Below are 56,786 nucleotides of genomic sequence, written 5' to 3'. Positions count from 1 at the left end.
GGGTGACGAGTTCGGCCGTCTTCTGCTCCGCGAAGGCGAGCCAGCGCCGGATCTGCGGTTCGATGTCCCGCTCGGCCGCCGCGTCCAGCGGGACGTGCAGCAGGGAGCAGGAGGCGGCCACGTCGACCCGGTCGGCCAGGCCGAGCAGGGTGCCCAGGGTGGTCAGGGACGCCTCCAGGTCGTTGACCCAGACGTTCCGGCCGCTCACCACTCCGGCGACCAGGCGCTTGCCGGGCAGCCCGCCGACGGCCGCGAGGTCCTCCAGGTTGCCGGCGCCGGCCTCGGTGAAGTCGAGGGCCAGCCCCTCGACCGGCGCCTTCGCCAGCACCGGAAGCGCCTCGCCGAGCCGGTCGAAGTAAGAGGCCACCAGCAGCCGCGGCCGGTCGGCGAGACCGCCGAGCTCGCGGTAGGCGCGGGCGGCGGCGTTCAGCTCGGCCGGGGTGCGGTCCTTGACCAGGGCCGGCTCGTCCAGTTGCACCCAACTCGCTCCCGCCGCGCGCAGGTCGGCGAGGACGTCGGCGTAGACCGGGAGCAGCCGGTTCAGCAGGGTGAGCGGGTCGAAGTCCGCCGCCACTCCGGGAGCGGGCTTGGAGAGCAGGAGATAGGTGACCGGGCCGACCAGGACGGGCCGTGCGGCGTGGCCGTGGGACAGGGCCTCGGTCAGCTCGTCGACCTGCTTGGCGGAGTCGGCCGCGAACACCGTTTCCGGGCCCAACTCCGGTACCAGATAGTGGTAGTTGGTGTCGAACCACTTGGTCATCTCCAGCGGCGCCGCGTCCTGGCTGCCGCGGGCCATCGCGAAGTACCCGGCGAGCGGGTCGGCGGCGACCGCCTCCCGGTGCCGGGCGGGGATCGCGCCGACCATGACGGAGGTGTCCAGCACATGGTCGTAGTACGAGAAGTCCCCGGTCGGGACCTCGTGGAGGCCGGCCTCGGCGAGCTGTCGCCAGTTGGCGCGGCGCAGCTCGGCGGCGGTGGCACGGAGGGCGTCGGCGGTGACGCGGCCCTTCCAGTAGCCCTCGATCGCCTTCTTCAGTTCCCGGTTCTGTCCCTGACGCGGGTAGCCGTACACGGTGGCCCGTGCGGCGCCGGAATCGGTGGTCACGGAGATCTCCTTCGCGAGATGGATCCCTGAGGTCCCGGCGACGGGACGAGGACGCGAAGGGAACGCGACGGAGGGCGACGGCACACGGGCCCGCCGCTTCACCTGACGCACGCCGACCCGCCCACGAGGTCACCGGAACTCCGCGCACGGAACGGTCCGCACGCGGGCAGTTGGCAGGTCTTCGGACTCGCGGGCCCGTCCTCCCTCCCGGAGGACACCTACTGGCCGTCGCTTCCCAGGCCCCGTACCTCGGACCCAGTGCGTATGACGGCGGTCGTTCCCACTCACCGCTGCGGGGCAGTCCCGGATTCCCACCGGGTTCCCTCTTACGACTCCCCGCCTGGCGGACGGGGCGAACCAGCTGCGGACGTCAGCCTAGCGGGTGGCCGCGCCGGTGTGCGGGCGGTGCGCGCGGTGCCGGCAGTGCGCGCGGTGGCGGCGGTGCGTACGGTGCCGGCGGTGCGCGCGGCGTCAGGGGCGTGCGCGGGTGCGTCAGCGTCCCGTCAAGGGCGGGCCGGCCGCCGTCAGTGTCCCGTCAGGCCCGCGCCGGGGCCGCCGGACGCGGGCATACCGTCGGCTGTGTGCCCCGGTCCGCCTCCCCGCGCCGGGGCCACACCGACCGTCCGCACCTCGCGTTTCCCGGAGGCACGACATGAACGAACCCCGCCACGACGACGACCCCGAACCCGCCGATCGGTTCCCGGCCGGGCCCCTGTACGTCCCGGTCCGGCCGGGTCCCTCCGCTTGCGCGGCCCGGCTGTTCCGCACCCCGCTCGGCGGGCGGACCGCCGTCGCCTTCACCTCCGAGCGCCGGCTGACCACCGCGCTCGGCGCCGGACACGCGTGGGTCCGGCTCGCCGAAGGGGCCCTGCGGGCGCTGACCGCGCCGCTGGGCGTCACCGTCGTCACCGTGGACCCGCGCTTCACCGCGCCCGCGCCCGCACCGGTCACCCCGGTCGCGCCCCGGGTCCCCGCGCTGCGGACCGTCTGAGAGGGACCGGCCATGACCACCGTCCACGAACCCACCGCTCCGGCCGCCGAGTTGTCGGTGTGGCCCGCCTCCACCACCGAGCCCGTCCCCGGCCTGCCGGCCGTCGGCGGCGTACCCCTCGCCGAACTCGCCGAGCGCTACGGCACCCCCGTCTACGTCCTGGACGAGGCCGAGGTCCGCGACCGCTGCCGTACCTACCGGGCCGCCTTCCCCGACGCCGAAGTCGTCTACGCCGCCAAGGCGTTCCTGTGCCGCGCGATGGCGCACTGGGCCGACGAGGAGGGCCTCGGCCTGGACGTCTGCTCCGCCGGGGAACTCGAACTCGCCGTCACCACCGGCTTCCCGGCCGAGCGGATCGTGCTGCACGGCAACGCGAAGTCGCCGCGCGACCTGGACACCGCGCTGCGCCTCGGCGTCGGCCGCATCGTCATCGACAGTCCCTCGGAGATCGCCCGGCTGGCCGCCGCCCTCGGGCCGGACGGCCACCAGAAGGTGCTGGTCCGGGTCGTGCCGGGCATCGTCGCGGGCGGGCACGAGAAGATCCGTACCGGCACCGAGGACCAGAAGTTCGGCCTCTCCCTGGCCGACGGCCACGCGCAGCACGCCATCACCCGCATCCTCGACCAGCCGCAGCTCGAACTCACCGGCCTGCACTGCCACTTGGGCTCCCAGATCACCGGCGTCAAGCCGTACCTCGCCGCCGTGCGCCGCATGGTCGGCCTGATGGCCCGCGTGCACGAGCAGCACGGCCTCGTCCTGCCCGAGCTGGACCTCGGCGGCGGCCACGGCATCGCCTACCGGCCCGGCGAGGACGCCCTCGACCTGACCGAACTGGCCCGCCGGGTCCGCGCGGAACTGGCCGACGCGTGTGCGACGGCGGGGCTGCCCGTGCCGCGGCTGCTCATCGAGCCGGGACGGGCGATCGTGGGCCCCGCCGGTGTCGCCCTGTACCGCGTCCTCGCCGTGAAGCACACCGGCGGCAAGGTCTTCGTGGCCGTCGACGGCGGCATGAGCGACAACCCGCGCCCGGCCCTGTACGGCGTCCGCTACGCCCCCCGGCTGATCGGCCGGCGCAGCACCGCGGAGCGTGCCCCGGCGACCGTGGTGGGCCGGCACTGCGAGGCCGGCGACGTCCTGGCCGCCGACGCCGAACTCCCGGCCGACGTCCGCCCCGGCGACCTGATCGCGGTACCGGTGGCCGGCGCCTACCAGCTCTCCATGGCCTCGGCCTACAACCTGGTCGGCCGCCCGCCCGTGGTCGCCGTACGGGACGGCGTGGCCCGCGTCCTGGTCCGCCGCGAGTCCCTGGACGACCTGCGCGCGCGGGACGTGGGCCTGTGACCCGGCCCTGACGGCCCCGCTCCCACCGGCCGTACGGGGGCCTTCCGCCCCGTCACCGCGCCGGATGCTCCGCCGGGATGCGATCGTGGGCGGAACGGAGGGAGCGGGGCGGAAGGAGCGGGATGGACTGGCGGACGTTCGCCGAGCAGATGGCGGACCTGGCACGGGGCCTGCTGGCCCAGGACTCGGTGGGCGCCACCCTGGAACGGATCACGGACTGCGCGACCCGGCTCGTTCCGGGCTGTGACGCGGCCGGGATCCTCCTCCTGGACGCCAAGGGCGCCCAGACCCTCGCGCCGACCGAGCGGCTCGTGATCGACAGCGACCGGTTGCAGGAACGCCTGCGGCAGGGCCCGTGCTACGACGCCGCGCGCGTCCAGGGCGGCGAGCGGGTCTTCCGGATCACCGACTTCCGGGCGGACCACCCGCGCTGGCCCGCCTATGTCTCCCGGGCCCGGGAGCTGGGCATCGGCAGCATGATGGGCTTCCTGCTGTACACCGAGGGTGAGGACCTGGGTGCGCTCGACCTGTACTCCCGGCACCCGGGCGCCTTCGACGAGGCGAGCGAGACCGCCGGCTGGCTGCTCGCCTCGCACGCGGCGGTCGCCTTCTCCGCCGCCCGCACCCACGCCCAGATGGAGCAGGCGGTCGCCACCCGGCACGTCATCGGCGAGGCCATGGGCATCCTCATGGGCACCCACGGCCTCACCGAGGACCAGGCCTTCGGCGTGCTGCGCCGCTACTCCCAGGAACACAACGTCAAGCTCCGCGAGGTGGCCCGCCGGGTCTGCGAGGGCGGCGGGCCGCCCGCGTAGCCGCACCGCCGCCGCCGCGGGCCGTCTGCTCAGGCGCCGCCGCCTCGGCGGAACGTCTGCCCAGGCCCCTGTCGTCGGCGACGCCGTGCGCGCCCTCGCTCCGTAGTCTCCGGCCGGGAGTCCCGGAGCGCGCGGCTGACGCCGCGAAGCCGGCCGCCCGCGTAGTCGCCCGCTGCTGTCGCGGGCCGTCCGTGCGGGCGCCGTCGTCTTGGCGGGCCGTCTGCCCGGGCCCCTGTCGTCGGCCCGCCGTCTGCTCCGCGACGCCGTGCGCGCCCTCGCTCCGTAGTCTCCGGCCGGGAGTCCCGGAGCGCGCGGCTGACGCCGCGAAGCCGGCCGCCCGCGTAGTCGCCCGCTGCTGTCGCGGGCCGTCCGTGCGGGCGCCGTCGTCTTGGCGGGCCGTCTGCCCGGGCTCCTGTCGCCGGCCCGCCGTCTGCTCCGCGACGCCGTGCGCGCTCGCACTCCGCAGGCTCCGGCCGGGAGCCCCGTGACGGCGCGAAGGGCGCCTAGGCTCCGCCGTCCTCGAACGTCTTCAGGATGCGTTCCGCCGCCAGGGTCGCCGTCAGGCGGCCCTCGCGGACCTGCTGTTCCAGGCCGGGGGCGGCCCGGCGGACCGCCGGGTCGGCGTGCAGGCGGCCGAGGAGTTCGTCGCGGACCATCGCCCAGGTCCAGTCGACCTGCTGGTCCCGGCGTTTGGCGGCCAGGCGTCCGGTGGAGTCCAGCAGGGCGCGGTGCTGTTCGAGGCGTTCCCAGACGGTGTCGAGGCCGGTCGACTCGCGGGCGCTGCAGTGCAGCACCGGGGGAGTCCAGAACGCGTCCTTGCCGTGCATCAGCCGCAGCGCGCCCGCCAGTTCCCGGGCCGCCGCCCGCGCGTCGCGCTCGTGCGGGCCGTCCGCCTTGTTGACGGCGATGACGTCCGCGAGTTCCAGGACGCCCTTCTTGATGCCCTGCAACTGGTCGCCGGTGCGGGCGAGGGTGAGCAGCAGGAAGCTGTCGACCATGTTCGCTACGGCGGTCTCCGACTGGCCGACGCCGACGGTCTCCACCAGGATCACGTCGTAGCCCGCCGCCTCCATCACGACCATCGACTCGCGGGTGGCCTTCGCGACCCCGCCGAGCGTGCCCGCGCTGGGGGAGGGCCGCACGAAGGCGGCCGGGTCGACGGCGAGGCGTTCCATCCGCGTCTTGTCGCCGAGGATGGAGCCGCCCGTGCGGGTGGAGGACGGGTCCACGGCGAGGACCGCGACCCGGTGGCCGAGCGCGGTCAGCCGGGTGCCGAAGGCGTCGATGAACGTCGACTTGCCCACGCCCGGCACCCCGCTGACGCCGATCCGCCGGGCCCGGCCGCTGTGCGGCAGCAGCTCGGTGAGCAGCTGCTGCGCCAGCGACCGGTGCGCGGGCCGGGTGGACTCGACCAGCGTGATGGCGCGCGCCACCAGCGCCCGCTTGCCGTCGAGGACGCCCTTCACATACGTGTCGAGATCGATCGCGGCCATCGGGGCCTACAGCTCGTGCCCGAGGCCGGCCGCGAGCCGTTCAACCAGGTCGTACGCCGCGTCCGGGATCACCGTCCCGGGCGGGAACACGGCCGTCGCGCCCATCTCCAGCAGGGTCGGCACGTCCTGCGGCGGGATCACACCGCCGACCACGATCATGATGTCCGCGCGGCCCTCCTCGGCGAGCTGCTCGCGCAGCGCCGGGACGAGCGTGAGGTGACCGGCGGCCAGCGAGGACACCCCGACCACGTGCACGTCCGCCTCGACCGCCTGCCGGGCGACCTCCTGCGGCGTCTGGAACAGCGGGCCGACGTCGACGTCGAAGCCGAGGTCGGCGAACGCGGTCGCGATCACCTTCTGGCCGCGGTCGTGGCCGTCCTGGCCCATCTTGGCGACCAGGATGCGCGGCCGGCGCCCCTCGGCCTCCTCGAAGGCGTCCACCAGGGCCCGGGTGCGGTCCACGGACGGGGACTCGCCTGCTTCGTTGCGGTACACGCCGGAGATCGTACGGATCTGGCTCGCGTGCCGCCCGTACACCTTCTCCAGGGCGTCGGAGATCTCGCCGACCGTGGCCTTCGCGCGGGCCGCGCGCACGGCCAGCTCCAGCAGGTTGCCCTCGCCGCCGGCCGCCCGGGTCAGCGCGTCCAGCGCGTCCCGGCAGGCCCGCTCGTCCCGCTCGGCGCGCAGCCGGCGCAGCTTCTCGATCTGCTGCGCGCGCACGGAGGAGTTGTCGACCTTGAGGACCTCGATCTCCTCGTCGCTGTCCACCCGGTACTTGTTGACGCCGATCACCGGCTGCCGCCCGGAGTCGATCCGGGCCTGCGTGCGCGCGGCGGCCTCCTCCACGCGCAGCTTCGGGATGCCCGCGTCGATGGCCTGCGCCATGCCGCCCGCCTGCTCGACCTCCTGGATGTGCGCCCAGGCCTTGCGCGCCAGGTCGTAGGTGAGCCGCTCCACGTAGGCGCTGCCGCCCCAGGGGTCGATGACCCGGGTGGTGCCCGACTCCTGCTGGATGAGCAGCTGGGTGTTGCGGGCGATGCGCGCCGAGAAGTCCGTCGGCAGCGCGAGCGCCTCGTCCAGGGCGTTGGTGTGCAGCGACTGGGTGTGGCCCTGGGTCGCCGCCATCGCCTCCACACAGGTGCGGGTGACGTTGTTGAACACGTCCTGCGCGGTCAGCGACCAGCCCGAGGTCTGCGAATGGGTGCGCAGGGACAGGGACTTGGTGTTCTTCGGCTCGAACCGGGAGACCAGCTTGGCCCACAGCAGGCGGGCCGCGCGCAGTTTGGCGACCTCCATGAAGAAGTTCATGCCGATCGCCCAGAAGAACGACAGCCGGGGCGCGAACGCGTCCACGTCCAGGCCCGCTTCGCGTCCGGCGCGGATGTACTCGACACCGTCCGCGAGCGTGTACGCCAGTTCCAGGTCGGCCGTCGCACCGGCCTCCTGGATGTGGTAGCCGGAGATGGAGATGGAGTTGTAGCGGGGCATCCGCTGCGAGGTGTACGCGAAGATGTCGGAGATGATCCGCATCGACGGCTTCGGCGGATAGATGTAGGTGTTGCGGACCATGAACTCCTTGAGGATGTCGTTCTGGATGGTCCCGGCCAGCTTCTCGGGCGGTACGCCCTGCTCCTCCGCCGCCACGATGTACAGCGCCAGCACCGGCAGCACGGCGCCGTTCATCGTCATCGACACGGTCATCCGGTCCAGCGGGATGCCGTCGAACAACTGCCGCATGTCGTAGATCGAGTCGATGGCCACGCCCGCCATGCCGACGTCACCGGTGACCCGCGGGTGGTCGCTGTCGTACCCCCGGTGGGTGGGCAGGTCGAAGGCGACCGACAGGCCCTTCTGGCCGGCCGCCAGGTTGCGCCGGTAGAAGGCGTTGGACTCCTCGGCGGTGGAGAAACCCGCGTACTGCCGGATCGTCCAGGGCTGGTTCACGTACATCGTCGGGTACGGGCCGCGCAGGTACGGCGCGACGCCCGGGTAGGTGCCCAGGAAGTCCAGGCCCTCCAGGTCGCGCCCGGTGTACAGCGGCCTGACCCCGATGCCCTCCGGGGTCTCCCACAGCGGCTCGGCGCCGCCGGTGGCGCGCTTGACGGCCGCCTGCCACTCCTCGGCGCCGCCCTCGACGGCCGGCGTGCCCAGCTCGATGCCGGAGAAGTCGGGGATTCCCATCAGGACACTCCCATGCGGTCGAGGGTCGCGGACAGCACGGCGACGGCGTCGCAGCCCGCGAAGACGGACGAGTCGACGCCGGCGTACTCGCCCCGGCCGGCCAGGAACACGTGCCGGGCGCCGGCCGCGCGCAGCGACTCGGCGGCCTGCTCGGCCTGTTCGGCGTAGAGCGCGTCGCTGGAACAGAGCACCGCCTCGGTGGCGCCGCTGTCCTCGAAGGTGCCGCCGGTGACCGGTTCGATGCCGCCCGCCTGGAAGAGGTTGGCCGCGAAGGTGGCGCGCGCGGTGTGCGCGGCGGCCGGGCCGAGGGTGGCCAGGAAGATCCGGGGCCGGGCGCCGGTGGCCGCGAGATGGGCGTCGGAGCGGGCGCGCAGCTCCTCGTACGCCTCGTCCCGGCGCACCCGGGGCAGTCCGCCCGACGGCGGCTCGGGCGCGGGCGCGCGCTCGACCGGCTTCTCGGCGAGCAGCGGGAACTCGCTGACCCCGGTGACGGGTTCGCGGCGCTTGGCGAGCCTCTTGGAGCGCTCCGCCCAGGTCGTCGCCAGGTCGGTGCGCAGCCGGCCGGAGCGCAGCACGGCCGCCTGGCCGCCGTCGCGCTCGACGGACCGGAAGAACGCCCAGGCCGCCTCGGCGAGTTCGGCGGTGAGCGTCTCGACGTACCAGGAGCCGCCGGCCGGGTCGATCACCCGGGCCAGGTGGGACTCCTCGATGAGGATCGTGGAGGTGTTGCGGGCGATGCGGCGGGCGAACGCGTCGGGCAGGCCGAGCGCGTGGTCGAAGGGCAGCACCGTGACGGAGTCGGCGCCGCCGACCCCGGCCGCGAGGGTGGCGACCGTGGTGCGCAGCATGTTCACCCACGGGTCGCGGCGGCTCATCATCACCGGCGAGGTGACCACGTGCTGCGTCTGGGCGCCGGGCGCGCCGCAGACCTCGGCGACCCGGGCCCACAGCCGCCGGGCGGCGCGCAGCTTGGCGATGGTCAGGAACTGGTCGGCGGTGGCCGCGTACCGGAACTCCAGTTGTCCCGCGGCCTGTTCGACGCCGAGGCCGGCCTCGGTCAGCTCCCGCAGATAGGCGACGCCGGTGGCCAGCGAGGCGCCCAGTTCCTGCGCGGCCGAGCCGCCGGCCTCGTGGTAGGGCAGCGCGTCCACGGTCAGCGCGCGCAGCCCCGGGTACGTCCGCGCGCACCGGGCGGCGAGTTCGGCGTACGGCGCGAAGTCCAGGGCGGTGCCGGTGCGGGCCTCGTGGCCGAGCGGGTCGCCGCCCAGGTTGCCGCGGGCCGCCGCCGGTTCGACACCGCTGTCCGCGTACCGGCGCAGCAGCGCCTCGGCGGCCCGCCCGGTGTCCCGGCCGGCGTCCAGGACGACCGGCGCCAGGTCCAGGTACACGCCCTCCAGGGCCCGGTCCAGGCCGTCCAGCGGGATGCCGCCCTCGCCGAGCACCAGCCACAGGGAGGTGCCGCCGTTCTCCAGGTCGGCCAGGGGCGCGTGCTCCGCGAGGGCCGTGTGCCGCTGCCGTACGTCCCAGCCGCCCGCGGTGTTGCCCTCGGCACGGCCGCCCCGCAGGTAGGGGGCGAAGCCGGGCAGCCCGGGGTCGGAGGCGGCGTCGCGCGCGGTGTACAGGGGACGGGTGCGCAGCCCGTCCTCCAGCGTCGTGGACAGGGCGTCCTCCGCTGCCGCGCCCGAGACTTCCTTGCCCGACTTGCGCAGCACACCCTCCACCAGGCGTTGCCACTGCTCGTGTGTCGCGTCAGGGAACTCGGCGGCCAGAGAGAGCCCGTCGTCAGGCAGGACCGTCATGGTCCGGATGCTAGGGCAGGCCGCGCGCACCGGGGCCCAACACGGACTGTGAGCTTTCTCCTCTTGCGGTGGTGACGGGCGCCTCTCCCGGCGCCCGGGGCCCGGGCGCCGTCCCGCTACGGCCCGCTCGGCGTGTCGCCCAGATCCGGCACCAGGGCGCACAGCGCCTCGCGCTGCTCGGGGCCGACGACCCGGGCGAGTGCCTCGCGGACCGTCTCCGCCAGCGCGCCGGACGCCTCGCGCAGCCGCCGCCGCGCCTTGTCGGTGAGGGCGACCTCGACACCGCGCCGGTCACCGCACACGGACGCCCGCTCGACCAGGCCGGCCCGCTGGAGGCAGGCGACCTGGTAGGTGAGCCGGGTCTTGGGGCGGCCCAGCAGGTCGGCGATCCGGGTCATGCGCAGCCCGCCGGGCGGCTGTTCGGCCAGCAGACACAGGATCAGGAACTCGTCGTGCGAGACGTCGAGGCTCTCCTTCACGACCGACCTGAGGCGCTGCTCCACCGCGCCCGTCGCGGCGAGCAGGAGCATCCAGGCCCGCAGCTCCCCGGGCAGCAGCCCGCCGCCGGTCCCGTCGGCCCCGCCGGGACAAGCGGGCTGGTCGGCGGGGTGTGCGTCGCGGGCGGCCATGGCATCGAGTCTACCCGTTGTCCAAATTTGGATAGTGGGCTAGCGTGATGTCATCCAAATTTGAACCAATGCGGAACGAACGGCCATGACCGTCGCAGTGGAGACAGGCCTCTGGCAGCTCGACCCGACCGCGTCCGCCGTGCGGCTGCGGCACCGGACGTTCTGGGGCCTGGTCGCCGTCAAGGGCACGTTCACCGCCGTCACCGGCCGGGGCGAGGTGCGGCCCGACGGCTCGGCCGCCGGCACCGTCACGCTGGAGACGGCCTCCCTGGACACCGGCAACGCCAAACGGGACGCACACCTGCGCTCCGCCGACCTCCTGGACGCCGGCGCCCACCCCGAGATCACCTACACCGCGACCGGCGCCGAACTCCTCGACGGCGACGGCGACGGCGGCAGCGACGGCAGCAGCGTCCGTGTCACCGGCCGGCTCACCGTGCACGGCGTGGAGCAGCCGCTGACGCTCACCGCCCGCCTCGCCGCCGCGACGCCCGGGGCGCTCACCCTGGAGACCGAGTTCACCGTGGACCGCGACCGGTTCGGCGTCAGCTGGAACCAACTCGGCATGATGCGCGGCCTGACCACCGTCACCGCCGCGCTCCGCTTCACCCGCGCGGCGGCCTGACCCGGCCCGCCAGCAGACCGCGCCGCAGCTCCCGCGTGGACAGCGTCTGCGGATCGCCGGTGAAGGCACGCAGCCGGAACCGGGCGTCCGGCGCGGCGGGCAGCGCGTACCGGCCGGACGGCGGCCGCAGCTCCACGGTCGCCGTCTCGTGCGCGCGCAGCGTGGCCGGGCCGCGCACCAGCGACCAGTACCGGCTCATGCCCTGCCCGGACGTCAGCATGTAGTGCGGGACCAGCGCCGTGGAGCCGGTGTTCGACACCCGCAGCGTCAACGCGGTCAGTACCCGCGCCGGACCGTGCCGCACCCCCGTGACGTCCATCCGCAGCGGCGGCCGTCCCGTCACCGCCAGCGCCGCGCTCACCAGCGCGGGCGCCAGCAGCAGGACGACGGCCGCCGCGAGCGCGGGGCGGCGGCGCGGACCGGCGAGCCACCGGGGGCGCGGCTGCCACGCGTGCGTGAACTCCGCGAGCGGCACCGTCACCGCCGCCGCCAGCCACAGCGGGGTCATCATCAGGAAGTAGCCGTCCTGGGAGCGCGTCGCCACGAAGAAGGCGCACCAGGGCAGCACGGTCGCCGCCGGGCCGAGCCGCCGCACGAACAGCGTGAACGACGCCAGCAGCGCCGCGGCCAGCAGCACGCTGGCGTGCCCGTACCAGTCCAGCCGGTCGCTGCCGTGCGTGAAGTACAGCGAGACGCCCATCAGACCCTGACCGTGCAGGGTCGCGCCCTGCGTCAACGGCAGCGCGATACCCCGTACCCAGGCCCCGGGCGCGCTCACGGCGAAGTAGGTGTTGATCAGCAGCCAGGTCAGCACCGCGACCCCGGCGATCCGTCCCAGCACCCGCCGCGCACCCCGCGCGCCCAGCTCCCCGCGGCGTACGGCGTAGACGCCGGCCAGCAGGAACGGCGCGACGAACCACGGCAGTTGCTGCGCCGCGCACGCCGCCCCCAGGCACGCGGCCCGCGCCACCCCGGCCGCGCCCAGCCGGCCCCGCGCCCCGAGCCGGGGCCAGCACACCACCACCGGCAGCAGCAGGACCATGCCGATGATCGCCGGGTAGCCCTGCCGGGCGTACATCGGCAGGAAGCCGAAGCCCAGGCAGACCATCGTCGCCGCGGGCCGCCACGGCGCCGGCAGCAGCCGCCACAGCGCCACGGCGCCCACGACCAGCGCGGCCGTCGCCGCCGCCGTCGCCGGGGCGCCGCCGCGGCCGAGCCACAGGAACGGCACGGTGAGCAGCGGGGCCAGCGGCGGATAGCCGTACGTGAAGTCGTACCCGCCGTCTATCGTCGGCGTCAGGGCGATGCCCTTGCCGTGGAACAGCCACGGCCACGGCTGCCCGTACACCGGGTGTCCGTCGGCCAGTTGGCGCGCCGCCTGCGTGGTCAGGGCCGCCTCGTCGCCGCCGCCGTGGTTCAGCGCCCAGGCGCACAGCACCAGGGTGACCGCGGTGGCCAGCACCACGAGGTCCAGGCGGGCCAGCGAGCGCGCCCGGCGGACCGTGAGCGCGAGGACGCCGGTCACCAGGATCGCGGCGTAGCAGACGGAGATGACACCGGCGAGGAGCAACCGGTGCGTGGCCGCCTGCGTCCACACCGTGCGGGTGCCGATGAACAGGCTCACGTCGGCGAGCAGCGTCAGCACGCGGTGCCACTGCGCGGGTCCCGGCGCGTCCTTCGCGCCGGCTCCCGGAGTGGCGGACACCGCCGACCGTGTCCGCCCGCCGGGTGTCACCTGCTGTGTCTCTGCCAAGTGCACGGGACCGGACGCTAGTGGTGGCCGGTGAGCGGGGAGTCGCGGCACGTGAAGAGTCCGGTGTGAGAGGGGTAAGAAGCGGGCGCAATCGTATATGTCACCCGACTCCGGACGGGAGCGCGCCTCCTCGCAGCGGTCGCACACCGTGTCGTTGTTGGGCCGAACGGGTGACTTGGAGTAAGAATTGCCCAGTGCAGGAAATGAGTGCGAGTCAGGTCGGGGGGAGCCGGTGAGCCGTTACGACGTCACCGATGAACAGTGGGAAGGGCTCGCCCAGGTCGTGCCACTGCGGGGCCGGGACGCCTGGCCCTCCGCGGTGAGCCACCGCTCGCTGCCCGACGCCGAGACCGAGACGCGCCGCCGGTTCGTGGTCCTGCGCGTCAACGTCTTCGCGGACGCCAGAGAAGTCGCCGAGACGCTGATGGCCGGAGTGCCGGTGCTGCTCGACCTCTCCAGCGCGGAGGGGGACGTCGCCAAGCGCGTCCTCGACTTCAGCACGGGCGTGGTGTTCGGACTGGCCAGCGGGATGCACCGGGTGGACCGCAACGTGTTCCTCCTGACCCCGCCCGGCACGGAGGTCAGCGGGCTGATGGAGGGAGTGGGCGTGTCGGAGGGCTGAGCCCCCGGCCGCCCCGGTCACCTCGGCTGCCCCGGTCACCCCGGCTGCCTCGGCTGTCTCGGCTGTCTCGGCTGTCTCGGCTGCCTCGGCTGTCTCCGGTGACCCTCGTACCGGCTCCTGTCCGGTTCGTCCCTCGTTCGTAGGAAGCGCCGGGCGACTGAACGGTTCGGCACGGGGGCGGAGGCCTACGGTCCGCATATGGCCGTGCCTTCCGTGACCACGGGGAGTGCGGCGGACGAGGCGAGCGACGCCGCCGGTTCCGCCGTTCCCGTCGTTTCCGCTGTCCCTGGTGCTTCCGTCGCCCCTGTCTGCTCGGGAGTGCCCGCCGTCCCGGTGCGGTGCCCGTCGGGAGACGCTTCCGAGGGCACCGTGACCGCCCTGCGCGCAGCGGCCTCGGGGGAGGCGGTGGCTGCGGGTGAGACGGCGGTCTCCGGCGGTGCTTCGGTCTCCGCCGGGCCGGCGGCCTCGCGCAGGGCCGGGGCTTCCGCTGGGGCTCCGGTCTCCAGCGGCCTCACCGGGGACCCCGGCCCTCCGCCGGACGACGCCCCCGATGTCACCGTCCCCCCGCAGGGGCGTCGCCGCGTCGATGTGCGGGCCCGGGTCACCGAGTTGCGGTTGTCGGCGTTCGCGGGGCACCGGCGGGCCGGGTTTCCGCTCGGTCCGGTGACGTTGTTCGCGGGGCGCAGCGGGGCCGGGAAGACGACGGCGCTGGCGGCGTTCGAGGCGCTGGCGCGGCTCGGTGGGGGCGCGTCGCTGGGGGAGGCGTTCCCGGAGCCGGGCGCCTGTGTGCCGGACCGGGCCCGCCCGGACGCGGAGGGCCGCCGGGGCTTCCGCATCGGCTGCACGGCCGACGGCACCGAGGGCCCGGTCCGGCTCGATCTCGCCGTGCAGGCCGAGCCCGCCCTGCGGATCGTGGGCGAGCGGCTCACCGCCGCCGGCGTCGTCCTGCTGGAGACCGCACTGCGCGACCCGGCCCGCCGCACCGTGCAGGCGGCCTGGCACACCGCGGGCTCCGCGTCGGTGACCCGCGCCCCGCTGCCCGACGACCGCCTCGGCACCGCGCTGCTGCCGCTGCGCGTGGCCGGCCGCACCGACGGGCAGCGGCGGGTGCTGGCCGCGGCCGAGCAGATGGTCGTCGCCCTGCGCTCCGTCTTCCCCTGCGACCCGCGCCCCGACTGGATGCGCACCCCCGTGCCCACGGGCTTCGGCCGGCTGCTGCCCGGCTGCGACAACCTCGCCGACGTCCTGTGGCGCACCCGCGCCGAGTGCGCCCGCCGGCACGGTGTGCTGGTCGGCATGGTGCGCGCGGGCTGCGCCGGCCCGGTCACGGACCTGGTCGCCGAGCCGATGTCCGACGGCACGGTACGGGCCCTGCTGGACCGCGGCGACGGCTTCCGCACCGAGCTGGCCCGGCTCGGCGACGGCGAGCTGCGCTACCTCGCCCTGACCCTGGTCCTGGTGACCGGGCCCGGCGTGCTGGACGTGGACGCCCCGGGCGAGGTGCCGGACGCGCTGCGCAGCCTCACCGTCCTCGCCGACGGCTTCGACCGGGCGCTGGACCCCTTCCAGCGCCGGGCCCTGCTGGAGACGGCGGCCGGCATGGGGCGGCGCGGGCACGTCCGCTGTGTCGGCGCGGTGAGCGACGCCTCCTGGGCCGCCGGGGTCGACGGTGTGACAGTGGTACACCTGGACGTGTGACCGAACCTCTCGACCTGGCCCGACTGCGGCGCAGACTGTCCGAGTTCGCCGCCGCGCGGAGCTGGCAGCCGTACCACACGCCCAAGAACCTCGTCGCCGCGCTCAGCGTGGAGGCCTCCGAACTGGTCGAGATCTTCCAGTGGCTGACCCCGGAGGAGTCCGCCCGGGTGATGGACGACCCCGGGACGGCGCACCGCGTGCGGGACGAGGTCGCCGACGTCCTCGCCTACCTCCTCCAGTTCTGCGACGCGCTCGGCGTCGACCCGCTGGCCGCCCTGGACGCGAAGATCGACCGCAACGAACAGCGCTTCCCGGCGCCGGACCGGACGACGGACGAACAGCCGGAGCATTGAATTCCGTTATTACGCTGTGTAGTTGGTGGGACCGTCGAATCCGAATTGTTGTCCACAATTTCCCGTCTTCCTCTGGCTTTTCGGTCCAGGCGCCCTCACTCTGGGTAGTGAACAAGGGAGTTCACTCACACGTGCGCACACCCACGGCGGACGGGACGGGGGCGACACATGGAAGCGGTAAGACTCATCCTCACGAGCCGGCGGGCCCTGGCGGGCGGTGCCGAGACGGCCGAGATCATGACGGAGGTGTGGCAGGCGCAGGCCCTGGCGCAGGCGATCGGCAGCCGCCTCGCGGTCTCCGGACCACCCGAACTGCGCGGCGAGGCACTGGGGTTGACCGAACTGGCGGGCCGCGGCTGCGGAGTGCTCGACCCGCCCGAACTCGACACCGCCGACCTGCGGGCCGCGCAGCTGACCGAGCTGGACGACGCCCGGGAGACGCTGATCTGCCTCGGCGGCCTGCTCGGGGAGGTCGGCATCGCGCTGGTCGGCATGGCGAGCGGAGCGGCCGACGAGACGACGTACTGGCAGTGCATGGAGGCCATCGACGCGGCCGACGAGTCCCGGGACCGCGTCCTGGAGATGCTCCGCAAGCTGGCGGCCCGGGAGGAGGTCTTACGGGAGAGCGGCAGCGAGAACAGCCCGACGGGAGTCTGAGCCCCGGCCCCGGTCGGCCCCCGCCCGGACCCGGCCCACCCGCCCGAGCGGCCCGCATGTCCGCTCGGCCGACGCCACGGCCCGGACGTCACTCCGGCAACCCCATCCCCCACCCGGCGGAGTCACCGCAGGGCAGCGAGGCCCCCGTCAACCGGCCGACCCTCCTGGCGGCACGGCCTTCCGGGCCCCCGGCCAGGCAGGCACCGGACCGGACGCCTCGGCTCCCACCGCCCACCGCCCACCGGCCACCATCCGGCCGCGTCACCGGCCCCGACCCCGCCCGGCGACTTTCACCCGACCGTGGTCGGCCGTGCCGGGCGGTCCCGGCGAGGTTGCCGGGGCGGTCGGCGTGCAGGATGGGTGTATGGACCTTCGCATCTTCACCGAGCCCCAGCAGGGGGCCACGTACGACACCTTGCTCACCGTGGCCAAGGCCACCGAGGACCTGGGCTTCGACGCCTTCTTCCGCAGTGATCACTACGTCCGCATGGGCGGCGGGGACGGCCTCCCCGGCCCCACCGACGCCTGGATCACCCTGGCCGGCCTGGCCCGCGAGACCAAGCGCATCCGCCTCGGCACCCTGATGACGGCCGGCACCTTCCGGCTGCCCGGCGTGCTCGCCATCCAGGTCGCCCAGGTCGACCAGATGTCCGGCGGACGCGTCGAACTGGGCCTCGGCGCGGGCTGGTTCGAGGAGGAGCACAAGGCGTACGGCATCCCGTTCCCGAAGGAGAAGTTCGCGCGGCTGGAGGAGCAGCTCGCGATCGTCACCGGGCTGTGGGCCACCGAGGTCGGCAAGACCTTCGACTTCCACGGCACGTTCTACGACCTCACCGAGTCGCCCGCGCTGCCCAAGCCGGCCCAGCGGAAGGTGCCGGTGCTCATCGGCGGCCACGGCGCCACCCGTACCCCGCGGCTCGCCGCCCAGTACGCGGACGAGTTCAACATCCCGTTCGCCTCGGTCGAGGACAGCGAGCGGCAGTTCGGCCGGGTGCGCGCGGCGGCGGAGGCGGCCGGCCGGGGCGCGGACGCGCTGACGTACTCCAACGCGCTCGTGGCCTGTGTCGGCAGGGACGACCAGGAGGTGGCCCGGCGGGCCGCGGTGATCGGCCGCGAGGTGGACGAGCTGAAGGCCAACGGCCTGGCGGGTTCGCCGGCCGAGGTCGTCGACAAGATCGGCCGGTACGCCGAGATCGGCGCCCAGCGGATCTACCTCCAGATGCTCGACCTCGACGACCTGGACCACCTGGAGCTGATCTCCTCCCAGGTCCAGTCCCAGCTGTCGTAGCCCGAGCGCCGCCCCCGCCCTCCCGACCGGCGGGCGGGGGCTCACCGCGCGGAAAACCTGTGGTCAACGCGCCGTACGCCAGGAACACTCGGACACGTGTTCCTGACGATCTCCACGCGCGGCGACGCCGCCCATCCGGCCACCGACCTCGGGTACCTGCTGCACAAGCACCCCGGGAAGGCACAGCGGTTCTCCACCTCCCACGGCACGGCCCACGTGTTTTACCCAGAGGCGGCGGACGAACGCTGCACGGCCGCGCTGCTGCTGGAGGTCGATCCGGTCGCGCTGGTCCGGCGCGGCAAGGGCAAGGGCCGCGGCGGCGCCCCGGACGCGGCCCTCGCGCAGTACGTCAACGACCGCCCCTACGCCGCCTCCTCGCTGGTCGCGGTCGCGCTCAGCGCCGTGTTCTCCAGCGCCCTGCGCGGTGTGTGCGACGCCCGTCCGGAGCGGGCCGCCGCCCCGCTGCCGCTGCGCATCGAGATCCCGGCCCTGCCCGCCCGCGGCGGCGCCGAGCTGGTACGGCGCCTGTTCGCGCCGCTCGGCTGGGACGCGAGCGTGGACCCGGTGCCGCTCGACACCGAGTTCCCCGAGTGGGGCGACTCGCGGTACGTCCGCCTCGTCCTGGAGTCGCAGACGCTGACCCTCGCCGAGGCGCTGCGCCACCTGTACGTGCTGCTGCCGGTGCTGGACGACGCCAAGCACTACTGGGTCGCCTCCGACGAGGTCGACAAGCTGCTCCGGGCCGGCGAGGGCTGGCTGTCCGGCCACCCGGAGCTGAAGCTGATCACCAACCGCTACCTGTCCCGCCGCTGGTCGCTGACCCGGCAGGCGATGGAGCGTCTGGAACTGGTGCGGCTCGCCGAGGCCGACGACAGCGAGGTCGAGCGGATCGACAACGCCGTGGCACAGGAGACGGAGGACGAGGAGAAGCCGACCCCGCTCGCCGTCCGGCGCCGGGACGCCATCCTCGCCGCGCTGCGCGAGTGCGGTGCCGCGCGCGTCCTCGACCTCGGCTGCGGCCAGGGCCAGTTGGTGCAGGCGCTGCTCAAGGACGCCCGGTTCACCGAGATCGTCGGCGTCGACGTGTCGGTGCGGGCCCTCACCATCGCCTCCCGGCGGCTGAAGCTGGACCGCATGGGCGAGCGGCAGGCCTCCCGCGTCCGGCTCCTCCAGGGCTCCCTCGCCTACACCGACACCCGGCTGGGGGGCTACGACGCCGCCGTGCTCAGCGAGGTCATCGAGCACCTCGACCTGCCCCGGCTGCCCGCCCTGGAGTACGCCGTGTTCGGGCACGCCCGCCCGCGCACGGTCCTCGTGACCACCCCGAACGTCGAGTACAACGTGCGCTGGGAGACGCTGCCCGCCGGACACGTCCGGCACGGCGACCACCGCTTCGAGTGGACCCGCGAGGAGTTCCGCGCCTGGGCGACGGCCGTGGCCGAACGGCACGGCTACACCGTCGGGTTCCGGCCCGTCGGCCCCGACGACCCCGAGGTGGGCCCGCCCACCCAGCTGGCCGAGTTCCACCTCGGCGACACCCGCGAGCACGACACCGAGAAGGAGGCGAAGGCGGCATGACCGAGACCCGTACGGGACGGGCCCTCCCCGTCACCGACCTCTCCCTGGTCGTCCTCGTCGGCGCCTCCGGCTCCGGCAAGTCGACCTTCGCCCGCAGGCACTTCAAGCCCACCGAGGTGATCTCCTCCGACTTCTGCCGGGGCCTGGTCGCCGACGACGAGAACGACCAGAGCGCCTCCGGCGACGCCTTCGACGTCCTGCACTACATCGCGGGCAAACGCCTGGCCGCCGGCCGCCGTACCGTCGTGGACGCCACCAGCGTGCAGCAGGACAGCCGGCGCCAACTGGTCGAGCTGGCGTGGAAGTACGACGTGCTGCCCATCGCCATCGTGCTCGACGTGCCCGAGGAGGTGTGCGCCGAGCGCAACGCGGCCCGCGCCGACCGCGCCGGCCTGCCCCGCCGGGTGATCCAGCGGCACGTCCGCGAACTGCGCCGCTCCCTGCGGAGCCTGGAGCGCGAGGGCTTCCGCAAGGTGCACGTGCTGCGCGGGGTGGCGGAGGCCGAGAGCGCCACCGTCGTCACCGAGAAGCGCTTCAACGACCTGACCCATCTCACCGGCCCGTTCGACATCATCGGCGACATCCACGGCTGCTCCGCCGAACTGGAGTCGCTGCTCGCCAAGTTGGGATACGTCGACGGCACGCACCCCGAGGGCCGCACCGCCGTGTTCGTCGGCGACCTGGTGGACCGGGGCCCGGACACCCCGGGCGTGCTGCGCCGGGTGATGGCGATGGTGGAGGCGGGTGGCGCGCTGTGCGTGCCCGGCAACCACGAGAACAAGTACGGCCGCCACCTCAAGGGCCGCAAGGTCCAGCACACCCACGGGCTCGCCGAGACCATCGCGCAGATGGAGGGCGAGAGCGAGGAGTTCAAGGACCGGGTGCGGGCGTTCCTGGACGGACTCGTCAGCCACTACGTCCTCGACGGCGGCCGACTGGTGGTCTGCCACGCCGGCCTGCCCGAGAAGTACCACGGCCGCACCTCCGGCCGGGTCCGCTCGCACGCGCTGTACGGCGACACCACCGGCGAGACCGACGAGTTCGGGCTGCCGGTGCGCTACCCGTGGGCCGAGGACTACCGGGGCCGGGCGGCCGTGGTGTACGGCCACACCCCCGTGCCCGAGGCGACCTGGCTGAACAACACCATCTGCCTGGACACCGGTGCCGTCTTCGGCGGCAAGCTGACCGCGCTGCGCTGGCCGGAGCGCGAGCTGGTCGACGTACCGGCCGAGCGGGTCTGGTACGAGCCGGCCAGGCCGCTGCGCACCGAGGCGCCCGGTGGACAGGACGGCCGGCCGCTGGCCCTGTCCGACGTGCACGGCCGCCGGACGGTGGAGACCCGGCACGCCGGGCGGGTGGCCGTACGCGAGGAGAACGCGGCGGCGGCCCTGGAGGTCATGAGCCGTTTCGCCGTCGACCCGCGCCTGCTGCCGTACCTGCCGCCGACCATGGCACCGACGGCCACCTCCCGCGAGGAGGGCTATCTGGAGCACCCGCGCGAGGCGTTCGCGCAGTACGCGGAGGACGGGGTCGAGCGGGTCGTGTGCGAGGAGAAGCACATGGGCTCGCGGGCCGTGGCGCTGGTGTGCCGGGACGCGGGGGCGGCGGAGAAGCGGTTCGGCGTGACCGGCCCGACCGGCGCGCTGTACACCCGTACCGGGCGGCCGTTCTTCGACGACGCCTCGGTCACCGAGGAGATCCTCGGCCGGCTGCGCGCGGCGGTCACGGACGCCGGGCTGTGGGAGGAACTGGACACGGACTGGCTGCTGCTGGACGCCGAGCTGATGCCGTGGTCGCTGAAGGCCTCGGGTCTGCTGCGCAGCCAGTACGCGGCCGTCGGCGCCGCCTCCGGCGCGGTGTTCCCGGGCGCGCTGGCCGCCTTGGAGGCCGCCGCCGCGCGCGGCACCGACGTGACGGACCTGCTGGACCGGCAGCGCGAGCGCGCCGCCGACGCGGGCGCGTTCACCGCCGCCTACCGCCGTTACTGCTGGACCACCGACGGCCTGGCGGGCGTCCGCCTGGCGCCCTTCCAGATCCTCGCCGCCCAGGGCCGGAGCCTCGCCGCGCTGCCGCACGACGAGCAACTGGCCCTGCTCGACCGGCTGGTGGAGCACGACCCCACAGGGCTGCTCCAGACCACCCGGCGGCTGTACGTCGACACCGGCGACCCGGAGTCGGTACGGGCGGGCGTCGACTGGTGGCTGGAGATGACCGGCCGGGGCGGCGAGGGCATGGTCGTCAAGCCCCTCGGCGCACTGGTCCGGCGCCCGGACGGCCGGCTGGCGCAGCCCGGCGTCAAGTGCCGGGGCCGCGAGTACCTGCGGATCATCTACGGTCCCGAGTACACCCGCCCGGACACCCTCGCCCGGCTGCGGCAGCGGTTCCTCAACCACAAGCGGTCCCTCGCCCTGCGCGAGTACGCCCTCGGCCTGGAGGCCCTGGACCGGCTCGCGGACGGCGAGCCCCTGTGGCGCGTCCACGAGGCGGTGTTCGGGGTGCTGGCCCTGGAGTCGGAGCCGGTGGACCCGCGCCTGTAGGCGACCTGCGAAGCGCCCCGGTACCGCCGGGGCGCTTCGCGCACCCCTACCCGACCAGCCGCAGCCGCTCCCCGCACACCCCCACCCTTACCCGCTGCCCCCACGTCAGGTGCAGGGCGTCCGTCTCGATGCCGTCGCCGAAGGCGATGAGGTGGTCCGACTCCACGGTGAGGGTCAGGGCCGCCGTCGCCGCCAGCTCGCCGGCCACCAGGCTGGTGCCGGTGGCCGGGGAGGGCCAGGCCTCGCGGACGAACCACACCAGGCGGTCGTCGGTGGGGGAGGGGAGCGCCGTACGGGCGCCGCGGTCCTGCCAGACGGAGCGGAGCCAGCCGGTCGCCCCGGTGCCGGTGCCGACCAGCACCCCGGAGGAGGCCTGGGCCTCGACGGCACCCCCGTCGCCGTCGAGGCCCAGGCGGTACCGGGCGGTCTGGTGGCCGGGCGTGCCCAGGTAGATCTCGTTGAGGGCCACCAGCCGCTGGGTGTCGTCGGCCACCGCCTCCACCATGGTCAGCTCGTCGCAGACCGTGCCCCGGGCCGGCAGCAGCTTCGCCGCGTCGGCGGGGCGGTGCCGGACCAGCACCCCGGCGTTGCGGCCGGGCTCGGCGTCGATGCCGAGGACCGGCTGGCCGGTGAGGTACTTGGCCACGTTGGCGACCAGGCCGTCCTGGCCGACGACCACGACCACGTCCTCGGGGGCGAACAGGAACCGGTCCAGGTCGGCGCGCTCGACCTGGGCCTGACGCCAGGTCAGCGGGACCGCGGCGGTCACCTCGGCCAGGGCCCGGCGGGTCCGGCGGTGGCGTTCGGCGACCTCCTCGATGTCCCGGCCGCGCGAGGCGAGGAAGAAGGCGGCCTGGCCGTGCGTGCCGTGCCGGGCCACCAACTCCTCGTACTCCGTGGTGCGGTGGACCAGCACGGCCCGCGGGGCGAGGCTCACCCCGCGTCCTCGGACGTACCGCCCAGCCGGGCCAGCAGGCCGGTCAGGATGTCCGGGGAGACGGTCACGCTGTCGATCCGGGGCAGGTTCTCCGCCAGCCGGGCCGCGGTGAGCGCCCGCAGGGTCGCCGTACCGTCCACACCGGCCTCCGCGTGCACCCGCAGCCAGCCCGCCCGCGCCTCGGCCTCGGCCGCGCCGACCTCGCGCGCGCCCTCGGCCTCCGCGCGGGCCAGCCGCACCGAGCGGGCCGCGTCCGCCTCGGCGAGCTTGCCGGCCCGCGCCACCTCGGCCTCGGTGAGGGCGGCCGTCCGCGCGGCCTCCGCCTCCGCGAGCTTCACCGAGCGGGCCGCCTCCGCCTCGGCCAGCCGCACCGAACGCGTCGCCTCCGCCTCCGCCTGCCGTACCGACCGGGCGGCCTCGGCCTCGGCGCGCACCGCGTCCGCCGCCGCCTGCTCCTCGGCCTCCCGGCGCGCGTTGGTGCCGCGCTGCTCGACCAGCCGCTCCTCGCGCCGGGCCAGCTCGATCTTGCTGGCCAGCTCGTTCTCCGCGATCGCGCGCTCCCGCTCCACCGCCACGGCCCGGCGTTCGTAGGTGGCGCGGTCGGCGTCCTGCTGGATCTGCTCGCGGGCCGGCGTGCGCAGCGCCCGCTCCACCTCCGGTTCCGGCCGCAGCGCCATCACGCGCACCGCCACCACCTCGATGCCGGTGGCCGGCAGCCGTGGCTCGGCTACCAGCCCCGCCGCCACCCGCTCGCGCACCGCCGCCACCCCGTCCACCAGCGCGGCCGACAGCGGAGTGCGGGCGAGGACGTCCAGGGCGTGCTGCTGGGCCGTCTCGGTGAGCAGCGTGCCGAGCTGCTCCAGCGGGGTGCCGCGCCAGACGCCGGTGTCCGGGTCGATGGAGAAGTCCAGGCGGGCGGCGGCGAGCGCCGGGTCGGCGATGCGGTAGGTCACCGTCGCCTGCGCGGTCACGTCCTGGAAGTCGGCCGTCCGGGCGTGGAAGGTCATGGCCAGCTCGCGGTCGTCCACCGGTATCTCGGAGAGCGCGGCCGTCAGCGGGCGGAACCAGAAGCTGAGCCCCGGTCCGTCGTGGACCAGGCGTCCGGCATTGTGGTGCCGGATGTGTGCGCTCGGCGCGCCGCGCAGATGGCGCCGGCCGAGGCGCCGGGTGATGTCGGCCATGGGAACCCCTCCGTTTTTCGTCATCGAGACGATAAGCGGAACCGCCACTTGTCGTCAAGAGGACGAGAACAGGGGGGCGAAACATAGGGGTGAAACACGGGGGCGTAACAAGAGGGCGCGGAAACCGGCGAGCGGCGGGATAACCCGGGGCGCGATGGTCAGGATGGAGGCATGGGATTCCACGTCGACTCCGAGGCCGGGCGGCTGCGCCGCGTCATACTCCACCGGCCGGATCTCGAACTCAAAAGACTCACGCCCGGCAACAAGGACGCCCTCCTCTTCGACGACGTGCTGTGGGTGCGCCGGGCGCGCGCCGAGCACGACGGGTTCGCCGACGTGCTGCGCGACCGCGGGGTCGCCGTCCACCTCTTCGGCGACCTGCTCACCGAGACCCTGGCGATCCCGCAGGCGCGGGCCCTCGTCCTGGACCGGGTCTTCGACGAGAAGGAGTACGGCCCCCTCGCCACCGACCACCTGCGCGCCGCCTTCGACCTGATGACCCCGGCCGAACTGGCCGAGGCCCTGGTCGGCGGCATGACCAAGCGGGAGTTCCTCGCCGCGCACGCCGAGCCGACCTCCGTCCGCTTCCATGTCATGGAGCTGGACGACTTCCTGCTCCGCCCACTGCCCAACCACCTCTTCACCCGCGACACCTCGGCGTGGATCTACGACGGCGTCTCCATCAACGCCATGCGCTGGCCGGCCCGGCAGCGCGAGACCGTGCACTTCGAGGCGATCTACCGGCACCACCCGCTCTTCCGGGACGAGGCGTTCCATGTCTGGTCCCGGGGCCAGGCCGACTACCCCTCCACCATCGAGGGCGGCGACGTCCTGGTGATCGGCAACGGCGCCGTGCTCATCGGCATGAGCGAGCGCACCACCCCGCAGGCGGTGGAGATGCTGGCCCAGGGGCTGTTCGCGGCGGGCTCGGCCCGCACGATCGTCGCCCTCGACCTGCCCAAGCGACGGGCGCTGATGCACCTCGACACCGTGATGACGATGGTCGACGGTGACACCTTCACCCAGTACGCCGGGCTCGGCATGCTGCGCTCGTACACCATCGAACCGGGCGCCGGCGAGAAGGAGCTGAAGGTCACCGACCATCCGCCGGAGCACATGCACCGCGCGATCGCCGCCGCCCTCGGCCTCGGCGAGATCCGGGTGCTGACCGCCACCCAGGACGTGCACGCCGCCCAGCGCGAGCAGTGGGACGACGGCTGCAACGTCCTCGCCGTCGAGCCCGGTGTCGTGATCGCCTACGAACGGAACTCGACCACCAACACGCATCTGCGCAAGCAGGGCATCGAGGTGATCGAGATCCCGGGCAGCGAGCTGGGGCGGGGCCGGGGCGGCCCCCGGTGCATGAGCTGCCCGGTGCAGCGGGACGCCGTGTAGGAGTGCGAGTCGGATGGGGGTGCATATAAATGTGGGCAGTCGTATAGACTTCCAGCAGTCCCGTACTCGTACCCCTGGAGCGCCCCCCAAATGGCGACAGTCCCGACCGCCCTCGCCGGCCGCCACTTCCTCAAGGAGCTGGACTTCACCGAGGAGGAGTTCCGCGGGCTGGTCGAGCTGGCCGCCGAGCTGAAGGCCGCCAAGAAGGCGGGCGCCGAGACCCGGTACCTCCAGGGCCGCACCATCGCGCTGGTCTTCGAGAAGACCTCGACGCGCACCCGCTGCGCGTTCGAGGTCGCCGCCGCCGACCAGGGCGCCCACACCACCTACCTGGACCCGGCCGGCTCCCAGATCGGGCACAAGGAGTCCGTCAAGGACACCGCCCGGGTACTCGGCCGGATGTTCGACGGCATCCAGTACCGGGGCGACAGCCAGGCCAAGGTCGAGGAACTGGCGGCGTACGCGGGCGTGCCCGTCTACAACGGCCTCACCGACGACTGGCACCCCACCCAGATGCTCGCCGACGTGCTCACCATGACCGAGCACAGCACCAAGCCGCTGAACCGGACGGCCTTCGCCTACCTCGGCGACGCCCGCTTCAACATGGGCAACTCCTACCTCGTCACCGGCGCGCTGCTCGGCATGGACGTCCGGATCGTCGCCCCCCGCCGGTACTGGCCGGACGAGGAGATCGTGGCCCGCGCCCGCAAGCTCGCCGAGGGCAGCGGCGCCGCCGTCACGCTCACCGAGGACATCGACGAGGGCGTCCGGGGCGCCGACTTCGTCGCCACCGACGTCTGGGTCTCCATGGGCGAACCCAAGGAGGTCTGGGCCGAGCGGATCACGGCCCTCGCGCCCTACGCCGTCACCATGGAGGTGCTGCGCGCCACCGGCAACCCGGACGTGCGGTTCCTGCACTGCCTGCCGGCCTTCCACGACCTGGACACCCAGGTCGGCCGCGACATCCACGAGACCTACGGCCTGACCTTCCTGGAGGTCAGTGACGAGGTGTTCGAGTCCGCGCACTCCGTCGTCTTCGACGAGGCCGAGAACCGGCTGCACACCATCAAGGCCGTGCTGGTCGCCACACTCGCCCGACGGCCGTAGCCACCCGCCCGACCAGGCCTTATCCTGACCGGCGGCCCGGAGCCACCCACTCCGCCGCCGTCGCCGCGCCCCCACCCGGGGCGCCCGCACCACCAGAAACGAGCACCACCCGTATGCCCGCTCCCCGCATCAAGTCCCCGCACCTGCTCGTCGCCGAATCCGGAGCCGACCGCGAGGGCCACGGCCTCCAGCGCACGATGGGCCTCTTCCAGCTCATCTGCTTCGGCGTCGGCGCCATCGTCGGCACCGGCATCTTCGTCGGCCTCTCCGACTCCGTCGCCCAGGCCGGCCCGGCCGTCGTCGTCTCCTTCGTGCTCGCCGCGATCACCTGCGTCTTCACCGCCTTCTCCTTCGCGGAGCTGGGCGGCGCGATCCCGGTCTCCGGCTCCTCGTACTCCTTCGCGTACGCCGGGCTCAGCGAGTCCACCGCCTTCCTGGTCGGCTGGTGCCTGCTGCTGGAGTACGGCATCTCCATCTCGGCCGTGGCGGTCGGCTGGAGCCAGTACGTCAACGAACTGCTGCACAGCCTCACCGGCCTCCAGCTCCCGGCCGTCCTGTCGGCCGGTCCCGGCGACGGCGGCATCGTGAACCTGCCGGCCGTGATCGTCATCGCCCTGGCCTCGGTGCTGCTGGTGCGCGGGGTGCGCGAGAGCGCCCGGGCGACGGCCGCGATGGCCGCCGTGAAGCTCGTCATCCTGCTGGCCTTCTGCGCCATCGGCTACAGCGCCTTCAAGGACGGCAACCTCACGCCGTTCTCGCCGGCCGGCCTCGGCGGCATCGGCGCCGGCACCACCGCCGCGTTCTTCTCCTACATCGGCTTCGACGCGATCACCACCGCCGGCGAGGAGGCCAAGAACCCGCGCCGGGACATCCCGATCGCGATCATGGTCTGCATGGGCATCGTGACCCTGCTGTACTGCGCGGTCGCCGTCGCCGCGATCGGCGCCATCGGCGGCGACCAGGTCGCCGGCCGCCCCGCGGCCCTCTCCTACGTCGTCAACCAGGTCACCGGCTCCTCCATCGGCGGCGGAGTCATCGCCTTCGGCGCGGTCGTCGCCATCGCCTCCGTGGTCCTCGCCGTGATGTACGGCCAGACCCGCATCCTGATGTCGATGTCCCGGGACGGCCTGATCCCGCGCGTCTTCGAGAAGGTCTCCCCGCGCACCTCCACGCCGGTCGCCGGCACCCTGATCGTCGCCGTCGTCTTCGCGCTGCCGGCGGCCTTCGCCTCCCTCGACGCGGTGATGAACCTGTGCACCATCGGCACCCTCGCCATCATGGCCGTCGTCAACATCGCGGTGATCGCGCTGCGCCGCCGCGAGCCGGGCCTCACCCGCAGCTTCCGGGTGCCGCTCTACCCGGTGGGCCCGCTGCTCGGCGTCGCCTTCTGTCTGTACCTGATGTACGAGACGGGCTGGACGACCTGGCTCCAGTTCGCCGCGTTCCTCGCGGTGGGCCTGCTGGTCTACGTCGCCTACGGCCGCCGGCACTCCACGCTGGCCCGGCCGGCCGCCGCGGTCACGCCGGACGCCGCTGAGCGGGAACCGCAGGCAGTGTGAACCACACCGCCTTGCCCGACGGGGTGGGGCGGTGACCGCAGGACGAGCTGAGGGCGCGGATCAGCAGCAGCCCGCGCCCGCCCTCCTGCCAGGGGTCGGGCTCCTCGACCACCGGCCGGGTCAGATGGCCGGGCGGCGCCGGGTCCGGGTCGTGCACCTCGACCTGGCAGCCGCCCGGCCGCAGCTCCACCACCAGCTCGATCGGGCCGCGCCCCGCGGTGTGCTCCACCGCGTTGGCCACCAGCTCCGCCGTGAGCAGCTCCGCGGTGTCGGGGCAGGCCGGGTGCGCCACCTCGGTGAGCGCCGAGCGCACCAGGGCCCGCGCCGTCGGCACCGCGGCGGCGGTGTGCGGCAGCGCGACGCGCCAGGAGGCCGGTCCGGCGGGGCGTTCGTACAAGGCGAGTCCGTTTCGGTGAGCAGGATGTCCCGCTTTCAACGGTAGGAATGGTACGGGGCCGCCACCACGGACCCGCGGCGGCCTCCCGCCGACAGCCGCGCTGTCGCGTACCCGTGACGACAGTCACAAACAGGTGATAGCTTCGTGGAGTAGCACCGTGAGGCAACCACCGCTGCCACGTGACGCACCGCCGCCCTAGGAGGCCGCACGTCATGAGTCCCTTCACCGGCTCGGCCGCCCGCACCTCCGACTGGGAGCACCTGCGCGTCCAGCTCGCCGACGGGGTCGCCACCGTCACCCTCGCCCGCCCCGACAAGCTCAACGCGCTCACCTTCGGCGCCTACGCCGACCTGCGCGACCTGCTCGCCGAACTCTCCCGGGAGCGCGCGGTACGCGCCCTCGTGCTGGCCGGCGAGGGCCGCGGCTTCTGCTCCGGCGGCGACGTCGAGGAGATCATCGGCGCCACCCTGTCCCTGGACACCGCCGAGCTGCTCGACTTCAACCGGATGACCGGCCAGGTGGTCCGGGCGGTCCGCGAGTGCCCCTTCCCGGTGGTCGCCGCCGTGCACGGGGTGGCGGCCGGCGCGGGCGCCGTCCTCGCCCTCGCCGCCGACTTCCGGGTGGCCGACCCCTCGGCGCGCTTCGCCTTCCTCTTCACCCGCGTCGGCCTGTCCGGCGGCGACATGGGCGCGGCCTATCTGCTGCCCCGGGTCGTCGGTCTCGGCCACGCCACCCGCCTGCTCATGCTCGGCGAACCGGTACGCGCCCCCGAGGCCGAGCGGATCGGCCTGCTCAGCGAGCTGACCGAGGAGGGCCACGCCGACGAGGCCGCCCAGGCGCTGGCCCGCCGCCTGGCCGACGGTCCCGCCCTCGCGTACGCCCAGACCAAGGCGCTGCTCAACGCCGAGCTGGACATGCCGCTGGCCGCCGCCATCGAACTCGACGCCTCGACGCAGGCGCTGCTGATGAACGGCGCGGACTACGCCGAGTTCCACGCGGCCTTCACCGAGAAGCGCCCCCCGAAGTGGCGGGGCCGCTGATGACGGCGCGAGCGGCGGCCGGCCCGGGGGCGGACCTCCGGGTGGCGGTCGTCGGCGGCGGCCCGGGCGGCCTCTACGCCGCCGCACTGCTCAAACGCCTCGACCCGGCCCGCGAGATCACCGTCTGGGAACGCAACGCCCCCGACGAGACCTTCGGCTTCGGCGTCGTCCTCTCCGACGAGACCCTGGGCGGCATCGAACACGCCGACCCGGTCGTCTACGAGGCGCTGTGCCGGGACTTCGTCCGCTGGGACGACATCGACATCGTCCACCGCGCCTTCCACCAGACCTCCGGGGGACACGGCTTCGCCGCCCTCGGCCGCCGGCGCCTCCTGGAGATCCTGCACGAGCGCTGCCACGCCCTCGGCGTGCGCATCAGGTTCCGCACCGAGGCGCCGGACCCGGACACCCTGGCGGCGGAGTACGACCTCGTCGTCGCGGCCGACGGCGTGCACAGCGCCACCCGCGCCCGCTACGCCGACGTCTTCCGCCCCCGGATCACCGCGCACCGCTGCCGCTACATCTGGCTGGCCGCCGACTTCGCCCTCGACGCCTTCCGGTTCGAGATCGCCGAGACCGAGCACGGCGTGCTGCAGCTGCACGCCTACCCGTACGCGGCCGACGCCTCCACCGTGATCGTCGAGATGCGCGAGGAGGTCTGGCGGGCGGCCGGGTTCGAGGAGCTGGACGAGACGGAGTCGGTGGCCCGCTGCGCCAAGATCTTCACTGAGGCGCTGCGCGGCCGTCCGCTGCGCTCCAACAACTCCGCCTGGACCACCTTCCGGACGGTCGTCAACGAACGCTGGTCGCACGGCAACACCGTCCTCCTCGGCGACGCGGCCCACACCGCCCACTTCTCCATCGGCTCCGGCACCAAGCTGGCCGTGGAGGACGCCCTCGCCCTCGCGGCCTGCCTGGCGGAGCAGCCCGACGTGCCGGGCGCCCTCGCGGCCTACGAGGCGGAACGCAAGCCCGTCGTCGCCTCCACCCAGCGGGCCGCGCGGGCCAGCCTGGAGTGGTTCGAGGAGCTGCGGCACCAACTCGACCTGCCGCCGCGCCGGTTCGCCTTCAACCTGCTCACCCGCAGCCGCCGGGTCACGCACGGCAACCTCCGGCTGCGCGACGCCCGCTTCACCGAGGCCGTGGAGCGCGAGGCCGGCTGCCCGCCCGGCACCCCGCCGATGTTCACGCCGTTCCGGCTGCGCGGACTGACCCTGCGCAACCGGGTGGTGGTGTCCCCGATGGACATGTACTCCGCCGCCGAGGGCGTCCCCGGCGACTTCCACCTGGTCCACCTCGGCGCCCGCGCGCTCGGCGGGGCCGGGCTCGTCATGACCGAGATGGTGTGCGTGAGCGCGGAGGGCCGCATCACCCCCGGCTGCGCCGGCCTCTACACCGGCCGGCAGGCGGAGGCGTGGCGGCGCGTCACCGACTTCGTGCACACCCGCGCCCCCGGCACCGCGATCGGCGTCCAGCTCGGGCACTCGGGCCGCAAGGGCTCCACCCGGCTGATGTGGGAAGGCATGGACGAGCCGCTGCCCGAGGGCAACTGGCCGGTCGCCGCCGCCTCTCCACTGCCGTACAAGCCGGGCAGCCAGACCCCGCGCCAGCTCACCCGCGCTCAACTGACCGATATCCGCGAACAGTTCACGGCAGCCGCCTGGCGGGCCGCGCGGGTCGGTTTCGACCTGCTCGAACTGCACTGCGCGCACGGCTATCTGCTCTCCGGGTTCCTCTCCCCGCTCACCAACCACCGCACCGACGCGTACGGCGGCTCACTGGAGAAGCGGCTGCGGTTCCCGCTGGAGGTCTTCGACGCCGTCCGCTCGGTGTGGCCGGCCGAACGGCCCATGACCGTGCGGATCTCCGCCACCGACTGGGCCGAGGGCGGCACCACGCCCGAGGAGGCCGTCGAGATCGCCCGCGCCTTCGCCCGGCACGGCGCCGACGCGATCGACGTGTCCACCGGGCAGGTGGTGGCCGACGAACGGCCGGAGTTCGGGCGCTCCTACCAGACACCGTTCGCCGAACGCGTCCGGCGCGAGGTCCGGGTCCCGGTCGTCGCGGTCGGCGCGATCTCCTCCTGGGACGACGTCAACTCCCTGATCCTGGCGGGCCGAGCGGACCTGTGCGCCCTGGGCCGCCCGCACCTCTACGACCCCCACTGGACCCTGCACGCGGCGGCCGACCAGGCCTACGAGGGCCCCGGCGCCCCCTGGCCCACCCCCTACCGCCCCGGCAGCCGCCGCCCCCCGACGGGCCGCACGGACGCCCCGAAACCCCGGCTCACCCTGGACGGCTGAGCACCGGGAACACGTCTCACCCGCCCGTCCCCCGTCCCGTCGGTCCCGCACCGCCGTGTGGGGAGGGCTGGCCGACGGCGTCCGCCGAGGCCGGGACGGGGGCAGCGGGGGCGGCCCGGTCCCGATAGGGGCGAGGGCTCGCGTGGCTCTCGCCCGCCATCGGCCGATCGCTAGCCGCCCGCGAACTCCGCGCCCGCGTCATCTCCCCGCCCCTCTGCTTCTGTTCCTCGGTCCGGTGTTGCCGAGTGAAGCGGGGCGGTGGGTGGGGTTCGCCGAGGCCGGGGCCGGGGGACAGCGCAGGTGCCTGGCCCCGGTCCGGCCCGCCGCGCTTGCGCGGCCCTCGCCCGGCGCCGGCCGGTCGCTACCCGTCCGCGAACTCCGCCCCCGCGTCCCGCAGTCGGGTGTGCAGGTCGTGGAAGACGCGGGACGAGTGGGCGCCGGGCCAGTCGGGGGGCAGGAGGTGGGTGGGCAGGCCCGGGTCGGTGTAGGGGAGGTGGCGCCAGGAGTCGAGGGCGAGGAGGTAGTCGCGGTAGGCGTCCTCGGGCGGGGTGTCCGGGCGGTGCTCCCAGCGGTGCAGGACCGGGGCGTGCGCGTGCAGGAAGCCCTCGTGCTCCTTGGCGATCGCGGACAGGTCCCACCAGCGGGCCACCGCCTCGGCCGTCGGCGCGAACCCCAGGTGCTCACCCCGGAAGAAGTCCACGTACGGGTCGAGCCGCAGCCGGCGCAGCGTGTGCTCGGTCTCCTCGTGCAGCCGCGCCGGGGCGATCCACACGCCGGGCGCCGCCGTGCCGAAGCCCAGGCGGGCCAGCCGGGAGCGCAGCACGTGTCGCTTCTGCCGCTCCGACTCGGGCACCGAGAACACCGCGAGCACCCAGCCCGCGTCCCCGGGCGGCGCCGCCGCGTAGATACGGCGGTCGCCGTCCCCCATCAACTGGCGCGCCTCGGCGGACAGTTCGTACCCCGCCGCGCCGGACTCGGTGCGGGCCGGCAGCAGCAGGCCGCGGCGTTTGAGACGGGACACCGAGGACCGCACGGAGGGCGCGTCCACGCCGACCGCGGCCAGGAGTCTGATCAGCTCGGCGACGGGCACCGGGCCGGACATGAAGCGGCCGTACGCGCCGTAGAACGTGACGATGAGGGACCTGGGGGCGTGCTGCTCGGACACGTTGATCATTTTAGGTCGTCGGGGTCACTGCCGGTCACCCCCGGTGCGCAGCCGGAACCGCTGGAGCTTCCCGGTGGCCGTGCGCGGCAGCGCGTCCAGGAAGACGAACTCGCGCGGACACTTGTAGGGCGCCAACTCGGCGGTCAGGAAAGCGCGCAGCGCCTCGGCGTCACAGCGTGCCCCCTCGCGCAGCACCGTGTACGCCACCGCCACCTGGCCCCGCGTCTCGTCCGGGCGGCCCACGACCGCCGTCTCCACCACGTCGGGATGGCGCAGCAGCGCGTCCTCCACCTCGGGGCCGGCGATGTTGTACCCGGCCGAGATGATCATGTCGTCGGCGCGGGACACGTAGCGGAAGTAGCCGTCGGGTTCGCGGACGTAGGTGTCGCCGGTGATGTTCCAGCCGTCGCGCACGTACTCGCGCTGGCGCGGGTCGGCGAGGTAGCGGCAGCCGACCGGGCCCCGCACGGCCAGCAGACCGGGCCGGCCGTCGGGCAGCGGCTCGCCGTCCGCGTCCTGTATCCGCGCCTGCCAGCCCGGCACCGGCACCCCGGTCGTGCCGGGTCTGACGTGCTCGTCGGCGGCGGAGAGGAAGATGTGCAGCAGCTCGGTCGCGCCGATGCCGTTGATGATGCCGAGGCCGGTGCGCTCGTGCCAGGCCCGCCAGGTGGCCGCGGGCAGGTTCTCGCCGGCCGACACGCAGCGGCGCAGCGAGGAGACGTCGTGCCCGTCCAGCGCGTCCAGCATCGCGCGGTACGCGGTCGGGGCGGTGAACAGCACCGAGACCCGGTGCGCGGCGACGGCCGGCAGCAGTTGCCGGGGGCCGGCCTGCTCCAGCAGCAGCGCGCTGGCGCCGGCCCGCATCGGGAAGACCACCAGACCGCCGAGCCCGAAGGTGAAGCCGAGCGGCGGGCTGCCCGCGAAGACGTCGCCGGGCTCCGGGCGCAGCACGTGCCGGGCGAAGGTGTCGGAGACCGCGAGCAGGTCCCGGTGGAAGTGCATGCACCCTTTCGGGCGCCCCGTGGTGCCCGAGGTGAAGGCGATCAGGGCGACGTCGTCGGCGGCGGTGTCGACGGCCGGGAAGGGAGCACCGGTCACCGGGCGGCGCAGCAGGTCGTCGGGCCCGTCACCGCCGTACACCGCGGTCCGCAGCCCGGGTATGTCCGCCTTCACCAGGTCGTCCAGCGCCCGGACGTCGCACAGCGCGTGCCGCACCCCGGCGATCGCGCACATCGTCGCCAGCTCGTGCGGGCGCTGCTGGGCGAGCACCGTCACCGCGACCGCGCCCGCCTTCAGCACGGCCAGCCAGCAGGCCGCGAGCCAGGGCGTGGTGGGTCCGCGCAGCAGCACCCGGTTGCCCGGGACCACGCCCAGGTCGCCGCCGAGCACGTGCGCGATCCGGTCGACGTGCCCGCGCAGCTCGCCGTACGACCACACGGTGCCGGCCGGGGTCCGGAACACCGGGCGGTCCGGGTCGGCACCGGACAGCAGTTCCTCGGCGCAGTTCAGCCGGTCGGGGTAGTGCAGCTCCGGCAGGTCGAACCGCAGCTCGGGCCACTCGTGCGGCGGCGGCAGATGGTCGCGCGCGAAGGTGTCGACGTGGGCCGAGAGGTGCATGGCGGTTCGCCCCCTTGCCGTGACAAGTGCGGGAACGGGCGTCGAGAAGGTGCACCGGCGTCCTGGTGGGCTCGTGCCTGGAGCGTATCGTGTTGGTGACGGCAGTCAACTGTACGCGATAACGTCGGGGGAGAGGGCAGGACGGCAAGAGGGCGCGAGGAAACCGAGGGCGCGGCGGGGCCGGCCCGGAGGGAGGACCGTGGTGTCCGCATTCTCACTCGGACCGGAGCAGACCGCCTGGTGTGCGCGGCTGCGCGCACTGGCCGCGCGGCGGCTGCGCCCGCTCGCCGACAAGGGCGAGGAAGGCCGCGTCAACCGCCCGCTCCTCGCCGAACTCGGCCGACTCGGGCTGCTCGCCCGGCTGTTCACCTCCGGCGCCCTCGACCTGTGCCTGATGCGGGAGTCCCTCGCCCAGGCCTGCACCGAGGCCGAGACCGCCCTCGCCCTCCAGGGCCTCGGCGCCCACCCGGTGCACGCGCACGGCACGCCCGCGCAGCGCGAGCGCTGGCTGCCGCGCGTCGCCGACGGCAGCGCGGTCGCCGCGTTCGCCCTCAGCGAGCCCGGCGCCGGCTCCGACGCGGCGGCGCTGTCCCTCGCCGCCGAGCCGGACGGCACCGGCTGGCGGCTCACCGGCGCCAAGTGCTGGATCTCCAACGCCCCCGAGGCCGACTTCTACACTCTCTTCGCGCGCACCTCACCCGGCGCCGGAGCGCGCGGGGTGACCGCCTTCCTGGTCCCCGCCGACCGCCCCGGACTCACCGGCACCGCGCTGGAGATGCTCTCCCCGCACCCCATCGGCGCCCTCGACCTGGACGGCGTACCGGTCACCGCGGCCGACGTGCTCGGCGAGACCGACCGCGGCTTCGCCGTCGCCATGGGCACCCTCAACCTCTTCCGGCCCAGCGTCGGCGCGTTCGCGGTCGGCATGGCACAGGCCGCCCTGGACGCCACCCTCGCCCACACCCGCCGCCGCGAGGCGTTCGGCGGCACCCTGAGCGACCTCCAGGCCGTCTCCCACCAGGTCGCCGAGATGGCGCTGCGCACCGAGGCGGCCCGGCTGATGGTGTACGCGGCGGCGACGGCGTACGACGCGGGGGCGCCCGGGGTGCCGGGGCGCGCCGCGATGGCCAAGCTGCTCGCCACCGAGACCGCGCAGTACGTCGTGGACACCGCCGTCCAACTGCACGGCGCCCGCGCCCTGCGCCGCGGCCACCTGCTCGAACACCTCTACCGCGAGGTGCGCGCGCCCCGCGTCTACGAGGGCGCCAGCGAGGTACAACGGGGCATCATCGCCAAGGAGTTGTACGCCCAGTCCGAAGCCCGCCATTCCGACGCCCATGAGACCGAAGCCCACCAGACCGACGACCGTCCGACCGACGACCGTCCGACCGACGACCGGGAGGCCGAAGCCCGCCAGGCCGAAGCCCACCAGACCGACGACCGTCCGACCGACAACCGTCCGACCGACGACCGTCCGACCGACGACCGGGAGGCCGAAGCCCGCCAGGCCGACGACCGTCTGACCGAAGCCCGCCAGACCGACGACCGTCCGACCGACAACCGGGAGGCCCGGTGACCACCGAGCGTGTCAACCCGCCCGAGCTGTCTCCGCCCACCGGCTTCTCGCATGCCGTCGTCGCCACCGGCTCTCGTGTGGTGTTCCTCGCCGGCCAGACCGCGCTGGACCAGGACGGCAAGGTCACCGGAGACACGCTCACCGAGCAGTTCGCGACCGCGCTCGGCAACCTGCTGACCGCCCTGCGCGCGGCCGGCGGCACCCCCGCCGACCTCGCCCGGGTCACCGTCTACGCCACGGACGTCGCCGCCTACCGCACCGAGGCCGGCCGGCTCGGACACGTCTGGCGCGAGCTGGCCGGCCGTGACTACCCGGCGATGGCGGTCGTGCAGGTCGTACGACTGTGGGACGAGCGGGCGCTGGTGGAACTGGACGGGTTCGCCGTACTCCCGTGACGAGCGGACACTCCCGCGGCCGGGCCGCTGCTCCCGGACGGGCCCATGACGCGCCCCCGATGGGGTGACGATGACGGGTCCCGGGGTGACCGACCGGTACCAGTGGAAGCCGTCAAACCCACCCGAACCGGGAGGTATCCCATGCGTCTGCACTCCGCGCTCGCCGCGGCCCTCGGCGCCGTCGCCCTGCTCTGCACCGCCGTCGGACCGGCCACCGCTGCCGCCGATCCCGCCGAGACCGTCACCGTCGACCCCACGGCCACCCTCGCGGCCGACGGCACGGTGACCCTGACCGGCACCTACCGCTGCACCGCGGGCACCGGACCGGTGTTCGTCAGTTCCTCGCTCAGCCAGCGCGACCCGAGGGTCAGGCACGGCATCGGTGGCAGCGGCGCCCGGTGCGACGGCGCCGAGCACCGCTGGCAGAACTCGGGCACCGTCTCCTCCGAGGCGCTCAGGTCCGGCACGGCCCATGTGCAGGCCACCCTCATGGAGCTGCGCCCCTCGGGCATCGTGCCGCTGCCGGCCTTCCACGCGGTCGCCGACCAGGACGTCACCCTCGCCCAGGCGTGAGCCCCCGGCGCCGTCGGACTCACACCGGCCCGGCACCCTCCAGGTCCGGCGGAGCGCTCCTCCGCCGGACCAGGGTGGGGGAGAGGCGCGCGTCCGGGCGGCGCAGTGCCGCCACGAACTTGTAGCGCGAGCCCCGGTAGACCGAGCGCACCCACTCCACCGGGGTGCCGTCCGCGTCCCGGGAGTGCCGGGACAGCAGCAGCATCGGCAGCCCCACGTCGGTGCCGAGCAACTGGGCCTCGCGCGGCGTCGAGAGCGAGGTCTCGATGGTCTCGTCGGCCTCGGCGAGATGGACGCCGTACACCTCGGCGAGCGCGGTGTAGAGCGAGGGGTGGGTGGCGAGGCAGGCGCGCAGGCCGGGAAAGCGCCGTACCGAGAGGTGGGTCGTCTCGATCGCCATCGGGTCGCCGCTGGCCAGCCGCAGCCGCTCGATGCGCAGCACCCGTTCGCCGATGCCGATGCCGAGCAGTCCGGCCAGCTTCTCGTCGGCCGGGATCTCCTCGGTGTCCAGCATCTGCGAGGCCGGGGTGAGCCCCTGGGCCCGCATGTCCTCGGTGTGCGAGGTGAGCTGGAGCGTGCGGTACAGCTTGGGCTGGGCGACGAAGGTGCCCTTGCCCTGGATCCGGTCGAGCCGGCCCTCGCCCACGAGTTCCTGCAACGCCTGCCGGACGGTGGTCCGCGAGGTGTCGAACCGGACGGCGAGCAGACGCTCCGCCGGCATCACCGAACCCGGTTCCAGCGCCTCGGCCATGGCCAGGAGCCGCTGTTTGATCCGGTAGTACTTCGGCACGCGCGCGGTGCGGCCGGGCGTCCCCCTGTGTGGCTGGGCGCTGCTGACGTCGGTGGTCATGCCTGCCTTCCCGGCTGTGTCGATGGGCTCCCGTTATAGCGACCAACTGCCCTATGGTCTAGTCCAACTGAACGCTCCGGGTGAAGCCGGGCGAACGGGACGTGACAAGCGGAGGGACGCACTCCGATGACGTTCTCGTAACGGCCGTAATCGGCTTTCAAACCACCCTTGACACCCCGAAAGGTCTAGGCCAAGCTCCACGTTACTGGTCTACACCATTAGTGACCAGGCCCGAGCCCTACGTGCAACAGCGTCGTACGCAGGTCACCGCCGAGGGCGTGGGGGGTTAGTGGCATCCCTGAGGAGGGTGGCGTGAAGCGCAAGCTTGCTGCCGCGATCGTGATCGCGGGCATGATGGTCTCCGTCTCGGCGTGTGGCGGCGACGACGGCAACGACAGCAAGGACGCCGGTCCGGAGAGCTGGAAGGGCCAGACGCTCACCGTCTGGACGATGGACGGCTCGGCGCCGGAGCAGTGGACCAAGGACGTTCAGGCCGCCTTCGAGAAGAAGACCGGGGCGAAGGTCAAGTTCGAGACCCAGAAGTGGGACGGGATCCAGCAGAAGATCACCACCGCCCTCTCCGAGTCGACCCCGCCGGACGTCCTGGAGGTCGGCAACACCCAGACCCCGGCCTACGCCGCCACCGGCGGTCTCGCCGAACTGGGCGACGTGAAGCAGCAGATCGGCTCGGACTGGACGGAGTCCGTCTCCAAGTCCTCCGTCTACGACGGCAAGCAGTACGCCGCCCCCTGGTACTTCGCCAACCGTGTCGTCATCTACAACAAGGCGATCTGGGCGAAGGCCGGCATCAAGGACACCCCCAAGACCCGGGACGAGTTCTACAAGGACCTGGAGACCATCGGCAAGAAGACCGACGCCGAGCCGCTCTACCTGCCCGGCCAGAACTGGTACTTCTTCGACGGCCTGACCATCGGCCAGGACGCCGACCTGGTGAAGAAGGAAGGCGACAAGTACGTCTCCAACCTCGGCGACCCCAAGGTCACCGCGGCCATGGAGATCTACAAGAAGTACGCCTCCTACTCCAAGGCCCCCAAGGACAAGGACGAGGCCACCCCGCAGCAGGCCACCATCTTCGCCAAGGGCAAGACCGGCGCCTTCATCGGCATGGGCTGGGAGGCCGCCACCGCCATCCAGGCCAACAAGTCCATCGAGAAGGACCTCGGTTACTTCACCGTCCCCGGTGAGACCGCCGACAAGCCCGAGGGCGTCTTCCTCGGCGGCTCCAACCTCGCCGTCGCGCAGAACAGCAAGAAGCAGTCCCTGGCCAAGGAGTTCCTGAAGATCGCGCTCTCCGACCAGTACGAGGGCCAGCTCGCCAAGCTCAACGGCATCGTCCCCAACAAGGAGTCGCTGGAGAGCAACCTCAAGGGCAACGCCGCCGCCGAGGCCGCCGCGCCCGGTGCCGCGGTCGGTGGCACCACCCCGCTGATCCCCGAGTGGGCCGCGGTGGAGAACAGCCCCAACCCGATCAAGTCCTACATGACCTCCGTGCTGAACGGTAAGTCCCCGGCGGACGCCGCCAAGCAGGTCGAGGGCGAGATCAACAAGCGCCTGGCGCAGCAGAACTGATGACCACGCCGGGGGTGCCCATCGGGTACCCCCGGCACACCCGTGCCGCGCGCCCGGCCGCCGGCGCCGCGCGGCCGCGAGGCCGTCCCGCACGGCCACGGACGCCGTGCGCGCGGCCCGGGGGAGCCGGCGCCCGGCCATGAACGCCGTGCGCGCGGCCGAGGAATCCGCCCGCACGGCCACGGAAGAGATGGCAACTCATGTCAGTGCAGACCGAAGGCACGGACACGGCCGGAAAGCCCGCTGTCCGCAAGGCCCGGGTGCCCGCGCCGCCGCGAGGTGCGGACGGCGCCTCCCGGGCGTCCTCCCGCCGGGGCGCCGGCGTCCCCTATCTGCTCCTGCTGCCCGCGCTGCTGGCCACGGTGATCCTGCTCGGCTGGCCCCTGGTCAAGAACGGCATGCTGTCGTTCCAGAACCTCAACCCGCGGCAGCTCATCCAGCACCTCACCGAGTGGAACGGCTTCGCCAACTACCGCGAGGTCCTCACCGAGGCGGAGTTCTGGCACGTCGTCGAGCGGTCGGTCTTCTTCACCGCCGCCAACGTCGTCCTCATCATGGGCGCCGGCACCCTGATCGGACTGCTGCTGGCGCGCCTCGGCAAGAAGATGCGGCTGACGCTGCTGGTGGGTCTGGTCCTCGCCTGGGCCATGCCGGTCGTCGCCGCCACCACCGTCTACCAGTGGCTGTTCGCCCAGCGCTTCGGCGTCGTCAACTGGGTGCTGGACAAGCTCGGCTGGCACTCGATGGCCGACCACAACTGGCTGGAGACGCAGTTCTCCACCTTCGCCGTCGTCACCCTGCTGATCGTGTGGATGTCGGTGCCGTTCGTGGCGATCAACCTCTACGCCGCCACCACCACGATCCCCCGGGAACTGTACGAGGCGGCCTCCCTGGACGGCGCCGGCGCCTGGAAGAGCTTCACCTCGGTGACGCTGCCCTTCCTGCGGCCGTTCCTCTACTCCACGACCTTCCTCGAAGTCATCTGGGTCTTCAAGTCCTTCACGCAGATCTTCGCGATGAACGAAGGCGGCCCCGACCACCTCACCGAGACCCTGCCGATCTACGCCTACGTCCAGGGCGTCGGCAACCAGCACTTCGGCGTCGGCGCGGCGATCTCGTTCCTGACCATTCTGGCGCTGCTCATCATCACCTCGTACTACCTGCGCATGGTGCTCAAGCAAGAGGAGGACGAGCTGTGAAGCGCTCGCTCATCGGCCGGATCTGGCCCAACGCGACCGCCGTCGTCCTCTTCGTCGGCTTCGTGTTCCCCGTGTACTGGATGTTCGCCACGGCCTTCAAGCCGACCGGCGACATCATCACCGACGACCCGGTGTGGTTCCCGACCGACGTGACCTTCGAGCACTTCAAGAAGGCCGTCAACGCGGACAACTTCTGGACGCTGGTCCTCAACTCCGTGACGGTCACGGTGTCCTCGGTCGTCATCTCGCTCGTCATCGCCCTGTTCGCCGCCTTCGCCCTGGCGCGGATGCGGTTCAAGGGCCGGCGCGGGCTCATCGTGACGTTCATGCTGGCGCAGATGGCCCCCTGGGAGGTCATGATCATCGCCATCTACATGATCGTCCGCGACAGCGACATGCTGGACAGCCTGATCCCGCTCACCGTCTTCTACACGATGATGGTGCTCCCGCTGACCATCCTGACTCTGCGCGGCTACGTCGCCGCCGTGCCCAAGGAGCTGGAGGAGTCGGCGATGGTCGACGGGTGCACCCGCGCCCAGGCCTTCCGCAAGGTGATCTTCCCGCTGCTCGCGCCGGGCCTGATGGCGACCTCGCTGTTCGGCTTCATCACTGCTTGGAACGAGTTCCCGCTGGTCCTGATCCTCAACAAGGCCAACGAGAAGCAGACCCTGCCGCTGTGGCTGTCGCAGTTCCAGACCGCCTTCGGCGACGACTGGGGCGCCACCATGGCCGCCTCGTCCCTGTTCGCGCTGCCCATCCTGATCCTCTTCATCTTCCTGCAACGCAAGGCTGTCAGCGGTCTCACCGACGGCGCCGTGAAGGGATGACGTCCCGATGACCACACTCGCCACCACCGGATCCGGCAGCGGCTCCGCCGCGGGCGACACCCTCGGCCGGGACGCCCTCGCGGTGCTCCAGCCGGGGTTCGACGGCACCACCGCGCCCGACTGGGTGCGCCGCCGCATCGAGGAGGGCCTCGCCTCCGTCGCCCTGTTCGGCCGCAACGTCGTCAGCGAGGACCAGGTCACCTCGCTCACCGGCCGGCTGCGGGCCGAGCGGGAGGACCTGCTGGTCGCCATCGACGAGGAGAGCGGTGACGTCACCCGCCTCGACGTGCGCACCGGCTCCTCCTTCCCCGGCAACCTCGCCCTCGGCGCCGTCGACGACCCGGACCTCACCCGCGCCGTCGCCCGCGAACTGGGCCGGCGCCTCGCCGACTGCGGCGTCAACTTCGACTGGGCGCCCTCCGCCGACGTCAACGCCAACGCCGACAACCCCGTCATCGGGGTCCGCTCCTTCGGCGCGAGCACGGACCTGGTCGCCCGGCACACCGCCGCCTGGGTGGAGGGCCTCCAGTCCAGCGGCGTCGCCGCCTGCACCAAGCACTTCCCCGGGCACGGCGACACCAACGTCGACTCCCACCACGCCGTACCCCGCATCGACGTCGACGCCGACACCCTCTACGCCCGCGAACTCCCGCCGTTCCGCGCCGCGATCGCCGCCGGCACCCGGGCCGTCATGAGCGCGCACATCCTGGTGCCCGCCCTCGACCCGGACCGCCCCGGCACCCTGTCCCGGCGCGTGCTCACCGAGCTGCTGCGCGAGGAACTCGGCTACCAGGGCCTGATCGTCACCGACGGCATGGAGATGCGCGCCATCTCCGGCAGCTACGGCCTGGAGAACGGCGTGGTGCTCGCCATCGCGGCCGGCGCCGACGCCATCTGCGTGGGCGGCGGACTGTGCGACGAGGACACCGTGCTCGGCCTGCGCGACGCCCTCGTGGCCGCCGTACGCTCCGGCGAACTGCCCGAGGAACGGCTCGCCGACGCCGCCGCCCGGGTCCGCGAACTGGCCCGCTGGACCGCCGAGTCCCGCGACCTGGCCGGACGGACCACACCGGCCCCGGAGATCGGCCTGACCGGAGCCCGCCGCGCGCTGACCGTCACCCGCGCGCAGGGCGCCGTACCGGTCACCGAGCCGGTCTACGTCGCCCAGTTCAACCCGGAACCCAACATCGCCGTCGGCGACCAGACGCCCTGGGGCCCGGCCGCCGAGCTGGCGCGGCTGCTGCCCGGCACCGCCGCCGGCTCCTTCACCGGCGACGACGCGAGCACCGCCGTGCTCGCCGCCGCCGAGGGCCGCCGGATCGTGGCCGTCGTCCGCGACGAACACCGGCACCCCTGGATGGGCTCCGCCCTCGACACCCTGCTCGCCGCCCGGCCCGACACCGTGGTGGTCGAGATGGGCCTGCCCGGCGCCCCGCCGCGCGGCGCCCTGCACATCGTCACCCACGGCGCCGCGCGCGTCTGCGGTGTGGCGGCGGCCGAGGCCGTCGTCGCCGGCTGACCGAGCCGGCCCCACCGGCCGCCCGCCCTGGTACGCGCGGGCGGCCGACTCCTCCGAATCACAGGGAACTTGGTGGCCCTCCGCGCTCTCGCGCATGCCACCGGCACATGTCGCACGTCCGATCCGAAGGTGCCCGACCACCTCTCACCCCGGAGTGACCGTATGCAGACGTCCGCCCCCTACCTCCACCGAGCGGCCACCGGCCGCCCCTACTTCAGCGCCGACGGCGAGACCTACCTCGCCCAGACACCCCTGCGCGACATCGACAAGTCCCGGCCGCTGCGCGTGCTGTCCGAGGAGGACTACGCCTGCTGGCAGAGCTACGGCTACGTCGTCGTCCGCGAGGCCATCACCCCCGGCGAGGCCAAGGGCCTGCTCGACTTCGCCTGGGAATTCCAGGGCCTGGACCCCGACGACCCCGAAAGCTGGTACCGCCAGCCGGAGTTCCGCTCCGAACTCGACCAGCACCTGTTCATCTACGGCTTCGTCGAGGCCTACCACCACCAGCTCCTCTGGGACAGCCGCCAGTCCCAGCGGGTGTACGACGCCTTCGCCGACGTCTGGGACTGCGACGAGCTGTGGGTCACCCTGGACCGGCTCAACCTCAACCCGCCCAACCGGGGAACCCGTTCACGCTCACAGATCGAGGCGACCGACGAGGGCTTCGACATCGAGCTGCACTGGGACGTCGACACCACCCTCGCCGTGCTCCCGCAGCGCGTCCAGGGCATCATCGCCCTCAACGACACCGAACCGGACCTCGGCGGCTTCCAGTGCGCACCCGAGCTGTTCCGCCGCTTCGAGGAGTGGCGCATCGCCCAGCCGGCCGGCCGCGACCCGATCCGCCCGAACACCGACCGCGCCGAGTTCCCGGTGGTCCGCCCCGACCTCCAGGCCGGCGACCTGCTGATCTTCAACGGGCTGCTGGCGCACGGCGTCGCCCCGAACCGCTCTGACAACGGTGTCCGAGCCGTGCAGTACCTGTCGATGATGCCCGCGCTGGAGGAGCACACCACCCTGCGCGACTCCCGCGTGCACTCCTGGCGCACCCTCGCCACGCCCGACTGGAACGGCACCCTGCTCGGCGACGCCCGCGAGCCCGAGGCGAAGCGCTACGGCCCCGCCGAGCTGAACCCCCTCGGCCGCAAGCTGCTCGGCCTGGACTCCTGGACCACGGAGCGGACGACCACGGAGCGGACCGACCAGTGAACCAGGCACCCACCGCGCCCCGGATCTGCCTCGCCCTGCCCACCAACCGGGCCTGCTCCGCCGCCCTCACCGCCCTGCACGCCGAAGCCGCCTACGCCGTGCGCGAGTTCGGCGCCGACGTCCGACTCCTGGTCCTGGACTCATCCGACGAGGCCACCCGCGCCGCCCACGCCCGGGTCGTCGCCGAACTGCCCGCCGCACCGGGCGTCACCGTCCACCACCTGGACGAGGACGCCCAGCGCGACTTCCTGCGCCGCGCCCTCACCGGGGCCCGACTCCCGGACCCCGAACGGCTGCTGGACCTGATGCTGCCCTCCGCCGTCTCCTACGGCGCCTGCACCAACCGCGCCTTCCTGCTCGCCGCCGCCCTCGGCTGCGACTCCATGCACCGCAGGGACTCCGACAGCACCTACCAACTGCACGCCGGCCAACCGGTGTTCCCGGTCCACCACGAGCTGCCCTGGCTCGGCCGCCCCGCCGCCGAGGCCACCGCCGCCGGCGTCCGCACCGGCCTCGACCCGGCCCGCGCCGACCGCCCGGTCTCCCTCGTCGGCGCCTCCTTCATCGGCGCGCTCTCCGTCGACATAGCGGAGATACGCGACCTGGACGAGGCCGTCTACCACGACGTGGTCGGCCTGTGGGCGTCCGCCGACTGGTCCGAGGAACGCAAGCGTGACCTGGTCGAGGAGTCCTTCACCGGAGCCGGCACCGACCCCTTCACCGGCGACCTGGCCACGCTCACCGTCGTGGACCCGATGCGCGTCGACATGTGCAACGTCGCCTTCGACCACGCCGTCTACGAACGGGTGCCGCTGCCACCCGCCACCGACACCATCGGCAGCGACTACTTCCTCCTCCACCTCGTGCACGACGCCGGGCTGCCCGGCATCCAGCACAACCGGCACATCGAGAACTTCCACACCCCCGAACGCCGCACCGACACCGGATTCCCCGCCTACCAGCGGCGGTTCGTGAAGTTCCTGCTGTCGATGCGCTACTTCCACCACGTCTACGACCGGATGGCCGCCGAGGGCGACCGGCTCCTCGACGCCGACCGGCACGTCCGCCCGGGGACGGTCACCGCCCTGCTGCGCGAGAGCACCGCCCTGGACCGCGCCGAGAACGTCTGGCGGCTCGACCGGGTCGACACCGCCTACCGCAAACTCGGCGGACGGTACGCGGCCTTCGCCGAGCAACTGGCGACGGACCGCGACCGGTTGCTGGACGAGGCCGAGCAGGACATCGAGGACTACGCCCGCCTCACCGAGGCCTGGCCCGCCCTCGTCCGCGCCGCCCGCACCACCCCGCTCGCCCCCATGGACGGCTGACCGTGACGACCAGCACTCCCCTGACCACCGCACTGCGCACCGCCGACGGCGACCGCGTCGTCTACGACCTCACCGGCATCGAGACCCAGTACGACACCCTCCTGCGCGAACTGCCCGGCATCAAGGTCCGGTTCGCCCTCAAGGCCTGCCCCGTCGACGAGGTCCTGCGCTGCCTCGCCGACCGGGGAGCCGGCTTCGACGCCGCGAGCCCCGCCGAGATCGCCCAGGCCTTGCGCGCCGGCGCCCCCGCCGACCGCGTCCACTACGGCAACACCATCAAGTCCGACCACGACATCGCCGAGGCCCACCGGCTCGGCATCCGCGACTACGCCACCGACAGCGTCGAGGACGTCACCGCCATCGCCCGGCACGCCCCCGGCGCCCGCGTCTTCTGCCGCCTCGCCACCAGCGGGGAGGGTGCCCTGTGGGGCCTGAACCGCAAGTTCGGCTGCTCACCCGAGGACGCCGTCCGCGTGCTCACCACCGCCCGCGACCTCGGCCTCACCCCGGCCGGGCTCTCCGTCCACGTCGGCTCCCAGCAGATGACCGGCGAGGCCTGGCAGCAGGCCCTCGACACCCTCGCCGACACCCTGACCGCGCTGGCCGCGCACGGCGTCGTACCCGACCACGTCAACCTGGGCGGCGGCCTGCCCGCGCTCGGCTACCGCGACCTGCGCGGCGAGCCCCTCGTACCGCCCCTGGACAAGATCCTCACCGTGCTCCGCGAGGGCATGGACCGCCTGCGCGGCCTCACCCCCGCACCTCTCGACCTCGTCATGGAACCGGGCCGCCACCTCGTCGCCGACCACGGCGCCGTCCGCGCCCACGTCTCCCGCCTCACCCGGCGCCGCCGCCCCGACGGCACCCACGACCACTGGCTCTACCTGAGCTGCGGCAAGTACAACGGCCTCTACGAGATGGACCAGGTGACCCACCGCCTGGTCTTCCCGACCCGGCCCGCGACGGACCCGTACGTCCCGGCCGTCGTCGCCGGCCCCACCTGTGACAGCGACGACGCCTACGGCGGCGGCCGGCACCCGGTACCCGTGCCCGCCGCCCTCACCTCCGGCGACCCGGTCTGGATCCTCTCCGCCGGCGCCTACGCCACCAGCTACATGACCCAGGGGTTCAACGGAGTCCGCCCGCTGCCCAGCGTCTGCGTACGCGGCGACACCGACGGCTCCCCGGCCCCGAGTTCCGAAGAACGGCACTGACATGAGCCACCCCACCCGCGTCCGGGGCATCGCCGAGGCCGACTGGCCCCGGCTGGCCGCCCTGGAGACCGAGGCGTACGCGGACCTCTCCCTGGCCGAGGGCGAGGCGACCCTGCGCAGCCGGGCCGCGGCCGGCACCTGCTTCGTCCTGGAGCTGGACGGCCGGATCGCCGGCTACGTCCTCGCCCTGCCCTACCCCAGGTTCCGCTGCCCCGACCTGTCCCGCCCGGAACAGGTCACGCACCACTCGGCCAACCTCCACCTGCACGACCTCGTCATCGCCGCGCCCCTGCGCCGCCGGGGCCTCGGCACCCGCCTGGTCCGCCATCTGACCGACGCCGCCGCCACCCGCGGCTTCGCGACCATCTCGCTGGTCGCGGTCGCGGGCAAGGAGACGTTCTGGCAGGCCAACGGCTACCGGAGCCACCCCGAGGCCGCCCTCCCGCCCGGCTACGGCGACGACGCGGTCTACATGTCGGCACCGGTGGCCGCCACCCGGCCACGCGATGGACGGAGAGCCGTCTGATGACCCGCCCGCACGCCCCCTCGCTCCCCTTCGCGCGCGCCAAATGGTCGATCGCGGCCCTGTTCTGCTTCCTCGGCTTCCAGTACGGCACCTGGGTCTCCCGCCTCCCCGCGCTCAAGACCCGCCTCGACCTGGGCGCCGGGGAGGTGGGCCTGCTGCTGATGGCCTGCGGGGCCGGCGCCGCCGCGTCCTTCCCGCTGGTCGCCGTCCTCACCCGGCGGCTCGGCTCCCGGCTGCTGTCGCTGCTGTCGGCGCTCGCCCTGCTCGGCGTCCTGGCCGCCCTGTCGGTCGTACCGAACTACCCGCTCGCGCTCCTCGCCGTCTGCGCCGACGGGGTCGCGGTCGGCTGCCTCAACGTCGCCATGAACGCGCAGGGGGCCGCGCTGGAGAAGGCGTACGACCGCACCGCCATGTCCCAGCTGCACGCCACCTTCAGCGCCGGACTGCTCGCGGCGGCCCTGCTGACCTCCGGCGCGACCACCCTGACCGACTCCGTCCCGGCCCACTTCGCCGTGGCCGGCGCCCTGTTGCTGCTCCTGCTGGCCGGGGCCCGCTCCGGCCTGCTCACCGAACCGGCCCCCGCACCCGCCCCGGCGGACACCTCGGGGGAGGCCCCGGCGGACGCCCCGAAACAGCGCCGGCGCTGGACCGTGCCGTCCGGCACCACCCTGCTGATGGGCCTCGCCATGGCCTTCGGCACCATCACCGAGGGCGCCATGAACGACTGGTCCACCCTCTACATGAAGGACGTGGTGAAGGCCTCCGCGGCCGTCGCCCCGCTCGGCATCGCCGTCGTCTCCGTCATGATGCTGCTGGCCCGGGTGCTCGCCGACCGCTGGCGCACCCGCTTCGGCGACGGGCCCGTGGTGCGCGTCGGCAGCGCCGTCGCCGCCGTCGGCCTCGCCCTCGCGCTGCTCGCCGGCGGGGTGGTCCCGACCCTCCTCGGCTTCGCCTGCGTCGGCCTGGGCGCGGCGGCCGTCACCCCGTGCGTGTACGTCGCCGCCGCCGAACGCGGCCCGGAGGCACTGGCGTTGGTGGCCGCGATGGGCACCACCGGGCTCCTCGGCGGTCCCGCCGTGATCGGGTTCGTGGCGGGCGCGGCGAACCTCACCCTGGGCATGGCCACCGTCGCGGTCTGCGCCCTCATCGTGACCCTCACCGCGACCTGGATCCCCTTCGCCCGCCGCACCGCCCCGGCACCGGCGGCGGGGACGGCCGTACCGGCGGCCGAGGGCGCGTAGGGGGAGCATAGGGGGCTCGTGGCGCGGTCCCTCCCGCCGGTCCGGCATGCTGGGGCGTGCGCCGCGGGTGCGGCGCCCGGTCCGGTGACCGGTCCAGGGAGGGAGACGTATGTCCGGCCTTGCAGTCGACGGCGAACGGTGGATCAGGCGGTACCACCCCGCCCCCGAGGACGGCCCCGCCCGGCCCCGGCTGGTGTGCTTCCCGCACGCGGGCGGCTCGGCGAGCTACTTCCACACGCTGTCGGGGCTCCTGCACCCGCACGTCGAGGTGCTCGCCGTCCAGTACCCGGGCCGCCAGGACCGGATGGCCGAGCCCGTCCCGGAGGACCTCACCGAGACCGCCGGCCACATCGCCGCCGCCCTCGCCCCGTGGACGGGGGGCCGGCTGGGCTTCTTCGGGCACAGCATGGGCGCGGTCCTCGCCTTCGAGGTCTCCCAGCGCGTCACGCCCGAGGTCCTGTTCGCCTCCGGAGGCCGGGCGCCCTCCACCCGGCGGGACGAACCGGCGTACCGGCTGGACGACGCCGGCCTGGTGGCCGAGGCCGAGCTGCTCGGCGGCACCGACGCGACGCTGCTCGCCGACCCCGACCTCCGCGAGCTGATCCTGCCCCCGCTCAGGGCCGACTACCGGGCGCTCGCCGCCCACCGCTCCGACCCCGACGCCGTGATCGACGCCCCGATCGAGGTGCTCGTCGGCGACCGCGACCCCCGGGTCACCGAGACCGAGGCCGCCGCCTGGAGCGTCCACACCTCCCGCGGCAGCACCCTGCGCGTCTTCCCGGACGGCAACCACTTCTACCTGGCCGACCGCTGGGCGGAACTGGCGGAGCTGATCGGCGCGTGGGGCGCCCGGGACACGGCGGACCGCTAGACCGGGGCGGCCCGGTACGTTCCGCCGGTAAGAGGCCGAACGGCCCTATCGGCGGCGGGACTCGGAGGGTTGACTGTCTTCCGGGTCCCCACCTCACCGGCGGCCCCGCGTACCGCACCGTCCCGCGGTACGACACACGGCTCGGGCGGAGACCGTCGTCTTTCCTCCTCCGCCCGAGCCGGCTCCGTCTATGCCCGCGCCGCCGCTCGGTACCGCTGCCAAGAGCGGCTCGAACGGCTCGAACGGCGCGCATCGGGGGCCGTTCGGCCCTAGTAGCCGCCCGGACACGCTGAGTTCACTTTCCTCGCGGGCCCGCCCATGAGGGGCGAGGGACCCGTGACGACGGGAGGTGAGCGGGGAGATGATCACTGCGGTCGGGCACGCCGACCTGGCTCCGGACACGCTGCGGCTGGTGGAGGCCGAGCTGGGCGCGGTGCTGGAACGCCTGCCCGGACAGGGGCCGGGACTCGTCCGCGCGGGCGCGGGAACCCCGTTGGCGTTCGGGCGGGCGGCGCGGGTGGCGGGACGCCCGCTGGTGGTGCTGACACCCACCCGGCACCTGGTGCCCGCGCCGCCACCGGCCCCCGACCGCCTGGCCACCGGCGAACTGCTCATGCTGGCCGGGCAGGTGCGCCTGCTGGAGTACGACCCGGCCGACCGCGACGCGTGCGTGGGTGCCGACGAGCGGATGATCGCCGACTGCCGCCGCCTGCTGGCCGTATGGGACGGCTCACCGTCCAACGGCCGTGACGCCACCGCCCACTTGGTGGCCTACGCCCGCGCGCACGGCGTACCCACCGAGGTGATCTGGCCCGAGGGAGCGGTCCGCGAGCCGATAGCCGGCCCGCCCCCGCTCACCGGCACCCGCCGGACGACCACCGTGGGCGCGGCGCCCACCCGGACCCTCGACGAGACGGACCGACCCCGATGACCAGCACCACCACCCGCCCCGCCCGTGTGCCCGTGCCCCCGGAGCGACGGCCGATCACCCCCGAAGGCGCGACCGGCGCCTCCCGCCCCTTCGCCCTCCTGCTGATCGTGACCGGAGCACTGGGCGTCCTCGCCTCCCTCGTGATCACCATCGACAAGATCCAGCTCCTGAAGGACCCGCACTTCTCGCCCTCCTGCAACCTCAGCCCGGTCCTGTCCTGCACGAACGTCATGCAGAGCGCCCAGGCGTCCGTGATCGGCTTCCCCAACCCGCTGCTCGGCCTGATGACCTACCCGGTGGTCACCGCCGTCGGCGTCGCGCTGCTGGCCGGGGCCCGCTTCCGGCGCTGGTTCTGGCTCGGCCTGAACGCGGGCACCGCCCTCGGCACCGGCTTCTGCATGCGGCTGATGACGCAGGCGCTGTACGAGATCGGCGCGCTGTGCCTGTGGTGCTCGCTGGCCTGGGCGGCCACCATCGCGATGTTCTGGTACACCACCGCGCACAACCTCCGGCACGGCATCCTGCGGGCGCCGCGCGCGGTGGTGGCCGGGGTGACGGAGTTCCACTGGGTGGTGCCGGCGACCTGGTACCTGAGCATCGTCATGCTGGTCGCCACCCGCTGGTGGGACTACTGGCGCTCGCTGCTCTGACCCCACAGGGGCCGTTGGTCCCCACCTGTCCCGCCCCTCGGGGGCTGTTCGGCCCTACCGGCACCCCCCGCCCCTCCGGTGATCATGTGGCGGCGGCCGACGGCGTGAGTGTGTCGGCGAGTTGAACGACAGGGAGGACGTCGTCCGGTGGACGAGGCGCAGATGCAACAGGTGAGGGCGGACGGGCGGGGAGCCGAGGCCCCGTCGGCGGGCGAGGTGGCCGCCCGGGAGGACACCGGACGGGCGGCCCGGCGGCGGCCGTCGTGGGCGGAGTGGCTGACCACCACCGACCACAAGAAGATCGGGACCATGTACCTGGTCAGCGCCTTCGTGTTCTTCATCGTCGGCGGTGTGATGGCCCTGCTGATGCGGGCCGAACTGGCCCGCCCGGGGCTCCAGATCATGTCCAACGAGCAGTTCAACCAGGCGTTCACCATGCACGGCTCGGTGATGCTGCTGCTGTTCGCCATGCCGCTGTTCACCGGCTTCGCCAACTGGATCATGCCGCTCCAGATCGGCGCGCCGGACGTGGCCTTCCCCCGGCTGAACATGCTGGCCTTCTGGCTGTTCCTGTTCGGCTCCCTGATCGCGGCGGGCGGCTTCCTCACCCCGGGCGGTGCCGCCGACTTCGGCTGGTTCCTCTACGCCCCGCTGTCCGACTCGGTGCACTCGCCGGGCCTGGGCGCCGACCTGTGGATCATGGGCGTGGCGCTGTCCGGCTTCGGCTCGATCGCGGGCGCGGTCAACTTCATCACCACGATCATCTGCATGCGGGCGCCCGGCCTGACCATGTTCCGGATGCCGATCTTCGTGTGGAACGTGCTGCTGACCGCCGTCCTGGTCCTGCTGGTCTTCCCGGTGCTGGCGGCGGCCCTGTTCGCCCTGGAGTGCGACCGCAAGTTCGGCAGCCATGTCTTCGACGCGGCCAACGGCGGAGCGCTGCTGTGGCAACACCTGTTCTGGTTCTTCGGCCACCCGGAGGTCTACATCCTGGCGTTGCCCTTCTTCGGCATCGTCTCCGAGGTCATCCCGGTGTTCTCCCGCAAGCCGATGTTCGGCTACATGGGCCTGGTCGCCGCGACGATCGCGATCGCCGGCCTCTCGGTCACCGTATGGGCGCACCACATGTACGTCACGGGCGGTGTCCTGCTGCCCTTCTTCTCCTTCATGACCTTCCTCATCGCGGTCCCGACGGGCGTCAAGTTCTTCAACTGGATCGGCACCATGTGGAAGGGCTCGCTCTCCTTCGAGACACCGATGCTGTGGGCGACCGGCTTCCTCGTCACGTTCGTCTTCGGCGGTCTGACCGGCGTGATCCTGGCGTCCCCGCCGATGGACTTCCACCTGTCCGACACCTACTTCGTGGTGGCGCACTTCCACTACACGATCTTCGGTACGGTCGTGTACGCGATGTTCGCCGGATTCCACTTCTGGTGGCCGAAGTTCACCGGCAAGATGCTGGACGAGCGGCTCGGCAAGGTCACCTTCTGGACCCTCACGGTGGGCTTCCACCTCACCTTCCTGGTCCAGCACTGGCTCGGCGCCGAGGGCATGCCCCGCCGCTACGCCGACTACCTGGCGGCCGACGGCTTCACCACTCTCAACACCCTGTCGACGATCGGCTCGTTCCTGCTGGGCCTGTCTGTCCTGCCCTTCTTCTACAACGTCTGGAAGACGGCGAAGTACGGCAAGCGGGTCGAGGTCGACGACCCCTGGGGCTACGGCCGCTCCCTGGAGTGGGCCACCTCCTGCCCGCCCCCGCGCCACAACTTCACCAGCCTGCCGCGCATCCGCAGCGAGTCCCCGGCGTTCGACCTCCACCACCCCGAGATCGCGGCACTGGAAGCGGCACCCCGGTCATGACCCACCCCGCCCTGGCCCTCGGCACCGGCCTCCTCACCCTGGCCGGCTCCGCCTGGTACGTCCCGGCCCTCCTCACCCTCCGAGCCGGCCCCGACCGCCCCGCGTCCCACCGCACGGCGGCCACGGCGTGCGTCACGCTGTGGTCCACGGCGGCACTGCTGACGGCGGTCTTCCTGACGACACCGTCCTGGTGGCCGCCCCTCACCCTGGCCGCGGCCGGCACGACGGCCGCGGTCCTCCTCCGGGCCGCCGCGGCCGTCTGCCACCGCCGAGAACAACGCGAGGCGGCCTCCCACTGGTCCGCACTCCACGTCACCAGCACCCCGAGTCCCTCCCGCCCTGTCGTGGCGACCCTCCTCGCCACGGGCCTCGCGGCGGCGACGACGACAGCCGCGCTCAGGCTGGCCGCAGGCCCGCAGTCCCCGGCGGACTGGCTGGCAGCGACCCTGGTGCCGACGGCGGTCCTGCTCCTCTTCCTGGGCCTGGCGGTGGCTCACACCCACACGACGCGCCGCTGACGACACCGCGACGGCCGCCGCGCCCACCCCTGGGGGAGGGCGCGGCGGCACGCCCGCGTCGGCGGCGCCGTCGTATCACGGACCAAGCTCAGCACGGTCCGCTCATGTGGTCAGGTCCAGCCATTCACCGACGGCCAGCACGCGTGCGCGCGCTCCGGCATGCTCGCGCAATTCCCCCGCCGGGTCGGTGACTTCGACGTAGCCCGCGATCTTGTCCGGCTGCTCCGGCTCGTAGTGGATCGGCACCACGTACCGGGCGTCGAGGATCTCCGCCGCCGCAGCCGCCTGCCTCGGGTCCAGCGCGGCGGGCATCGGGCTCGGCGGTTGCAGGTGCGGCGCGTCGACGACGGGGCCGTTGGCGGGCAGGAACGCCGCGTCGAACGGGCTGAACCGGCGCGCGATGAGCCACCAGTAGCCGTGGAACATGGTGTCGCCGCCGTGGAAGAGCCGCTGTCCGTCGGCCTCCACCACCCAGTTCAGCTGGGGGTCGCCCAGCCCGTCCACGGCCGGGACGGCGGTGACGCGAAACGGCCCGATCTCACGGGTGGACCAGACGTCGACCACGGTGGCCGCCAATCGGTGCCCGGTCAACTCACTCTCAGCCAGCAACGTCGTCATGTTGTCCACGTCGTCACCGTGGCCGGGAGCCGGTCGCAGCACCGGCGCTCCCGGTGCCAGCACCTCCGCGAGCGCGGGCGCGTCGGTGTGATCCCGGTGCAGGTGGGTGACCAGCGCGGCATCGACCTGGCCGGTCGGCACTGCCAGCCACTTGCCGGGCTTCCATCCCGTGAACAGCGGGGAGATGTCCCGGACGTAGTCGATCACCAGCCGCTTGCCGCCTGCCTCGATCTCCAGTCCTGCCCAGCCCAACCGTCGCACTCGCATCCCGTACTCCTTGCTCTCGGTGACGACGGCGAATTTAGCGTACGCACGTTCTCTAAGTAAATAGCGGACGCTCGTACGCTATGCTTGTCGCATGTCGCCACGCCGCTCCGTAGCCGAAGCGCAGGCCACCAGGGGCCGCATCCTCGGCCGTGCCGCCGAGATCGCCTCCGAGGAAGGGCTGGACGGCATCACCATCGGCCGACTCGCCGAGGCACTGGAGATGAGCAAGTCCGGGGTGCACAAGCACTTCGGCACCAAGGAGTCGCTGCAGATCTCCACGCTGGACAAGGCGTTCGTGGACTTCTGGCACCGGGTGGTCGAGCCCGCGCTGGGCGAACCGCCGGGCCTGCGGCGGCTGCGCGCGGTGTGCGCCAACTCGGTGGGCTACCTGGAAGCGCCACTCCTGCCCGGCGGCTGCCTGATGACGGCGGCCCTCAGCGAGTACGACGGGCGCCCCGGCCGGGTCCGCGACGCGGTGGCCGAAGTGTGGTCGCGCTGGCAGGAACAACTGCGGGCGGACCTGACCGCAGCGGTGGAGAACGCCGAACTGCCCGCCGGGTTCGACATCGACCAGGCCCTGTTCGAGATCATCGCCGCCGGACTGGCGCTGAACGCGGCCATGCAGCTCCAGCATGACCGGTCGGCCGCCGACCGGGCCCGCCTCGCGATCGAGCGGGCGCTGAGCCGGTCCTGACCGCACGACAGCCGACCGCTACCCGATCGGCCGTCTCCACTCGCGGTATCGGTGGATCCCGGGTGCGTTGCGTGGACCCGCGAGCCGTGCTTGTCTCGCCCGATGAACTTTCTCCTGACCGCGAGCGGCCTGCGCAACGAGACGCAGCGGGACGCGCTGCGGGACATGCTGGGCAAGCCGTTCGGATCGGCCAACGCCGTGTACGTTCCCACGGCGTCCCTCGCCGAGCCCGGCGACCATGGCTGGTTCGTCGCGGACCTGAACCGGCTGCACGGCCTCGGCTGGCGGGAGTTCGACGTCCTGGAGCTGAACGGCCTGCCCCGGCGGCTGGTGCGCGACCGGCTGCTCCACGCCGACGTCATCTACGTCGGGGGCGGCAACCACTACCACCTCGCGCGCAGCATCACCGGCAACGGCCTGGCCGACTGCTTCCTGGAGGCACTGGAGAGCCGGGTCTACGTCGGATTCAGCGCCGGATCGATGATCTTCAGCCGTCACCTCACCGAACACTCCGCCGACGTCATCGGCGACACCGCCGACCTCCACGTGCTCGGCGCGACGACCGTGGCACCGCCGTTCGGCCTCTTCGACTGGTACCTCAAGCCGCACCTGTACTCACCGGACTTCCCCGAACGGGACGACGCCTGGGCTGACCACATCGCCGCGCGGGCGGACTTCCCGATCTACTTCATCGACGACGAGACAGCCGTCCGTGTCAGGGACGGCAAGCTGGATGTCATCTCCGAGGGCCGGTGGCGGTTCCACCCGTGACGCACGTGGCCACGTCTCGTAGGCCCTGAACGCCGCCGCCCCGCGCCCGGCACGAAACCGGACACGGGGCGTCAGCCTGCCGTACGTCAGCGATGCGCGGCGTGGGGGAGGAACGCGGCCCACTGCTGAGGCCCGAAGGCGAGCTGGGGGCCTTGTGCGTGCTTCGAGTCCCTTACGTGGATGGTCTGTTCGGGGGCGAAGGCGACCTCCACGCAGTCGGGACCGTCATTCGTGCTGTAGCTGCTCTTGAACCACTCCAGCGCGGAACCGTTCCCCGTCGGGGGGTTGGTCATGATGTATCTCCCAGCACTTTTTCGATGAAGGCCAGCGACTCACGGGGCGTGAGGGCCTGGGCACGGATGATGCCATAGCGGATCTCGTGGACCTGGACTTCCTTGGGGTGGGAGATCAGCCGACTGGTGAGCTGTACCTCGTTGTGTCCCACGGTGTCCCCTTCCTGGAGCCGAAGCAGCTTGAACGACCCTGCTAGACCGGCGTGATCCTCACAAGCCGTGAGCATCACCTGGATCTCCACGTTTCGCCGCCGACCAATCTCCAACAGGTGTTCGAGCTGCCTCCGCATCACCATTCTGCCCCCGACCGGACGGCGCAGCGTCGCCTCTTCCTGGACGAAGCTGAAGATGGGGGTGGGCTGTCCGTCGAAGACCTCCTGCCGTGCCAGGCGCGCGGCGACAAGGCGCTCAAGTTCCTCCTCGTCGAAGGGCGGACGCCGCATCCCGTACAACGCCTTCGCGTACTCCGGCGTCTGAAGGAGACCATTGAGGGCGGAGTTGTCATAGGCGCAGATCTCCACCGCCTCCGCCTCCAACTTCGCCAGATCCCGAACCTTCTTCGGGTACCGGGCCTGCTCCACGTCCTTCCGCAGGCCGATCAGCAGGCCCCCGGCCTCCAGGACCCGGTCCGCCGCCTCCAGGAACGCCAGGCTCGGTGCACGTCGGCCCCGCTCCACCGAGGACACCTGTTCCTCGCTGTATCCGATGGCCGCCCCCAACTCGGCCTGGGTGAGCCCCTTTCGCTCGCGGCAGGTTTTGAGGACCCGGCCGACGGTCCGCAGGACCGCCGCCGATTCCTCGTCATCGCTGCTGTTCGACTCCATCCCGTCACCGCTCTGCGGCCTCGTCCCTGTCACAGCCACCTCCGAAGACTTCGCGCGTGCCGTCCTTGCTCAACCCCGCACCGGCGCCGGGCGTCACGCCACATCGCCCGGACACGGCCGGACAGCGACCGGACAGTGACGCTGAGTACCGATACCGTTGCTGGTCAGCGTAGAGAAAGATGGCCACGCTGAGTCACATGAACGCGGAATGAGGATCCGGCCCTCCGCGTCGAGGTGGTGGACCCGCGTCCCCGCTGCTCCTCGTCGAAGCCC

The 56,786-nt window shown here is 73.1% G+C and carries 48 protein-coding genes, 2 pseudogenes and 1 riboswitch (1 of these 51 cut by a window edge); of the genes and pseudogenes, 35 read left to right on the top strand and 15 right to left on the bottom strand.

Annotated features, from left to right (window positions below; all coding sequences use genetic code 11):
• Nucleotides 1-1,105: the 5' portion of a 5-methyltetrahydropteroyltriglutamate--homocysteine S-methyltransferase gene (gene metE, locus NX794_RS14105; protein ID WP_428985899.1), read on the bottom strand. The gene continues 1,214 nt to the left of window position 1, outside the view; the window shows 1,105 of its 2,319 coding nt (coding positions 1-1,105); the start codon lies at nucleotides 1,103-1,105; its stop codon lies beyond the left edge, outside the window.
• Nucleotides 1,106-1,260: 155 nt separating this feature from the next.
• Nucleotides 1,261-1,482, bottom strand: a riboswitch (cobalamin riboswitch).
• 275 nt (nucleotides 1,483-1,757) lie between these two features.
• On the opposite strand from metE, the gene NX794_RS14100 reads away from it, so the two are divergent.
• The 3 genes from NX794_RS14100 to NX794_RS14090 all read left to right on the top strand — a co-directional run bounded on the left by NX794_RS14100 (nucleotide 1,758) and on the right by NX794_RS14090 (nucleotide 4,252).
• On the top strand, nucleotides 1,758-2,096 hold the full coding sequence (locus NX794_RS14100; protein ID WP_258778840.1) for an SAV_915 family protein: 339 nt from the start codon (nucleotides 1,758-1,760) through the stop codon (nucleotides 2,094-2,096).
• A gap of 12 nt (nucleotides 2,097-2,108) precedes the next feature.
• Complete coding sequence (gene lysA / locus NX794_RS14095; protein ID WP_258778839.1) at nucleotides 2,109-3,437, top strand: diaminopimelate decarboxylase; 1,329 nt, start codon at nucleotides 2,109-2,111, stop codon at nucleotides 3,435-3,437.
• A gap of 122 nt (nucleotides 3,438-3,559) precedes the next feature.
• Nucleotides 3,560-4,252 (top strand): GAF and ANTAR domain-containing protein, encoded by a 693-nt coding sequence (locus NX794_RS14090; protein ID WP_258778838.1) that lies wholly within the window; start codon nucleotides 3,560-3,562, stop codon nucleotides 4,250-4,252.
• A 503-nt stretch (nucleotides 4,253-4,755) separates the two neighbouring features.
• On the opposite strand, the gene meaB is transcribed toward NX794_RS14090, so the two are convergent.
• The 4 genes from meaB to NX794_RS14070 all read right to left on the bottom strand — a co-directional run bounded on the left by meaB (nucleotide 4,756) and on the right by NX794_RS14070 (nucleotide 10,354).
• Nucleotides 4,756-5,745, bottom strand: coding sequence for a methylmalonyl Co-A mutase-associated GTPase MeaB (gene meaB / locus NX794_RS14085; RefSeq protein ID WP_258778837.1), 990 nt, complete (start codon nucleotides 5,743-5,745; stop codon nucleotides 4,756-4,758).
• 6 nt (nucleotides 5,746-5,751) lie between these two features.
• Nucleotides 5,752-7,926 carry a methylmalonyl-CoA mutase gene (gene scpA, locus NX794_RS14080; protein ID WP_258778836.1) on the bottom strand — a complete coding sequence of 725 codons (2,175 nt, stop codon included), beginning with the start codon at nucleotides 7,924-7,926 and terminating at the stop codon, nucleotides 5,752-5,754.
• The gene (locus tag NX794_RS14075; protein WP_258778835.1) at nucleotides 7,926-9,725 is read right to left on the bottom strand and encodes a methylmalonyl-CoA mutase subunit beta; all 1,800 of its coding nucleotides are present in this window, start codon (nucleotides 9,723-9,725) and stop codon (nucleotides 7,926-7,928) included. The genes scpA and NX794_RS14075 overlap by 1 nt, the downstream gene beginning before the upstream one ends.
• A 116-nt stretch (nucleotides 9,726-9,841) precedes the next feature.
• Nucleotides 9,842-10,354 (bottom strand): MarR family winged helix-turn-helix transcriptional regulator, encoded by a 513-nt coding sequence (locus NX794_RS14070; RefSeq protein WP_258778834.1) that lies wholly within the window; start codon nucleotides 10,352-10,354, stop codon nucleotides 9,842-9,844.
• 85 nt (nucleotides 10,355-10,439) lie between these two features.
• On the opposite strand from NX794_RS14070, the gene NX794_RS14065 reads away from it, so the two are divergent.
• Nucleotides 10,440-10,979, top strand: a complete 540-nt coding sequence (locus tag NX794_RS14065; RefSeq protein ID WP_258778833.1) for a YceI family protein — start codon at nucleotides 10,440-10,442, stop codon at nucleotides 10,977-10,979.
• Here the strand turns inward: NX794_RS14065 and NX794_RS14060 are convergent.
• Nucleotides 10,960-12,684 carry a hypothetical protein gene (locus NX794_RS14060; protein WP_258778832.1) on the bottom strand — a complete coding sequence of 575 codons (1,725 nt, stop codon included), beginning with the start codon at nucleotides 12,682-12,684 and terminating at the stop codon, nucleotides 10,960-10,962. The genes NX794_RS14065 and NX794_RS14060 overlap by 20 nt on opposite strands.
• 280 nt (nucleotides 12,685-12,964) lie before the next feature.
• Between NX794_RS14060 and NX794_RS14055 the strand changes: the two genes are divergently transcribed.
• From NX794_RS14055 to NX794_RS14025, 7 genes are all read left to right on the top strand, one after another.
• Entirely contained in the window at nucleotides 12,965-13,354 is a 390-nt protein-coding gene (locus NX794_RS14055) for a cell division protein SepF (protein WP_258778831.1), read from the top strand.
• A gap of 588 nt (nucleotides 13,355-13,942) precedes the next feature.
• A complete protein-coding gene (locus NX794_RS14050; RefSeq protein WP_258778856.1) occupies nucleotides 13,943-15,052 on the top strand; it encodes an AAA family ATPase in 1,110 nt (369 codons plus the stop codon).
• A complete protein-coding gene (locus NX794_RS14045; protein ID WP_258778830.1) occupies nucleotides 15,049-15,405 on the top strand; it encodes a nucleotide pyrophosphohydrolase in 357 nt (118 codons plus the stop codon). The genes NX794_RS14050 and NX794_RS14045 overlap by 4 nt, the downstream gene beginning before the upstream one ends.
• A gap of 168 nt (nucleotides 15,406-15,573) precedes the next feature.
• Nucleotides 15,574-16,062, top strand: a complete 489-nt coding sequence (locus NX794_RS14040) for a DUF6099 family protein (RefSeq protein WP_258778829.1) — start codon at nucleotides 15,574-15,576, stop codon at nucleotides 16,060-16,062.
• A gap of 364 nt (nucleotides 16,063-16,426) precedes the next feature.
• Nucleotides 16,427-17,350, top strand: a complete 924-nt coding sequence (locus NX794_RS14035; RefSeq protein ID WP_258778828.1) for an LLM class F420-dependent oxidoreductase — start codon at nucleotides 16,427-16,429, stop codon at nucleotides 17,348-17,350.
• Nucleotides 17,351-17,446: 96 nt separating this feature from the next.
• On the top strand, nucleotides 17,447-18,928 hold the full coding sequence (locus NX794_RS14030) for a 3' terminal RNA ribose 2'-O-methyltransferase Hen1 (RefSeq protein WP_258778827.1): 1,482 nt from the start codon (nucleotides 17,447-17,449) through the stop codon (nucleotides 18,926-18,928).
• Nucleotides 18,925-21,465 (top strand): polynucleotide kinase-phosphatase, encoded by a 2,541-nt coding sequence (locus NX794_RS14025; protein ID WP_258778826.1) that lies wholly within the window; start codon nucleotides 18,925-18,927, stop codon nucleotides 21,463-21,465. Before NX794_RS14030 ends, NX794_RS14025 begins: the two co-directional genes overlap by 4 nt.
• 46 nt (nucleotides 21,466-21,511) lie before the next feature.
• Here the strand turns inward: NX794_RS14025 and NX794_RS14020 are convergent, their stop codons facing one another.
• Together NX794_RS14020 and NX794_RS14015 are read right to left on the bottom strand one after the other, a co-directional pair.
• Nucleotides 21,512-22,402 carry a hypothetical protein gene (locus NX794_RS14020; RefSeq protein WP_258778825.1) on the bottom strand — a complete coding sequence of 297 codons (891 nt, stop codon included), beginning with the start codon at nucleotides 22,400-22,402 and terminating at the stop codon, nucleotides 21,512-21,514.
• Nucleotides 22,399-23,583, bottom strand: a complete 1,185-nt coding sequence (locus tag NX794_RS14015) for an SPFH domain-containing protein (RefSeq protein WP_258778824.1) — start codon at nucleotides 23,581-23,583, stop codon at nucleotides 22,399-22,401. The genes NX794_RS14020 and NX794_RS14015 overlap by 4 nt, the downstream gene beginning before the upstream one ends.
• Before the next feature lie 171 nt (nucleotides 23,584-23,754).
• Here NX794_RS14015 and NX794_RS14010 point away from each other — a divergent pair, with 171 nt between their 5' ends.
• From NX794_RS14010 to NX794_RS14000, 3 genes are all read left to right on the top strand, one after another.
• A complete protein-coding gene (locus NX794_RS14010; RefSeq protein WP_258778823.1) occupies nucleotides 23,755-24,978 on the top strand; it encodes an arginine deiminase in 1,224 nt (407 codons plus the stop codon).
• Nucleotides 24,979-25,068: 90 nt separating this feature from the next.
• Nucleotides 25,069-26,085, top strand: a complete 1,017-nt coding sequence (gene argF, locus NX794_RS14005; RefSeq protein WP_258778822.1) for an ornithine carbamoyltransferase — start codon at nucleotides 25,069-25,071, stop codon at nucleotides 26,083-26,085.
• A 113-nt stretch (nucleotides 26,086-26,198) separates the two neighbouring features.
• A complete protein-coding gene (locus NX794_RS14000) occupies nucleotides 26,199-27,644 on the top strand; it encodes an amino acid permease (RefSeq protein ID WP_258778821.1) in 1,446 nt (481 codons plus the stop codon).
• On the opposite strand, the gene NX794_RS13995 is transcribed toward NX794_RS14000, so the two are convergent.
• Entirely contained in the window at nucleotides 27,604-28,041 is a 438-nt protein-coding gene (locus NX794_RS13995) for an ATP-binding protein (RefSeq protein ID WP_258778820.1), read from the bottom strand. The genes NX794_RS14000 and NX794_RS13995 overlap by 41 nt on opposite strands.
• Before the next feature lie 212 nt (nucleotides 28,042-28,253).
• Between NX794_RS13995 and NX794_RS13990 the strand changes: the two genes are divergently transcribed.
• Together NX794_RS13990 and NX794_RS13985 are read left to right on the top strand one after the other, a co-directional pair.
• Nucleotides 28,254-29,081, top strand: coding sequence for an enoyl-CoA hydratase family protein (locus NX794_RS13990; RefSeq protein ID WP_258778819.1), 828 nt, complete (start codon nucleotides 28,254-28,256; stop codon nucleotides 29,079-29,081).
• A complete protein-coding gene (locus tag NX794_RS13985; protein ID WP_258778818.1) occupies nucleotides 29,081-31,384 on the top strand; it encodes a bifunctional salicylyl-CoA 5-hydroxylase/oxidoreductase in 2,304 nt (767 codons plus the stop codon). The genes NX794_RS13990 and NX794_RS13985 overlap by 1 nt, the downstream gene beginning before the upstream one ends.
• A gap of 361 nt (nucleotides 31,385-31,745) precedes the next feature.
• On the opposite strand, the gene NX794_RS13980 is transcribed toward NX794_RS13985, so the two are convergent.
• Nucleotides 31,746-32,558, bottom strand: coding sequence for a PaaX family transcriptional regulator (locus tag NX794_RS13980; RefSeq protein ID WP_258778817.1), 813 nt, complete (start codon nucleotides 32,556-32,558; stop codon nucleotides 31,746-31,748).
• A 15-nt stretch (nucleotides 32,559-32,573) separates the two neighbouring features.
• Nucleotides 32,574-34,166: an AMP-binding protein gene (locus tag NX794_RS13975; RefSeq protein ID WP_309505993.1), complete on the bottom strand. Its 1,593-nt coding sequence runs from the start codon at nucleotides 34,164-34,166 to the stop codon at nucleotides 32,574-32,576.
• Between the two features lie 202 nt (nucleotides 34,167-34,368).
• Between NX794_RS13975 and NX794_RS13970 the strand changes: the two are divergent.
• The 3 genes and pseudogenes from NX794_RS13970 to NX794_RS13960 all read left to right on the top strand — a co-directional run.
• Nucleotides 34,369-35,490, top strand: a pseudogene (locus NX794_RS13970) (acyl-CoA dehydrogenase family protein); the annotation flags it as partial.
• A 248-nt stretch (nucleotides 35,491-35,738) separates the two neighbouring features.
• A complete protein-coding gene (locus NX794_RS13965) occupies nucleotides 35,739-36,137 on the top strand; it encodes a RidA family protein (RefSeq protein ID WP_258778816.1) in 399 nt (132 codons plus the stop codon).
• Between the two features lie 141 nt (nucleotides 36,138-36,278).
• Complete coding sequence (locus tag NX794_RS13960) at nucleotides 36,279-36,710, top strand: DUF6299 family protein (protein ID WP_258778815.1); 432 nt, start codon at nucleotides 36,279-36,281, stop codon at nucleotides 36,708-36,710.
• A 19-nt stretch (nucleotides 36,711-36,729) separates the two neighbouring features.
• On the opposite strand, the gene NX794_RS13955 is transcribed toward NX794_RS13960, so the two are convergent.
• Nucleotides 36,730-37,560, bottom strand: a complete 831-nt coding sequence (locus NX794_RS13955; protein WP_258778814.1) for a GntR family transcriptional regulator — start codon at nucleotides 37,558-37,560, stop codon at nucleotides 36,730-36,732.
• 312 nt (nucleotides 37,561-37,872) lie between these two features.
• Between NX794_RS13955 and NX794_RS13950 the strand changes: the two genes are divergently transcribed.
• From NX794_RS13950 to NX794_RS13885, 14 genes and pseudogenes are all read left to right on the top strand, one after another.
• A complete protein-coding gene (locus NX794_RS13950; protein WP_258778813.1) occupies nucleotides 37,873-39,150 on the top strand; it encodes an extracellular solute-binding protein in 1,278 nt (425 codons plus the stop codon).
• Nucleotides 39,151-39,350: 200 nt separating this feature from the next.
• Nucleotides 39,351-40,349, top strand: coding sequence for a carbohydrate ABC transporter permease (locus tag NX794_RS13945; protein WP_258778812.1), 999 nt, complete (start codon nucleotides 39,351-39,353; stop codon nucleotides 40,347-40,349).
• On the top strand, nucleotides 40,346-41,176 hold the full coding sequence (locus NX794_RS13940) for a carbohydrate ABC transporter permease (protein ID WP_258778811.1): 831 nt from the start codon (nucleotides 40,346-40,348) through the stop codon (nucleotides 41,174-41,176). The genes NX794_RS13945 and NX794_RS13940 overlap by 4 nt, the downstream gene beginning before the upstream one ends.
• A gap of 7 nt (nucleotides 41,177-41,183) precedes the next feature.
• Nucleotides 41,184-42,695, top strand: coding sequence for a glycoside hydrolase family 3 protein (locus NX794_RS13935; RefSeq protein WP_258778810.1), 1,512 nt, complete (start codon nucleotides 41,184-41,186; stop codon nucleotides 42,693-42,695).
• 162 nt (nucleotides 42,696-42,857) lie between these two features.
• Nucleotides 42,858-43,904: a phytanoyl-CoA dioxygenase family protein gene (locus NX794_RS13930; RefSeq protein WP_258778809.1), complete on the top strand. Its 1,047-nt coding sequence runs from the start codon at nucleotides 42,858-42,860 to the stop codon at nucleotides 43,902-43,904.
• On the top strand, nucleotides 43,901-45,232 hold the full coding sequence (locus NX794_RS13925) for a DUF6271 family protein (RefSeq protein ID WP_258778808.1): 1,332 nt from the start codon (nucleotides 43,901-43,903) through the stop codon (nucleotides 45,230-45,232). Before NX794_RS13930 ends, NX794_RS13925 begins: the two co-directional genes overlap by 4 nt.
• Nucleotides 45,229-46,446, top strand: a complete 1,218-nt coding sequence (locus tag NX794_RS13920) for a type III PLP-dependent enzyme (RefSeq protein ID WP_428985902.1) — start codon at nucleotides 45,229-45,231, stop codon at nucleotides 46,444-46,446. The genes NX794_RS13925 and NX794_RS13920 overlap by 4 nt, the downstream gene beginning before the upstream one ends.
• Nucleotide 46,447: 1 nt before the next feature.
• The gene (locus NX794_RS13915; RefSeq protein WP_258778806.1) at nucleotides 46,448-46,972 is read left to right on the top strand and encodes a GNAT family N-acetyltransferase; all 525 of its coding nucleotides are present in this window, start codon (nucleotides 46,448-46,450) and stop codon (nucleotides 46,970-46,972) included.
• A pseudogene (locus NX794_RS13910) lies at nucleotides 46,966-48,213 on the top strand (MFS transporter); the annotation flags it as partial. The gene NX794_RS13915 and the pseudogene NX794_RS13910, both read left to right, overlap by 7 nt.
• 109 nt (nucleotides 48,214-48,322) lie before the next feature.
• Nucleotides 48,323-49,084 (top strand): thioesterase II family protein, encoded by a 762-nt coding sequence (locus tag NX794_RS13905; protein WP_258778804.1) that lies wholly within the window; start codon nucleotides 48,323-48,325, stop codon nucleotides 49,082-49,084.
• A gap of 361 nt (nucleotides 49,085-49,445) precedes the next feature.
• On the top strand, nucleotides 49,446-50,015 hold the full coding sequence (locus NX794_RS13900) for a hypothetical protein (RefSeq protein WP_258778803.1): 570 nt from the start codon (nucleotides 49,446-49,448) through the stop codon (nucleotides 50,013-50,015).
• The gene (locus NX794_RS13895) at nucleotides 50,012-50,665 is read left to right on the top strand and encodes a vitamin K epoxide reductase family protein (RefSeq protein WP_258778802.1); all 654 of its coding nucleotides are present in this window, start codon (nucleotides 50,012-50,014) and stop codon (nucleotides 50,663-50,665) included. Before NX794_RS13900 ends, NX794_RS13895 begins: the two co-directional genes overlap by 4 nt.
• 162 nt (nucleotides 50,666-50,827) lie before the next feature.
• Nucleotides 50,828-52,528: an aa3-type cytochrome oxidase subunit I gene (gene ctaD, locus NX794_RS13890; protein ID WP_428985901.1), complete on the top strand. Its 1,701-nt coding sequence runs from the start codon at nucleotides 50,828-50,830 to the stop codon at nucleotides 52,526-52,528.
• Nucleotides 52,525-53,046 carry a hypothetical protein gene (locus NX794_RS13885; protein WP_258778800.1) on the top strand — a complete coding sequence of 174 codons (522 nt, stop codon included), beginning with the start codon at nucleotides 52,525-52,527 and terminating at the stop codon, nucleotides 53,044-53,046. Before ctaD ends, NX794_RS13885 begins: the two co-directional genes overlap by 4 nt.
• Before the next feature lie 102 nt (nucleotides 53,047-53,148).
• Here NX794_RS13885 and NX794_RS13880 read toward each other — a convergent pair whose 3' ends face one another.
• Nucleotides 53,149-53,931 (bottom strand): MBL fold metallo-hydrolase, encoded by a 783-nt coding sequence (locus NX794_RS13880; protein WP_258778799.1) that lies wholly within the window; start codon nucleotides 53,929-53,931, stop codon nucleotides 53,149-53,151.
• Nucleotides 53,932-54,022: 91 nt separating this feature from the next.
• Between NX794_RS13880 and NX794_RS13875 the strand changes: the two genes are divergently transcribed.
• Nucleotides 54,023-54,625 (top strand): TetR/AcrR family transcriptional regulator, encoded by a 603-nt coding sequence (locus NX794_RS13875; protein ID WP_258778798.1) that lies wholly within the window; start codon nucleotides 54,023-54,025, stop codon nucleotides 54,623-54,625.
• A 102-nt stretch (nucleotides 54,626-54,727) separates the two neighbouring features.
• A complete protein-coding gene (locus NX794_RS13870; protein ID WP_258778797.1) occupies nucleotides 54,728-55,396 on the top strand; it encodes a peptidase E in 669 nt (222 codons plus the stop codon).
• An 86-nt stretch (nucleotides 55,397-55,482) separates the two neighbouring features.
• Here the strand turns inward: NX794_RS13870 and NX794_RS13865 are convergent, their stop codons facing one another.
• Together NX794_RS13865 and NX794_RS13860 are read right to left on the bottom strand one after the other, a co-directional pair.
• Nucleotides 55,483-55,689, bottom strand: a complete 207-nt coding sequence (locus NX794_RS13865) for a DUF397 domain-containing protein (protein WP_258778796.1) — start codon at nucleotides 55,687-55,689, stop codon at nucleotides 55,483-55,485.
• Entirely contained in the window at nucleotides 55,686-56,513 is an 828-nt protein-coding gene (locus NX794_RS13860) for a helix-turn-helix domain-containing protein (protein WP_258778795.1), read from the bottom strand. The genes NX794_RS13865 and NX794_RS13860 overlap by 4 nt, the downstream gene beginning before the upstream one ends.
• Nucleotides 56,514-56,786: the final 273 nt, after the last annotated feature.

Source organism: Streptomyces pyxinicus (assembly GCF_024753135.1).
Lineage (GTDB): Bacteria > Actinomycetota > Actinomycetes > Streptomycetales > Streptomycetaceae > Streptomyces > Streptomyces pyxinicus.
This window is presented reverse-complemented; position numbering and strand designations above follow the sequence as displayed.

What these genes read in the sequence shown, in the direction of transcription:
- NX794_RS14100 (WP_258778840.1), top strand. Translation starts at nt 1,758, where the DNA reads ATGAACGAACCCCGCCACGACGACGACCCCGAACCCGCCGATCGGTTC.
- lysA (WP_258778839.1), top strand. Translation starts at nt 2,109, where the DNA reads ATGACCACCGTCCACGAACCCACCGCTCCGGCCGCCGAGTTGTCGGTG.
- NX794_RS14090 (WP_258778838.1), top strand. Translation starts at nt 3,560, where the DNA reads ATGGACTGGCGGACGTTCGCCGAGCAGATGGCGGACCTGGCACGGGGC.
- meaB (WP_258778837.1), bottom strand. Translation starts at nt 5,745, where the DNA reads ATGGCCGCGATCGATCTCGACACGTATGTGAAGGGCGTCCTCGACGGC.
- scpA (WP_258778836.1), bottom strand. Translation starts at nt 7,926, where the DNA reads ATGGGAATCCCCGACTTCTCCGGCATCGAGCTGGGCACGCCGGCCGTC.
- NX794_RS14075 (WP_258778835.1), bottom strand. Translation starts at nt 9,725, where the DNA reads ATGACGGTCCTGCCTGACGACGGGCTCTCTCTGGCCGCCGAGTTCCCT.
- NX794_RS14070 (WP_258778834.1), bottom strand. Translation starts at nt 10,354, where the DNA reads ATGGCCGCCCGCGACGCACACCCCGCCGACCAGCCCGCTTGTCCCGGC.
- NX794_RS14065 (WP_258778833.1), top strand. Translation starts at nt 10,440, where the DNA reads ATGACCGTCGCAGTGGAGACAGGCCTCTGGCAGCTCGACCCGACCGCG.
- NX794_RS14040 (WP_258778829.1), top strand. Translation starts at nt 15,574, where the DNA reads ATGGAAGCGGTAAGACTCATCCTCACGAGCCGGCGGGCCCTGGCGGGC.
- NX794_RS14035 (WP_258778828.1), top strand. Translation starts at nt 16,427, where the DNA reads ATGGACCTTCGCATCTTCACCGAGCCCCAGCAGGGGGCCACGTACGAC.
- NX794_RS14025 (WP_258778826.1), top strand. Translation starts at nt 18,925, where the DNA reads ATGACCGAGACCCGTACGGGACGGGCCCTCCCCGTCACCGACCTCTCC.
- NX794_RS14015 (WP_258778824.1), bottom strand. Translation starts at nt 23,583, where the DNA reads ATGGCCGACATCACCCGGCGCCTCGGCCGGCGCCATCTGCGCGGCGCG.
- NX794_RS14010 (WP_258778823.1), top strand. Translation starts at nt 23,755, where the DNA reads ATGGGATTCCACGTCGACTCCGAGGCCGGGCGGCTGCGCCGCGTCATA.
- argF (WP_258778822.1), top strand. Translation starts at nt 25,069, where the DNA reads ATGGCGACAGTCCCGACCGCCCTCGCCGGCCGCCACTTCCTCAAGGAG.
- NX794_RS14000 (WP_258778821.1), top strand. Translation starts at nt 26,199, where the DNA reads ATGCCCGCTCCCCGCATCAAGTCCCCGCACCTGCTCGTCGCCGAATCC.
- NX794_RS13990 (WP_258778819.1), top strand. Translation starts at nt 28,254, where the DNA reads ATGAGTCCCTTCACCGGCTCGGCCGCCCGCACCTCCGACTGGGAGCAC.
- NX794_RS13985 (WP_258778818.1), top strand. Translation starts at nt 29,081, where the DNA reads ATGACGGCGCGAGCGGCGGCCGGCCCGGGGGCGGACCTCCGGGTGGCG.
- NX794_RS13980 (WP_258778817.1), bottom strand. Translation starts at nt 32,558, where the DNA reads ATGATCAACGTGTCCGAGCAGCACGCCCCCAGGTCCCTCATCGTCACG.
- NX794_RS13975 (WP_309505993.1), bottom strand. Translation starts at nt 34,166, where the DNA reads ATGCACCTCTCGGCCCACGTCGACACCTTCGCGCGCGACCATCTGCCG.
- NX794_RS13960 (WP_258778815.1), top strand. Translation starts at nt 36,279, where the DNA reads ATGCGTCTGCACTCCGCGCTCGCCGCGGCCCTCGGCGCCGTCGCCCTG.
- NX794_RS13955 (WP_258778814.1), bottom strand. Translation starts at nt 37,560, where the DNA reads ATGACCACCGACGTCAGCAGCGCCCAGCCACACAGGGGGACGCCCGGC.
- NX794_RS13945 (WP_258778812.1), top strand. Translation starts at nt 39,351, where the DNA reads ATGTCAGTGCAGACCGAAGGCACGGACACGGCCGGAAAGCCCGCTGTC.
- NX794_RS13935 (WP_258778810.1), top strand. Translation starts at nt 41,184, where the DNA reads ATGACCACACTCGCCACCACCGGATCCGGCAGCGGCTCCGCCGCGGGC.
- NX794_RS13930 (WP_258778809.1), top strand. Translation starts at nt 42,858, where the DNA reads ATGCAGACGTCCGCCCCCTACCTCCACCGAGCGGCCACCGGCCGCCCC.
- NX794_RS13915 (WP_258778806.1), top strand. Translation starts at nt 46,448, where the DNA reads ATGAGCCACCCCACCCGCGTCCGGGGCATCGCCGAGGCCGACTGGCCC.
- NX794_RS13905 (WP_258778804.1), top strand. Translation starts at nt 48,323, where the DNA reads ATGTCCGGCCTTGCAGTCGACGGCGAACGGTGGATCAGGCGGTACCAC.
- NX794_RS13900 (WP_258778803.1), top strand. Translation starts at nt 49,446, where the DNA reads ATGATCACTGCGGTCGGGCACGCCGACCTGGCTCCGGACACGCTGCGG.
- NX794_RS13895 (WP_258778802.1), top strand. Translation starts at nt 50,012, where the DNA reads ATGACCAGCACCACCACCCGCCCCGCCCGTGTGCCCGTGCCCCCGGAG.
- ctaD (WP_428985901.1), top strand. Translation starts at nt 50,828, where the DNA reads ATGCAACAGGTGAGGGCGGACGGGCGGGGAGCCGAGGCCCCGTCGGCG.
- NX794_RS13885 (WP_258778800.1), top strand. Translation starts at nt 52,525, where the DNA reads ATGACCCACCCCGCCCTGGCCCTCGGCACCGGCCTCCTCACCCTGGCC.
- NX794_RS13880 (WP_258778799.1), bottom strand. Translation starts at nt 53,931, where the DNA reads ATGCGAGTGCGACGGTTGGGCTGGGCAGGACTGGAGATCGAGGCAGGC.
- NX794_RS13875 (WP_258778798.1), top strand. Translation starts at nt 54,023, where the DNA reads ATGTCGCCACGCCGCTCCGTAGCCGAAGCGCAGGCCACCAGGGGCCGC.
- NX794_RS13870 (WP_258778797.1), top strand. Translation starts at nt 54,728, where the DNA reads ATGAACTTTCTCCTGACCGCGAGCGGCCTGCGCAACGAGACGCAGCGG.
- NX794_RS13865 (WP_258778796.1), bottom strand. Translation starts at nt 55,689, where the DNA reads ATGACCAACCCCCCGACGGGGAACGGTTCCGCGCTGGAGTGGTTCAAG.
- NX794_RS13860 (WP_258778795.1), bottom strand. Translation starts at nt 56,513, where the DNA reads ATGGAGTCGAACAGCAGCGATGACGAGGAATCGGCGGCGGTCCTGCGG.